The 55136-nt window shown below is 45.1% G+C and carries 68 protein-coding genes and 1 pseudogene (1 of these 69 running past the window's edge); 63 read left to right on the forward strand and 6 right to left on the reverse strand.

Annotation, left to right across the window (positions count from 1 at the left end):
• The 29 genes and pseudogenes from Q4492_RS04475 to rplQ form a co-directional block, all read left to right on the forward strand.
• Positions 1 to 147: pseudogene (locus Q4492_RS04475) on the forward strand (elongation factor Tu); the annotation flags it as partial.
• A gap of 217 nt (positions 148 to 364) precedes the next feature.
• On the forward strand, positions 365 to 676 hold the full coding sequence (gene rpsJ / locus Q4492_RS04480; RefSeq protein ID WP_067984205.1) for a 30S ribosomal protein S10: 312 nt from the start codon (positions 365 to 367) through the stop codon (positions 674 to 676).
• 119 nt (positions 677 to 795) lie between these two features.
• Complete coding sequence (gene rplC, locus Q4492_RS04485) at positions 796 to 1443, forward strand: 50S ribosomal protein L3 (RefSeq protein ID WP_303416075.1); 648 nt, start codon at positions 796 to 798, stop codon at positions 1441 to 1443.
• 1 nt (position 1444) lies between these two features.
• Positions 1445 to 2050, forward strand: coding sequence for a 50S ribosomal protein L4 (gene rplD / locus Q4492_RS04490; protein WP_303416076.1), 606 nt, complete (start codon positions 1445 to 1447; stop codon positions 2048 to 2050).
• Complete coding sequence (gene rplW / locus Q4492_RS04495) at positions 2047 to 2343, forward strand: 50S ribosomal protein L23 (RefSeq protein ID WP_067862875.1); 297 nt, start codon at positions 2047 to 2049, stop codon at positions 2341 to 2343. Before rplD ends, rplW begins: the two co-directional genes overlap by 4 nt.
• Before the next feature lie 15 nt (positions 2344 to 2358).
• Positions 2359 to 3186, forward strand: a complete 828-nt coding sequence (gene rplB, locus Q4492_RS04500) for a 50S ribosomal protein L2 (RefSeq protein WP_303416078.1) — start codon at positions 2359 to 2361, stop codon at positions 3184 to 3186.
• Between the two features lie 12 nt (positions 3187 to 3198).
• Positions 3199 to 3474, forward strand: coding sequence for a 30S ribosomal protein S19 (gene rpsS / locus Q4492_RS04505; RefSeq protein WP_067862871.1), 276 nt, complete (start codon positions 3199 to 3201; stop codon positions 3472 to 3474).
• Positions 3475 to 3485: 11 nt separating this feature from the next.
• On the forward strand, positions 3486 to 3815 hold the full coding sequence (gene rplV, locus Q4492_RS04510; RefSeq protein WP_067983794.1) for a 50S ribosomal protein L22: 330 nt from the start codon (positions 3486 to 3488) through the stop codon (positions 3813 to 3815).
• 23 nt (positions 3816 to 3838) lie between these two features.
• On the forward strand, positions 3839 to 4519 hold the full coding sequence (gene rpsC / locus Q4492_RS04515; RefSeq protein ID WP_067983795.1) for a 30S ribosomal protein S3: 681 nt from the start codon (positions 3839 to 3841) through the stop codon (positions 4517 to 4519).
• An 11-nt stretch (positions 4520 to 4530) separates the two neighbouring features.
• Positions 4531 to 4944 carry a 50S ribosomal protein L16 gene (rplP, locus tag Q4492_RS04520; protein WP_067862864.1) on the forward strand — a complete coding sequence of 138 codons (414 nt, stop codon included), beginning with the start codon at positions 4531 to 4533 and terminating at the stop codon, positions 4942 to 4944.
• Positions 4944 to 5135 carry a 50S ribosomal protein L29 gene (rpmC, locus tag Q4492_RS04525; RefSeq protein ID WP_067862863.1) on the forward strand — a complete coding sequence of 64 codons (192 nt, stop codon included), beginning with the start codon at positions 4944 to 4946 and terminating at the stop codon, positions 5133 to 5135. Before rplP ends, rpmC begins: the two co-directional genes overlap by 1 nt.
• 2 nt (positions 5136 to 5137) lie before the next feature.
• Entirely contained in the window at positions 5138 to 5401 is a 264-nt protein-coding gene (rpsQ, locus tag Q4492_RS04530; protein ID WP_067862856.1) for a 30S ribosomal protein S17, read from the forward strand.
• Positions 5402 to 5475: 74 nt separating this feature from the next.
• Positions 5476 to 5844 carry a 50S ribosomal protein L14 gene (gene rplN / locus Q4492_RS04535; protein WP_067983797.1) on the forward strand — a complete coding sequence of 123 codons (369 nt, stop codon included), beginning with the start codon at positions 5476 to 5478 and terminating at the stop codon, positions 5842 to 5844.
• 102 nt (positions 5845 to 5946) lie between these two features.
• Positions 5947 to 6261, forward strand: a complete 315-nt coding sequence (gene rplX / locus Q4492_RS04540) for a 50S ribosomal protein L24 (protein ID WP_067862852.1) — start codon at positions 5947 to 5949, stop codon at positions 6259 to 6261.
• A 14-nt stretch (positions 6262 to 6275) separates the two neighbouring features.
• Positions 6276 to 6815: a 50S ribosomal protein L5 gene (rplE, locus tag Q4492_RS04545; RefSeq protein WP_067862850.1), complete on the forward strand. Its 540-nt coding sequence runs from the start codon at positions 6276 to 6278 to the stop codon at positions 6813 to 6815.
• A 12-nt stretch (positions 6816 to 6827) separates the two neighbouring features.
• On the forward strand, positions 6828 to 7133 hold the full coding sequence (rpsN, locus tag Q4492_RS04550; protein WP_303416081.1) for a 30S ribosomal protein S14: 306 nt from the start codon (positions 6828 to 6830) through the stop codon (positions 7131 to 7133).
• Between the two features lie 83 nt (positions 7134 to 7216).
• Entirely contained in the window at positions 7217 to 7609 is a 393-nt protein-coding gene (gene rpsH / locus Q4492_RS04555) for a 30S ribosomal protein S8 (protein WP_067983804.1), read from the forward strand.
• Positions 7610 to 7620: 11 nt separating this feature from the next.
• Positions 7621 to 8154, forward strand: a complete 534-nt coding sequence (gene rplF / locus Q4492_RS04560; RefSeq protein ID WP_303416083.1) for a 50S ribosomal protein L6 — start codon at positions 7621 to 7623, stop codon at positions 8152 to 8154.
• A 13-nt stretch (positions 8155 to 8167) separates the two neighbouring features.
• Positions 8168 to 8518, forward strand: coding sequence for a 50S ribosomal protein L18 (gene rplR / locus Q4492_RS04565; protein WP_067983808.1), 351 nt, complete (start codon positions 8168 to 8170; stop codon positions 8516 to 8518).
• 11 nt (positions 8519 to 8529) lie between these two features.
• Positions 8530 to 9030 (forward strand): 30S ribosomal protein S5, encoded by a 501-nt coding sequence (rpsE, locus tag Q4492_RS04570; protein ID WP_067862841.1) that lies wholly within the window; start codon positions 8530 to 8532, stop codon positions 9028 to 9030.
• Between the two features lie 6 nt (positions 9031 to 9036).
• Positions 9037 to 9216: a 50S ribosomal protein L30 gene (rpmD, locus tag Q4492_RS04575; protein WP_067983812.1), complete on the forward strand. Its 180-nt coding sequence runs from the start codon at positions 9037 to 9039 to the stop codon at positions 9214 to 9216.
• Positions 9217 to 9232: 16 nt separating this feature from the next.
• Positions 9233 to 9667, forward strand: a complete 435-nt coding sequence (gene rplO, locus Q4492_RS04580) for a 50S ribosomal protein L15 (protein WP_067983814.1) — start codon at positions 9233 to 9235, stop codon at positions 9665 to 9667.
• Entirely contained in the window at positions 9668 to 10996 is a 1329-nt protein-coding gene (secY, locus tag Q4492_RS04585; RefSeq protein ID WP_067862834.1) for a preprotein translocase subunit SecY, read from the forward strand.
• 21 nt (positions 10997 to 11017) lie between these two features.
• On the forward strand, positions 11018 to 11134 hold the full coding sequence (rpmJ, locus tag Q4492_RS04590; protein ID WP_007021200.1) for a 50S ribosomal protein L36: 117 nt from the start codon (positions 11018 to 11020) through the stop codon (positions 11132 to 11134).
• A 155-nt stretch (positions 11135 to 11289) separates the two neighbouring features.
• On the forward strand, positions 11290 to 11646 hold the full coding sequence (gene rpsM, locus Q4492_RS04595; protein ID WP_303416084.1) for a 30S ribosomal protein S13: 357 nt from the start codon (positions 11290 to 11292) through the stop codon (positions 11644 to 11646).
• A 25-nt stretch (positions 11647 to 11671) separates the two neighbouring features.
• A complete protein-coding gene (gene rpsK / locus Q4492_RS04600; protein ID WP_067862832.1) occupies positions 11672 to 12061 on the forward strand; it encodes a 30S ribosomal protein S11 in 390 nt (129 codons plus the stop codon).
• A gap of 15 nt (positions 12062 to 12076) precedes the next feature.
• Entirely contained in the window at positions 12077 to 12697 is a 621-nt protein-coding gene (gene rpsD, locus Q4492_RS04605; protein ID WP_067862831.1) for a 30S ribosomal protein S4, read from the forward strand.
• A gap of 24 nt (positions 12698 to 12721) precedes the next feature.
• Positions 12722 to 13726, forward strand: a complete 1005-nt coding sequence (gene rpoA, locus Q4492_RS04610) for a DNA-directed RNA polymerase subunit alpha (protein ID WP_067862830.1) — start codon at positions 12722 to 12724, stop codon at positions 13724 to 13726.
• Between the two features lie 38 nt (positions 13727 to 13764).
• Complete coding sequence (rplQ, locus tag Q4492_RS04615; RefSeq protein WP_303416086.1) at positions 13765 to 14148, forward strand: 50S ribosomal protein L17; 384 nt, start codon at positions 13765 to 13767, stop codon at positions 14146 to 14148.
• Between the two features lie 116 nt (positions 14149 to 14264).
• Here rplQ and uvrA read toward each other — a convergent pair whose 3' ends face one another.
• Positions 14265 to 17087, reverse strand: coding sequence for an excinuclease ABC subunit UvrA (gene uvrA, locus Q4492_RS04620; protein ID WP_303416087.1), 2823 nt, complete (start codon positions 17085 to 17087; stop codon positions 14265 to 14267).
• A 291-nt stretch (positions 17088 to 17378) separates the two neighbouring features.
• Between uvrA and ssb the strand changes: the two genes are divergently transcribed.
• The 12 genes from ssb to rfbD all read left to right on the forward strand — a co-directional run bounded on the left by ssb (position 17379) and on the right by rfbD (position 31727).
• Complete coding sequence (ssb, locus tag Q4492_RS04625; protein WP_303416088.1) at positions 17379 to 17939, forward strand: single-stranded DNA-binding protein; 561 nt, start codon at positions 17379 to 17381, stop codon at positions 17937 to 17939.
• 271 nt (positions 17940 to 18210) lie between these two features.
• Positions 18211 to 19953 (forward strand): sensor histidine kinase, encoded by a 1743-nt coding sequence (locus tag Q4492_RS04630; RefSeq protein ID WP_303416089.1) that lies wholly within the window; start codon positions 18211 to 18213, stop codon positions 19951 to 19953.
• 2 nt (positions 19954 to 19955) lie between these two features.
• On the forward strand, positions 19956 to 21311 hold the full coding sequence (locus Q4492_RS04635; protein WP_303416090.1) for a sigma-54 dependent transcriptional regulator: 1356 nt from the start codon (positions 19956 to 19958) through the stop codon (positions 21309 to 21311).
• Complete coding sequence (locus Q4492_RS04640) at positions 21308 to 22552, forward strand: ABC transporter substrate-binding protein (RefSeq protein ID WP_303416091.1); 1245 nt, start codon at positions 21308 to 21310, stop codon at positions 22550 to 22552. Before Q4492_RS04635 ends, Q4492_RS04640 begins: the two co-directional genes overlap by 4 nt.
• Positions 22553 to 22866: 314 nt before the next feature.
• On the forward strand, positions 22867 to 24156 hold the full coding sequence (locus Q4492_RS04645; protein WP_303416093.1) for an ABC transporter substrate-binding protein: 1290 nt from the start codon (positions 22867 to 22869) through the stop codon (positions 24154 to 24156).
• Positions 24157 to 24233: 77 nt separating this feature from the next.
• Positions 24234 to 25130 carry a branched-chain amino acid ABC transporter permease gene (locus Q4492_RS04650; RefSeq protein ID WP_067983832.1) on the forward strand — a complete coding sequence of 299 codons (897 nt, stop codon included), beginning with the start codon at positions 24234 to 24236 and terminating at the stop codon, positions 25128 to 25130.
• A gap of 1 nt (position 25131) precedes the next feature.
• Positions 25132 to 26070, forward strand: a complete 939-nt coding sequence (locus tag Q4492_RS04655) for a branched-chain amino acid ABC transporter permease (protein ID WP_303416094.1) — start codon at positions 25132 to 25134, stop codon at positions 26068 to 26070.
• Entirely contained in the window at positions 26067 to 26849 is a 783-nt protein-coding gene (locus Q4492_RS04660; protein WP_303416095.1) for an ABC transporter ATP-binding protein, read from the forward strand. Before Q4492_RS04655 ends, Q4492_RS04660 begins: the two co-directional genes overlap by 4 nt.
• Entirely contained in the window at positions 26842 to 27504 is a 663-nt protein-coding gene (locus Q4492_RS04665; protein WP_303416096.1) for an ATP-binding cassette domain-containing protein, read from the forward strand. Before Q4492_RS04660 ends, Q4492_RS04665 begins: the two co-directional genes overlap by 8 nt.
• Positions 27504 to 28664, forward strand: coding sequence for an iron-containing alcohol dehydrogenase (locus Q4492_RS04670; protein ID WP_303416098.1), 1161 nt, complete (start codon positions 27504 to 27506; stop codon positions 28662 to 28664). Before Q4492_RS04665 ends, Q4492_RS04670 begins: the two co-directional genes overlap by 1 nt.
• Positions 28665 to 28821: 157 nt before the next feature.
• The gene (locus Q4492_RS04675; protein ID WP_303416099.1) at positions 28822 to 30276 is read left to right on the forward strand and encodes an NAD-dependent succinate-semialdehyde dehydrogenase; all 1455 of its coding nucleotides are present in this window, start codon (positions 28822 to 28824) and stop codon (positions 30274 to 30276) included.
• Positions 30277 to 30809: 533 nt separating this feature from the next.
• Positions 30810 to 31727 (forward strand): dTDP-4-dehydrorhamnose reductase, encoded by a 918-nt coding sequence (gene rfbD, locus Q4492_RS04680; RefSeq protein WP_303416101.1) that lies wholly within the window; start codon positions 30810 to 30812, stop codon positions 31725 to 31727.
• A gap of 5 nt (positions 31728 to 31732) precedes the next feature.
• Here the strand turns inward: rfbD and Q4492_RS04685 are convergent, their stop codons facing one another.
• Positions 31733 to 32110, reverse strand: coding sequence for a SirB2 family protein (locus Q4492_RS04685; protein WP_303416104.1), 378 nt, complete (start codon positions 32108 to 32110; stop codon positions 31733 to 31735).
• A gap of 162 nt (positions 32111 to 32272) precedes the next feature.
• Between Q4492_RS04685 and moaA the strand changes: the two genes are divergently transcribed.
• The 7 genes from moaA to Q4492_RS04720 all read left to right on the forward strand — a co-directional run bounded on the left by moaA (position 32273) and on the right by Q4492_RS04720 (position 37760).
• Positions 32273 to 33274, forward strand: coding sequence for a GTP 3',8-cyclase MoaA (gene moaA, locus Q4492_RS04690; protein ID WP_303416105.1), 1002 nt, complete (start codon positions 32273 to 32275; stop codon positions 33272 to 33274).
• A 44-nt stretch (positions 33275 to 33318) separates the two neighbouring features.
• A complete protein-coding gene (gene moaB / locus Q4492_RS04695; RefSeq protein WP_303416106.1) occupies positions 33319 to 33855 on the forward strand; it encodes a molybdenum cofactor biosynthesis protein B in 537 nt (178 codons plus the stop codon).
• A gap of 11 nt (positions 33856 to 33866) precedes the next feature.
• Positions 33867 to 35084, forward strand: coding sequence for a gephyrin-like molybdotransferase Glp (glp, locus tag Q4492_RS04700; protein WP_303416108.1), 1218 nt, complete (start codon positions 33867 to 33869; stop codon positions 35082 to 35084).
• A gap of 88 nt (positions 35085 to 35172) precedes the next feature.
• Complete coding sequence (locus tag Q4492_RS04705) at positions 35173 to 36282, forward strand: 1-acyl-sn-glycerol-3-phosphate acyltransferase (protein WP_303416111.1); 1110 nt, start codon at positions 35173 to 35175, stop codon at positions 36280 to 36282.
• Positions 36283 to 36284: 2 nt separating this feature from the next.
• Complete coding sequence (gene moaC / locus Q4492_RS04710; RefSeq protein WP_303416113.1) at positions 36285 to 36764, forward strand: cyclic pyranopterin monophosphate synthase MoaC; 480 nt, start codon at positions 36285 to 36287, stop codon at positions 36762 to 36764.
• Positions 36765 to 36766: 2 nt separating this feature from the next.
• Positions 36767 to 37018 carry a molybdopterin converting factor subunit 1 gene (gene moaD / locus Q4492_RS04715; RefSeq protein WP_303416114.1) on the forward strand — a complete coding sequence of 84 codons (252 nt, stop codon included), beginning with the start codon at positions 36767 to 36769 and terminating at the stop codon, positions 37016 to 37018.
• Position 37019: 1 nt separating this feature from the next.
• The gene (locus Q4492_RS04720) at positions 37020 to 37760 is read left to right on the forward strand and encodes a 1-acyl-sn-glycerol-3-phosphate acyltransferase (protein ID WP_303416115.1); all 741 of its coding nucleotides are present in this window, start codon (positions 37020 to 37022) and stop codon (positions 37758 to 37760) included.
• A 67-nt stretch (positions 37761 to 37827) separates the two neighbouring features.
• Here the strand turns inward: Q4492_RS04720 and fabB are convergent, their stop codons facing one another.
• Both fabB and fabA read right to left on the reverse strand, forming a co-directional pair.
• Positions 37828 to 39045, reverse strand: a complete 1218-nt coding sequence (gene fabB / locus Q4492_RS04725) for a beta-ketoacyl-ACP synthase I (protein WP_303416116.1) — start codon at positions 39043 to 39045, stop codon at positions 37828 to 37830.
• A 128-nt stretch (positions 39046 to 39173) separates the two neighbouring features.
• Complete coding sequence (gene fabA, locus Q4492_RS04730) at positions 39174 to 39689, reverse strand: 3-hydroxyacyl-[acyl-carrier-protein] dehydratase FabA (protein WP_067862790.1); 516 nt, start codon at positions 39687 to 39689, stop codon at positions 39174 to 39176.
• A gap of 128 nt (positions 39690 to 39817) precedes the next feature.
• Between fabA and Q4492_RS04735 the strand changes: the two genes are divergently transcribed.
• A complete protein-coding gene (locus tag Q4492_RS04735) occupies positions 39818 to 40456 on the forward strand; it encodes a thiopurine S-methyltransferase (RefSeq protein WP_303416117.1) in 639 nt (212 codons plus the stop codon).
• Here the strand turns inward: Q4492_RS04735 and ispB are convergent.
• Entirely contained in the window at positions 40453 to 41421 is a 969-nt protein-coding gene (ispB, locus tag Q4492_RS04740; RefSeq protein WP_303416118.1) for an octaprenyl diphosphate synthase, read from the reverse strand. The genes Q4492_RS04735 and ispB overlap by 4 nt on opposite strands.
• A gap of 289 nt (positions 41422 to 41710) precedes the next feature.
• Here ispB and rplU point away from each other — a divergent pair, with 289 nt between their 5' ends.
• The 4 genes from rplU to proB all read left to right on the forward strand — a co-directional run bounded on the left by rplU (position 41711) and on the right by proB (position 44841).
• Positions 41711 to 42022: a 50S ribosomal protein L21 gene (gene rplU / locus Q4492_RS04745; RefSeq protein ID WP_067862785.1), complete on the forward strand. Its 312-nt coding sequence runs from the start codon at positions 41711 to 41713 to the stop codon at positions 42020 to 42022.
• Between the two features lie 26 nt (positions 42023 to 42048).
• Entirely contained in the window at positions 42049 to 42306 is a 258-nt protein-coding gene (gene rpmA / locus Q4492_RS04750) for a 50S ribosomal protein L27 (RefSeq protein ID WP_303416119.1), read from the forward strand.
• A 155-nt stretch (positions 42307 to 42461) separates the two neighbouring features.
• Positions 42462 to 43661, forward strand: coding sequence for an Obg family GTPase CgtA (gene cgtA / locus Q4492_RS04755; protein WP_303416121.1), 1200 nt, complete (start codon positions 42462 to 42464; stop codon positions 43659 to 43661).
• 55 nt (positions 43662 to 43716) lie between these two features.
• On the forward strand, positions 43717 to 44841 hold the full coding sequence (gene proB, locus Q4492_RS04760) for a glutamate 5-kinase (RefSeq protein WP_303416122.1): 1125 nt from the start codon (positions 43717 to 43719) through the stop codon (positions 44839 to 44841).
• 58 nt (positions 44842 to 44899) lie between these two features.
• Here proB and rpsT read toward each other — a convergent pair whose 3' ends face one another.
• Complete coding sequence (rpsT, locus tag Q4492_RS04765; RefSeq protein ID WP_067862774.1) at positions 44900 to 45163, reverse strand: 30S ribosomal protein S20; 264 nt, start codon at positions 45161 to 45163, stop codon at positions 44900 to 44902.
• Between the two features lie 176 nt (positions 45164 to 45339).
• Here rpsT and murJ point away from each other — a divergent pair, with 176 nt between their 5' ends.
• From murJ to Q4492_RS04815, 10 genes are all read left to right on the forward strand, one after another.
• Positions 45340 to 46917, forward strand: a complete 1578-nt coding sequence (gene murJ, locus Q4492_RS04770) for a murein biosynthesis integral membrane protein MurJ (RefSeq protein WP_303416124.1) — start codon at positions 45340 to 45342, stop codon at positions 46915 to 46917.
• A gap of 121 nt (positions 46918 to 47038) precedes the next feature.
• The gene (gene ribF / locus Q4492_RS04775; protein WP_303416125.1) at positions 47039 to 47971 is read left to right on the forward strand and encodes a bifunctional riboflavin kinase/FAD synthetase; all 933 of its coding nucleotides are present in this window, start codon (positions 47039 to 47041) and stop codon (positions 47969 to 47971) included.
• 17 nt (positions 47972 to 47988) lie between these two features.
• Positions 47989 to 50808, forward strand: a complete 2820-nt coding sequence (gene ileS / locus Q4492_RS04780) for an isoleucine--tRNA ligase (protein WP_303416126.1) — start codon at positions 47989 to 47991, stop codon at positions 50806 to 50808.
• Positions 50808 to 51350, forward strand: a complete 543-nt coding sequence (gene lspA / locus Q4492_RS04785; protein WP_368389430.1) for a signal peptidase II — start codon at positions 50808 to 50810, stop codon at positions 51348 to 51350. Before ileS ends, lspA begins: the two co-directional genes overlap by 1 nt.
• Complete coding sequence (locus Q4492_RS04790; RefSeq protein WP_067983882.1) at positions 51351 to 51779, forward strand: peptidylprolyl isomerase; 429 nt, start codon at positions 51351 to 51353, stop codon at positions 51777 to 51779.
• A 163-nt stretch (positions 51780 to 51942) separates the two neighbouring features.
• Positions 51943 to 52449, forward strand: coding sequence for a GspH/FimT family pseudopilin (locus Q4492_RS04795; RefSeq protein ID WP_303416127.1), 507 nt, complete (start codon positions 51943 to 51945; stop codon positions 52447 to 52449).
• Positions 52446 to 52892 (forward strand): type IV pilus modification protein PilV, encoded by a 447-nt coding sequence (gene pilV / locus Q4492_RS04800; RefSeq protein ID WP_067862761.1) that lies wholly within the window; start codon positions 52446 to 52448, stop codon positions 52890 to 52892. The genes Q4492_RS04795 and pilV overlap by 4 nt, the downstream gene beginning before the upstream one ends.
• A gap of 3 nt (positions 52893 to 52895) precedes the next feature.
• The gene (locus tag Q4492_RS04805) at positions 52896 to 53855 is read left to right on the forward strand and encodes a PilW family protein (RefSeq protein ID WP_067862759.1); all 960 of its coding nucleotides are present in this window, start codon (positions 52896 to 52898) and stop codon (positions 53853 to 53855) included.
• Complete coding sequence (locus Q4492_RS04810; RefSeq protein ID WP_067862757.1) at positions 53852 to 54295, forward strand: PilX N-terminal domain-containing pilus assembly protein; 444 nt, start codon at positions 53852 to 53854, stop codon at positions 54293 to 54295. The genes Q4492_RS04805 and Q4492_RS04810 overlap by 4 nt, the downstream gene beginning before the upstream one ends.
• 31 nt (positions 54296 to 54326) lie before the next feature.
• On the forward strand, positions 54327 to 55136 hold the beginning of the coding sequence (locus tag Q4492_RS04815) for a pilus assembly protein (RefSeq protein ID WP_303416130.1). 3735 nt of this gene lie beyond the right edge of the window; the window shows 810 of its 4545 coding nt (coding positions 1–810); its start codon is at positions 54327 to 54329; its stop codon lies beyond the right edge, outside the window.

The raw sequence follows: 55136 nt of genomic DNA on the forward strand, positions 1-55136 counted from the left end.
GGTGTTGAAATGGTAATGCCAGGCGATAACGTTCAGATGGATGTTACGCTAATCAACCCGATTGCGATGGAAGAAGGTCTACGTTTTGCGATCCGTGAAGGCGGTCGTACAGTAGGTGCTGGTGTTGTATCTAAAATTATCGAGTAATAACTCTTTAATTTAAGAAAGCCCTCTTTGGAGGGCTTTTTTTTGCTCATTGCTAGTTTGTGCCGCAGTTGTTGCGGTGTTGACTGATTATTGAGCAAATAAATGGTTGCTGGTCTTGACCTAAGGGTTTTGTATCAGTAGAATTTGCGTCCCCCTTATAGTAGGGGGAGGTCGGCATTGTGCCGTAAATAAAATTTTTTGGAAATGTGTGATCGAAATGCAGAATCAGAAAATTCGTATTCGTCTGAAAGCCTTTGATCATCGCTTGATCGACTCTTCTGCGCAGGAAATCGTAGATACTGCAAAGAGAACTGGCGCTCAAGTACGTGGTCCGATCCCACTTCCTACCCGCAAAGAACGTTTTACAGTTCTGATTTCACCTCACGTGAACAAAGATGCACGTGATCAATATGAAATCCGTACTCATAAGCGTGTTCTAGATATCGTTGAGCCAACTGAAAAAACAGTTGATGCTCTAATGAAACTAGATCTTGCAGCGGGTGTTGAAGTGCAGATCAGCCTTGGCTAAAGGCAACTGCGCAGAATTAATATTTATTAATGAAGCGCTTTATTAGTGTGGAATGCTCTGGAAAGGGCAGCCGTAGTGGGTAACAGCCCCGTACACAACTGGCAAGAGGTTTTAAAGAAATGTCTGTAGGTTTAATCGGACGTAAAGCGGGTATGACTCGTGTCTTCACTGAAGACGGCGTATCCGTGCCAGTCACCGTCATCGAAGTGGAACCGAACCGTGTTACTTCTGTTAAAACAGAAGAAGCTGACGGCTATGCAGCAGTGCAGGTTACTACTGGTTCTAAGAAGGCTAATAGCCTGACTAAACCAGAAGCTGGTACCTTCGCTAAAGCTGGCGTAGAAGCAGGACGTGGTTTATGGGAGTTCCGCCTGTCGGGTGGCGACGAAGTCAACGTTGGCGATGAGCTAACTGTTGCGCGCTTCGAAGCTGGTCAGAAAGTAGATGTAACTGGTCAATCCAAAGGTAAAGGTTTCCAAGGCGGCGTTAAGCGTTGGAACTTCTCCATGCAGGATGCGACTCACGGTAACTCTCTTTCTCACCGTGCTCCGGGTTCAATTGGTCAATGTCAGACTCCTGGTCGTGTTTGGAAAGGCAAAAAGATGGCAGGGCAGATGGGTAATGTACAGGTAACTGTTCAGACCCTTGAAGTTGTGCGTGTTGATGCTGAACGTAACTTGTTATTGATCAAGGGTGCTGTTCCAGGCGCTACTGGCGGTGACGTAATCGTTAAACTAGCTGTTAAAGCTGGCGCCAAGGGGGTTTGAAATGAATCTGAATTTAGCTGGAGCTAATGGTTCGGTAGAAGTTTCTGAACTTGCTTTTGGTAAAGAATTCAACGAAACGCTAGTCCATCAAGTAGTTACTGCTTATATGGCTGGCGGTCGTCAAGGCACTAAAGCACAGAAAAACCGTTCTGCGGTTTCTGGTGGTGGTGCTAAACCATGGCGTCAAAAAGGTACAGGTCGTGCGCGTGCGGGAACAAGTCGTTCTCCAATCTGGCGTGCCGGTGGTGTAACTTTTGCGGCTCAGCCGCGCGACCATTCTCAGAAAGTTAACAAAAAAATGTACCGTGCTGCTATGCGTTGCATCTTTTCTGAGTTAGTTCGTCAAGATCGCCTGGTTGTGGTTGAAGATTTCACTGTGGAGTCTCCAAAAACAAAACAGTTTGTGGCTAAGCTTAATGAGCTTGAGCTGTCTAACGCGCTGCTGGTTACTGCAGATGTAGAACAGAATTTGTTCCTTGCTGCACGCAATGTTCCACATGTGGATGTTCGTGACGCACAGGGAGTTGATCCAGTTTCACTGGTTGGCTTCGAAAAGGTACTTGTTACTGTTGCTGCTCTGAAGAAAATCGAGGAGAAGTTGTCATGAAACAGGAACGCATTTATCAAGTGCTGCTGGGTCCGCACATCTCCGAGAAAGCTACTATTGTAGCTGATGGTTCTCAGCAGGTTGTTTTTCGTGTAGCAAAAGACGCTACTAAACCAGAAATCAAAACAGCAGTTGAAGAATTGTTTGACGTTAAAGTTAAAGGCGTCAACGTTCTTAATGCTAAGGGTAAGACCAAGCGTACACAGCGTGGTCTTGGCAAGCGTAGCGATGTGCGTAAAGCATACGTTGCTCTAGCTGATGGCTCTGAGATTGATTTCTTGGGTGGCGAGTAATAGAGGGTTTGAAAAATGGCAGTGACTAAAACTAAGCCGACCTCTGCTGGACGCCGTCATGTAGTGACAGTGACTAACTCTGAGCTACACAAGGGCAAGCCGCATGCAGCTCTTGTTGAGAAGAAGAGCAAAAGTGGTGGTCGTAACCATCACGGTCGCATCACTACTCGTCATATTGGCGGTGGTCACAAGCAGCAGTACCGTGTTATTGATTTTCGTCGTAATAAAGACGGTATTCCAGCGACAATTGAGCGCTTGGAATACGACCCGAACCGTTCTGCACATATCGCACTAGTTGTGTATGCAGATGGTGAGCGTCGTTATATCATCGCACCAAAAGGTGTTTCTGCAGGCGCTAAGATTATTTCTGGTGATTCTGTAGATATAAAACCAGGTAATACTATGCCGCTTCGCAACGTACCAGTAGGTTCTACTGTACATTGTGTTGAGCTAAAACCAGGTAAAGGTGCGCAGCTTGCTCGTTCTGCGGGTACGTCTGCACAGTTAGTGGCACGTGAAGGTGCTTACGCTACTCTTCGTCTACGTTCTGGCGAAATGCGTAAAGTCCTTATTGAGTGTCGCGCTACTCTGGGTGAAGTGAGCAACAGTGAGCATTCCTTGCGTCAGCTTGGTAAAGCTGGTGCTACACGCTGGCGTGGTGTTCGTCCTACCGTTCGTGGTGTTGCGATGAACCCAGTTGATCACCCACATGGTGGTGGTGAAGGTCGTACTTCCGGTGGTCGTCACCCAGTGTCGCCATGGGGTGTTCCGACTAAGGGTTATAAAACTCGTAAGAACAAGCGTACTGACAAGTTAATTGTACGCCGTCGTAACGCTAAGTAAGAGGATACAGCTGTGCCACGTTCACTGAAGAAAGGTCCATTTATCGACCTTCACCTGTTGAAAAAGGTAGAAGCTGCGATTGAAAGCAACGAGCGTCGTCCAATCAAAACTTGGTCTCGTCGTTCTACGATTTTTCCTAATTTCGTAGGTCTTACAATTGCAGTACACAACGGCCGTCAGCATGTTCCGGTATTTGTTACCGAAGACATGGTTGGTCATAAACTGGGCGAGTTTGCCGTGACACGTACATATCGTGGCCACGTAGCAGACAAAAAAGCCAAGCGATAAGGAGTTAGATGATGGAAGTTGCCGCTAAGCACATGGGCGCCCGCATCTCCGCACAGAAAGCACGTCTGGTCGTTGACCAGATCCGTGGTAAATCTGTAGGTGAAGCTCTGAACATCCTGGCGTTTAGTCCAAAAAAAGGTGCGGATCTTGTCAAGAAAGTACTCGAGTCAGCTATTGCTAACGCAGAGCATAACGACGGTGCAGATATTGACGAACTACGTGTTTCTACAGTCTTTGTTGATGAAGCAATGACTATGAAGCGTATTAAGCCGCGTGCGAAAGGTCGCGCTGATCGAATTTTGAAGCGCTCCTGTCACATCACTGTTAAAGTGGCCGACTGAGCTGACAGCTAGGAGAGTTCGTTATGGGTCAGAAAGTACATCCGACCGGTATTCGTCTCGGGATTGTTAAAGATCACACTTCTGTGTGGTATGCCGACAAGAACGAATACGCAAGCAAGCTGCTAAATGATCTAGAAGTACGTGAGTACCTAGATAAACAGCTTGAGAAAGCATCTGTGAGCCGCATCGAAATCGAGCGTCCTGCACAGAATGCAAAAATTACTATTCATACTGCTCGTCCGGGTATTGTGATTGGTAAAAAAGGCGAAGATGTTGAGAAACTACGTAATACCGTATCAGAAATGATGGGTGTTCCGGTGCATATCAATATCGAAGAAATTCGTAAGCCAGAGCTAGACGCACGCTTGGTAGCCCAAGGTGTTGCTAGTCAGCTAGAGCGTCGTGTTATGTTCCGTCGTGCTATGAAGCGCGCTGTACAGAATGCAATGCGTCTTGGTGCCAAGGGTATTAAGATTCAGCTGGGTGGTCGTCTAGGTGGTGCCGAAATTGCTCGTAGTGAGTGGTATCGTGAAGGCCGTGTGCCATTGCACACATTGCGTGCTGATATCGATTACGCTACATATGAAGCGCACACTACATACGGTGTGATCGGCGTTAAAGTCTGGATCTTCAAAGGCGAGATTCTTGGTGGCATCGAACAGGTGCGTGCTGAGAAGAATGCGCCTAAGAAGAAAGGTAAGTGAGGTAGACGTCGATGCTACAACCTAAACGTCTTAAGTTCCGCAAGATGATGAAAGGTCGCAACCGCGGCCTAGCACAACGCGGTAGCACTGTAAGTTTTGGTGAGTTTGCACTGAAAGCGACCGGTCGTGGTCGTATCACTGCACGTCAGATCGAAGCAGCGCGTCGTACCATGACACGTCATGTTAAGCGTGGTGGTAAAATCTGGATCCGTGTGTTCCCAGATAAGCCAATCTCTAAGAAACCGCTTGAAGTACGTATGGGTAAAGGTAAAGGTGCAGTTGAGTATTGGGTTGCTCAGATTAAGCCTGGTAAGGTTCTGTTCGAAATGAGCGGTGTACCTGAACAGCTTGCTTCTGAAGCATTCACACTTGCTGCTGCTAAATTGCCTGTTGCTACAACCATTGTTAAGCGGACGGTGATGTAATGAAAGCAATTGAACTACGTGAAAAGTCCGTTGATGAGCTTCAGCAGGAGCTATTAGGTCTTCTAAAAGAGCAGTTTAATCTGCGCATGCAGAAGTCTACTGGCCAGCTAGCACAGAACCACCTTTTAGGTCAGGTTCGTCGTGACATTGCTCGTGTGAAGACAATACTCAACGAAAAGGCAGGTAACTAAGTATGAGCGCCGAAAAACGTACTCGAACTGTTACTGGTCGCGTTGTTAGCGACAAGATGGATAAAACCATCACAGTTCTGGTTGAGCGCAAAGAGAAGCATCCGATTTACGGAAAATTCATGAAGCGCTCTTCTAAACTGCATGCTCACGATGAGAAAAATGAGTGTAAGCAAGGTGACTTAGTTACTGTTGCTGAAACTCGTCCTTTGTCCAAGAATAAATCTTGGGCGCTTGTTCGTATTGAAGAGCGTGCAGCAAAGGTGTAAACTATTGCGCCTTTGCTCCATTAAGCCGGCCCGTCCGTTTAACGGACGGCCTCTAAATGTTTATGGAGTAGACCATGATTCAAACTGAATCTATGCTTGATGTCGCTGATAACAGCGGTGCTAAGCGAGTACAGTGTATTAAGGTCCTTGGTGGTTCTCACCGCCGCTACGCTTCTGTAGGTGACATTATTAAAGTCACTGTTAAAGAAGCGATTCCTCGCGGTAAAGTGAAGAAAGGCCAAGTACTTAACGCCGTAGTGGTACGTACCCGTAAAGGTGTTCGTCGTTCTGATGGCTCAGTAATCCGCTTTGATACAAACTCAGCGGTATTGTTGAACGCAAATGACGCGCCTATCGGTACTCGTATCTTTGGCCCAGTGACGCGTGAACTTCGTAATGAGAAGTTTATGAAAATCATTTCCCTGGCGCCTGAAGTGCTATAAAGATTGAACAATTAACTGTTCAATTTATGTAAAAACGCTAACACTGAGAAGTGTTGGCGTTTTTGAGCATGAGAGGGTAGCAGGAAGCGATATAGGTATATTATGCGCAAAATTAAACGTGACGATGAAGTAATTGTCATCGCAGGAAAAGACAAGGGCAAGCGTGGCACTGTCATGCGAGTTCTGGACGATCGTTTGGTCGTTTCTGGTATCAACATGGTGAAGAAGCATACTAAGCCGAACCCAATGTTGGGCAAAGCTGGCGGCATCGTTGAAAAAGAAGCGGCAATTGCTGTTTCTAACGTAGCTATCTTCAACCCGCAGACTGGTAAGGGCGATCGTGTAGGCTTCAAGATTCTTGAAGACGGCACTAAATCTCGCATCTTTAAGTCTACCGGCGAAATAATTGGCGGATAAGGGGAGCTGATATCATGTCTAGATTAAAAGCGCTTTATAATGATTCCGTTAAGCAGCAGCTTAAAGATGAGCTGAACTGCCCTAACGTAATGGCTGTTCCACGTTTGACCAAAATCACTCTTAATATGGGTGTTGGTGAAGCGTTAGGGGACAAGAAACAGATGGAAAATGCTGTTGCAGATATGACTGCAATCGCAGGTCAGAAACCTGTTGTTTGTCTTGCACGTAAATCTATCGCGGGCTTTAAAGTTCGTGAAGGTTGGCCAATCGGCTGTAAGGTTACTTTACGCGGCGAGCGTATGTGGGAATTCTTGGATCGTTTGGTAGATATTTCTATCCCTCGTGTTCGTGACTTCCGTGGCTTGAATCCGAAATCTTTCGATGGTCGTGGCAATTACAGCATGGGTGTTAAAGAGCAGATTATCTTCCCTGAAATCGAATTCGATAAGGTAGATAAAATGCGTGGTATGGATATTACTATCACGACTACTGCTAAAAATAACGATGAGGGTCGCGCCCTGTTGGCTGCCCTGAACTTCCCGTTCCGTAAGTGATAGGCATACATCATGGCTAAAGAATCTATGAAGGCACGCGAAGATAAGCGTGCAAAACTTGTTGCTAAGTTCGCTGAAAAACGTGCTGAGCTTAAAGCAATTATTAGTAACCCTAACTCATCAGAAGACGAGATTTGGGATGCAGCAATGGCGCTTCAGAAGTTGCCACGCGATTCCAGTGCATCTCGTCAACGTCGTCGCTGTCAAGTGACTGGCCGTCCACACGGTGTATACCGTAAGTTTGGCTTGTCTCGTATTAAGTTACGTGAAGCTGCGATGCGTGGTGATGTTCCAGGTTTGAAAAAGGCTAGCTGGTAATCTCCAGTTAGTAAAATGGTAAGCGCAGTGGTCTGGCCCTCTTGAGGGTACCGCATTGTGCTGCACAATGAGGAAGTAAATGCATGAGCATGCAAGATACTCTAGCGGATATGTTTACACGTATTCGTAACGGTCATATGGCTGAAAAGCAGGCCGTATCTATGCCGTCTTCCAAAGTAAAAGTATCTGTTGCCGAAGTTCTAAAAGAAGAAGGTTACATCACTGACTACTCTGTAGAAGGTGAAGTAAAACCGGTTCTGAACATCGAGCTTAAATACTTTGAAGGAAAGCCGGTAATTGAAGAGATTAAACGTGTAAGTCGTCCAGGTTTGCGTATCTATAAGAACGCATCAGAGTTGCCAAAGGTTTCTGCTGGTCTGGGTGTAGCGATTATCTCTACAAGTAAAGGTGTCATGGCCGACCGCGCTGCACGTAGTGCTGGTGTGGGTGGCGAAGTAATCTGCACGGTATTCTAAGAGGTATTTCAATGTCACGTATTGCGAAAAGCCCCGTAGTTGTACCTGCAGGTGTTGAAGTTAAGGTTGACGGTCAGTCCGTTAACGTTAAAGGTAAGAATGGTCAGCTTTCTTTAGACGTTCATCCTTCTGTTTCCGTTTCTCAAGAAGAAAGCGGACTGAAGTTTGCAGCTAAAGAAGGTACTAAGCTGTCTCTTGCTCTGTCTGGTACTACTCGCTCACTAGTAAACAACATGGTTATTGGTGTGACTGAAGGTTTCAAAAAGACTCTTCAGCTTCAAGGTGTTGGTTATCGTGCTGCCGCTAAAGGCAAAACGCTTAATCTTAGCCTTGGTTTCTCACATCCAATCGATTACGAACTACCGGAAGGTATTTCTGCTGAGACGCCTAACGTTACTACGATCATATTGTCAGGTGCTGACAAACAGATCCTAGGTCAGGCTGCAGCTGAAATTCGCGCGTTCCGTCCGCCAGAGCCTTATAAAGGTAAAGGTGTTCGTTATGCTGATGAGTATGTTCGTCGTAAAGAAGCGAAGAAAAAGTAAATAGGGCAGGGTTATGAACACTAAGAAACAATCTCGTATTCGTCGTGCTCGCCGCTCCCGTCTGAAAATGCGTGAGTTAGGTGCAACACGTTTGTGTGTTACACGCACACCGCGTCATATCTACGCTCAGGTTATCTCTGCAGATGGTGGTAAAGTCCTTGCGGCAGCCTCTACAGTAGAAAAAGATCTACGCGAGACAACTGGCGGTAATGTTGCGGCTGCTGAAACGGTTGGTACTTTGATCGCTCAGCGCGCTAAAGAAGCTGGTGTATCTAAAGTAGCTTTCGACCGTTCTGGTTATCAGTATCACGGTCGTGTTAAAGCTTTGGCTGATGCAGCCCGCGAAGGCGGCCTGGAATTCTAAAGGGATCGAATATGTCAAATCATGAACAGAAAGACGGCGATCTGCAGGAAAAGCTGGTTCAGGTTAACCGCGTCGCTAAAGTAGTAAAAGGTGGTCGTATCTTCGGCTTTACTGCACTAACCGTTGTTGGTGATGGTAAAGGTCGTGTAGGTTTCGGTCGTGGTAAAGCTCGTGAAGTTCCTGCTGCTATTCAAAAAGCAATGGAACAAGCTCGTCGTAACATGGTTTCAGTTGAACTGAACGGCGACACGTTGCAGTACCCAATTAAAGCACGTCATGGTGCTTCTAAAGTTTACATGCAGCCTGCTTCTCAGGGTACTGGTGTTATCGCAGGTGGTGCGATGCGTGCAGTTCTTGAATTGGCGGGTGTCCATAACGTACTTGCTAAGTGCTACGGTTCTACTAATCCGGTAAACGTTGTTCGTGCGACTGTTAAAGGTCTTGCAACAATGAAATCACCTGATGATGTGGCCGCTAAGCGTGGTAAGTCCGTAGAAGACATTCTGGGGTAATCGACAATGGCTAAAACTGTAAAAGTAACATTAGTACGTAGCCCTATCGGTACCCTTCCTAACCACAAATTGTGCGTTAAGGGTCTTGGGCTACGCCGTATTGGACACACAGTTGAAGTAGAAGATACTCCATCTGTCCGTGGCATGATAAACAAAGTTAACTACATGGTTCGTGTAGAAGACTAATAAGGGAGTTCACAACATGCGTCTGAACACTCTAAGTCCAGCAGACGGTTCACGTAAAGCACCTAAGCGTGTTGGTCGTGGTATTGGTTCTGGTTTGGGTAAGACTTGTGGCCGTGGTCACAAAGGTCAGAAATCCCGCTCCGGCGGATCTGTAAAACCTGGTTTTGAAGGTGGTCAAATGCCTTTGCAGCGTCGTCTGCCAAAATTTGGTTTTACTTCTCGTATTGCTCGCTATGTTACTGAGATTCGTCTTGGTGAACTGGCTAAAATCGAGTCAGAAGTAATTGATCTTGAAGCTTTGAAAGCTGCAGATATCATCAAGCAGGAAATTAAAACTGCTAAAGTGATTCTGTCTGGTGAGATCACGAAGGCTGTCACCGTTAAAGGTCTTAAAGTGACTAAAGGTGCACAGGCTGCTATCGAAGCTGCTGGCGGTAAAGTCGAGGCGTAAATGGCTAAGAAAGGACCAATACCGGCTGGAGTACAAAATGGACTAGGTGAGCTTAAGTCTCGCTTATTGTTCGTTTTGATCGCGATTGTGGTATACCGTATAGGGGCTCATATCCCTGTACCAGGTATTAACCCAGATCGCCTAGCCGCTTTATTTGATCAGAATCAGGGCACTATCCTGAGTCTCTTTAACATGTTCTCCGGCGGCGCGCTGGAAAGAATGAGTATTTTGGCATTAGGTATTATGCCGTACATCTCTGCATCTATTATTATGCAGCTGATGACGGTGGTAAGTCCTACGCTTGCTCAGTTGAAGAAGGAAGGAGAGGCTGGTCGTCGTAAGATCAACCAGTACACTCGCTACGGCACTGTGCTACTTGCAACCGTTCAGTCATTTGGTATGGCTGTCGGCCTTGCTAATCAAGGTATCGCTTTCAGTGCGGATATCAGCTTCTATTTTGTTGCTGTTGTCACATTGGTTGCGGGTGCAGTTTTCTTGATGTGGTTAGGTGAACAGGTTACAGAACGGGGTATCGGTAACGGTATTTCTATTCTGATCTTTGCTGGTATTGTGGCTGGGTTGCCAAGTGCGATCGGTCAGGCCTTTGAAGCAGCGCGTCAGGGTGATTTAAATATTCTTGCGCTGTTAGCCATCGCTTTTATGGCGGTTGCTACTGTTGGCTTTGTCGTGTTTATGGAGAGAGGGCAACGCCGTATCACCATAAACTATGCTAAGCGCCAGCAAGGTAACCGTGTATTTGCGGCACAGACTAGCCACCTTCCACTTAAAGTGAATATGGCTGGTGTGATTCCGCCGATTTTTGCCTCGAGTATATTGCTGTTCCCTGCCTCCATGGGCCAATGGTTTGGTCAAGGTGAAGGTATGGATTGGCTGCAAAATGTTGCTTTAGCGCTTGGCCCAGGTCAGCCGCTCTATATTTTGCTGTTCTCGGTTGCAATTATATTTTTCTGTTACTTCTATACTGCGATTGTTTTCAATCCAAAAGATGTAGCAGATAACCTGAAAAAATCAGGTGCTTTTATTCCGGGTATTCGTCCAGGTGAACAGTCTGCGCGGTATATTGATACTGTGTTAGGCCGATTGACCTTGTTTGGGGCGCTATATATTACTGCGGTATCTTTGATGCCTCAGTTCCTTGTAGTTGCCGCTAACGTACCGTTTTATTTCGGTGGCACCTCACTCTTGATCGTGGTGGTCGTTGTGATGGACTTTATGGCGCAGGTGCAATCTCACCTGATGTCCCATCAGTACGAGTCCCTGATGAAGAAATCTAATCTTAAAGGTGGTAGCGCAGGAAGCTCGCGCTAAAGGCCACAACTGGAGTAGATCATGAAAGTACGTGCATCTGTTAAGAAGATCTGTCGTAACTGCAAAATCGTTCGTCGTAATGGTTCAGTTCGCGTGATCTGTAAAGTAGAGCCGCGTCACAAACAGCGTCAGGGTTAATCTTTAGATTAATTACTGATTTGGGCGTAGAAGGCGCAAAACACTTGATTTAATTTTAATCAGTGTGTATTATTGCGCGCCTTCTGCGAACAGAACATATATTTTACTGGTGTATGTAAATAACTACATATGCCTTTTTTTAACGGAGTAATAGAATGGCCCGTATAGCTGGCGTCAACATTCCTGACAATAAGCATGCGGTAATTTCTCTGACTTACATTTACGGTATTGGCCGCACGACTGCCACCAGCATTCTTGAAGCATCTGGTATTACACCAACTGTTAAAATTGCTGATTTGTCCGATGAACAATTGGACGTCATTCGTGGAGAAGTTGCTAAGTTGACTGTTGAGGGCGATCTGCGTCGCGAAGTATCCATGAGCATCAAACGTTTGATGGATCTTGGTTGTTTCCGCGGTATTCGCCACCGTCGTAACCTTCCGGTTCGCGGTCAGCGTAGTAAGACTAACGCGCGTACTCGAAAAGGCCCGCGTAAGCCGATCCGTAAATAAGTGGTAAGCGATAGGAATTCCCAATATGGCAAAGCCAGGTAATCGCACACGCAAAAAAGTGAAGAAGCAGGTTGCGGATGGGTTCGCCCATATTCATGCTTCTTTCAACAATACGATCATTACAATTACTGATCGCCAGGGTAATGCTCTTTCTTGGGCAACTGCAGGTGGCTCCGGCTTCCGCGGTTCTCGTAAGAGTACCCCATTCGCTGCTCAGGTTGCTGCTGAGCGCGCTGGACAGGCTGCACTTGAGTATGGCCTGAAAAACCTCGACGTATTTGTGAAGGGTCCTGGACCCGGCCGTGAATCTGCAGTTCGTGCACTGAACTCATGTGGCTACAAAATCGCAAATATAACGGATGTGACGCCTATACCACACAATGGTTGTCGTCCTCCGAAGAAACGTCGCGTTTAACCTGGAGACGGTAATATGGCTCGTTATCTTGGACCTAAGTGCAAACTGTCTCGCCGGGAAGGTACAGACCTTTTCCTGAAGAGCGGTGTTCGTGCACTGGACAGCAAGTGTAAAGCTGAGACTGTCCCTGGTGTTCACGGCGCACGTCGTGGTCGGTTATCCGACTATGGCTTGCAGTTACGTGAAAAACAGAAAGTTCGTCGTATGTACGGCGTTCTGGAACGTCAGTTCCGTAGTTATTATAAAGAAGCGGCTCGTCGTAGTGGTGCAACAGGTGAAAACTTGCTGCAGCTGCTAGAAGGCCGTTTGGACAACGTTGTTTATCGTATGGGATTTGGTGCTACTCGCGCTGAAGCTCGTCAGATCGTTTCTCATCGTTCGATCACTGTTAACGGCCAGGTTGTGAACATTGCATCCTACCAAGTTAAAGCAGGTGATGTTGTTGCAGTTCGTGAAAAAGCTAAAGCTCAGTTGCGTATTAAAAACGCACTTGAATTAGCTGGTCAACGTACAGCAATAGAATGGGTTGAAGTAGACGCTGCTAAAATGGAAGGGACTTATAAAGCCACTCCTGAGCGTTCTGATCTATCTGCAGATATCAACGAGCAGCTTATTGTTGAGCTGTACTCGAAGTAATTTTAACTTTAATTTGGTGGAAATATGCAGCGTTCGGTAAATGAGTTTCTAAGTCCACGTCATATTGACGTACAAGAAATCAGCAAAACGCGTGCTAAGGTGACTCTTGAGCCACTTGAGCGTGGATTTGGCCATACGCTGGGCAATGCATTACGCCGTATTCTTTTATCTTCTATGCCGGGTTGTGCCGTAACGGAAGTAGAAATTGAAGGCGTATTGCATGAGTACAGCACAATTGAAGGTGTTCAGGAAGATGTGATTGAAATCCTCCTGAACCTTAAAGGGGTTTCTGTGTTGTTGCACAACAACGACGAAGTTACCCTGACTCTGAGCAAATCTGAAGCAGGTCCTGTGACTGCTGGTGATATTCAACTGAATCAGGATGTTGAAATTGCTAATCCGGACCATGTGATTGCTCACCTAAATGAAGGTGCGAGTCTTAACATGCAGCTGACTATTGGTCGTGGCCGTGGCTACGTTCCAGCAGACTCTCGTGTTTCTGAAGAAGAAGAGACTCGTGCAATCGGTCGTCTACAGCTGGATGCTACATTCAGTCCTGTACGTCGCGTTTCCTACGTAGTAGAAAGCGCACGTGTAGAGCAGCGTACTGACTTGGATAAACTGGTAATCGACATCGAATCTAACGGTACGATCGATCCAGAAGAAGCTATCCGTCGCGCAGCTACTATCTTGCAGCAGCAATTGATTGTATTTGTTGACCTTGAAGATGGTGCTGATCAGGCTAAGGATGTTCCAGAAGAACCGGAGATTGATCCAATTCTTCTGCGCCCTGTAGATGATCTGGAGTTGACTGTACGTTCCGCCAACTGTCTGAAAGCAGAACAGATTTACTATATTGGTGATCTGATTCAGCGCACAGAAGTTGAGCTGCTTAAGACTCCGAATTTAGGTAAGAAGTCGCTGACAGAAATTAAAGACGTTTTGGCATCAAAGGGCTTGTCTCTTGGTATGCGTCTTGAGAACTGGCCACCGGCTAGCCTTAAGAACGACGATAAAGTCGCTTCCTGATTCGGCGATAAAACTGACTAGTTTGGTAGGTATTTATCATGCGTCATCGTAAATCTGGTCGTAAGTTAGGTCGTACCAGTGCGCACCGCAAAGCCATGTTTAAAAACATGTCAGTTTCTTTGTTTGAGCACGAGTTGATTCGTACAACTCTGCCTAAAGCGAAAGAACTGCGCGGCTATGCTGAGCCACTGATTACTCTAGCTAAAAACGACACTGTTGCGAACCGCCGTTTGGCATTCGCACGTACTGGCAGCAAAGTTGCTGTTGGTAAACTGTTCAATGAACTAGGCCCGCGTTACAGCGCTCGTCCTGGCGGTTATGTTCGCATTCTAAAATGCGGCTTCCGTCCTGGTGACAACGCTCCGATGGCTTATGTTGAGCTAGTTGACCGTCCTGAAGCTTCTGCTGCGGATGAGTCATAAGATTAAGTTTTCTTGATCAAAAAAACCCGGCTTTTGCCGGGTTTTTTATTGCCTATACTGTCTGAAAAATAGGTGCTTTTATTCAAAGCGCCCAGAGGCGCTTATCAAATTCCCTTCTATTTAAGCATCGCTTGCAAAAAGTGTCCGGTGTAGGATTTTTTGTTTTTGGCTACATCTTCCGGTGTTCCCTCTGCGATGATGTAACCTCCTTTAATCCCGCCTTCTGGGCCTAAATCTACTATCCAATCGGCTGTTTTTATGACATCAAGATTGTGTTCAATAACGACAATCGTATTGCCGTGATCCCGTAAGCGGTTCAGCACATTAAGAAGCTGTTGGATATCATAAAAGTGAAGCCCTGTAGTTGGTTCGTCGAGTATATAGAGCGTCTGGCCTGTATCACGTTTTGATAGCTCTTTAGCTAATTTGATACGTTGGGCTTCGCCACCTGATAGTGTGGTGGCAGCCTGTCCTAAACGGATATAGGAGAGTCCTACATCGATCAAAGTTTGTAAGCGACGGGCTAGAGCGGGAATCGCGTCAAAAAATACACGTGCATCTTCAACGGTAAGGTCGAGCACTTCGTGTATATTTTTCCCTTTGTATTTTACTTCGAGGGTTTCACGGTTATAGCGTTTACCTTTACATACATCGCAAGGGACATAGATATCCGGTAGGAAATGCATCTCAACCTTAATAACACCATCACCTTGGCAAGCTTCACAGCGGCCGCCCTTAACATTGAAGCTAAACCTTCCTGGTTTATAACCGCGAGAACGGGCTTCTTGTGTGCCAGCAAAGAGTTCGCGTACCGGTGTAAATATGCCGGTATAAGTTGCTGGATTTGATCTTGGAGTACGACCTATAGGGCTTTGATCAATATCGATAACTTTATCGAAATGTTGTAGACCTTTAATACTCCTATGGGGGGCAGGATCCAGTGTTGTTGCGCGGTTTAGTTCTGTGGCAGCAATTGGATATAAGGTGTTATTAATTAGGGTCGACTTTCCTGAACCAGATACACCGGTAATGCATGTGAGTAGGCCTACAGGAATAGTTAGATTTACTTCATTTAAGTTATTCCCTGTTGCTCCTTCAAGTTCCAGTACTTTATCTGGATTATAGATTCCTCGTTTTTCTGGAATGGCTATTTTTCTGGTACCGCTAAGGTATTGGCCTGTGATTGAATCTGGATTGTTCATCACTTCTTCTGGTAGTCCCTGCGCGATAATCTCACCGCCATGCACACCCGCACCGGGGCCTACATCAATTACATAATCTGCTAGTCTAATCGCATCTTCGTCATGTTCGACTACAATAACGGTGTTTCCAAGATCTCTAAGGTGGATCAGAGTTTTAAGTAAACGTTCATTATCACGCTGATGTAGCCCTATAGAGGGTTCATCGAGGATGTACATTACACCCACTAGGCCTGCGCCAATTTGGCTCGCAAGTCTTATGCGTTGTGCTTCGCCGCCAGAAAGGGTGTCTGCGTTACGATCTAAAGAGAGGTATTCAAGACCTACGTTAACCAAGAAGCTTAAACGCTCTCGAATCTCTTTAAGTATTTTGTCTGCTATCTCCCCCTGCTTTCCTACTAATTCTAGTTGATTGAAATAATCTAAACTGTCGCCAATAGGTTTTTTTACTATCTGCGGTAATGTATGTTCATCAATAAAAACGTGACGAGCTTCTCTTCGTAAACGACTGCCATCACAGGAGGAGCAAGGTTGCATATTTAGATATTTAGCAAGGTCTTCACGAACGGTATCTGACTCTGTTTCTTTGTAGCGGCGCTGTAGATTATTGAGTACGCCTTCAAAAGGGTGGGCTTTATTAATAATATCGCCACGGTCATTCAGGTATTTAAATGTGACCGTCTCTTTACCTGTTCCTTCCAGAATCAGATCTTGATGCGCTGGTTTCAGCTTATTGAACGGTGTGTCCATATCAAAACCATATTGCTCTGCTACAGCTTTAAGCTGTTGGAAGTAATAAAGGCTTCTTCTATCCCAGCCTCTAATAGCACCTTCTGATAGGGTTAAACTGGCATCATGTACTACTTTGCTTTTATCAAAGTATTGCTTTACGCCTAAACCATCACAGCTTGGGCAAGCACCGTGAGGATTGTTAAAAGAGAATAAGCGGGGTTCTAATTCTTGAATGCTGTGGCCGCAGGTGGGACATGCGAAACGAGCTGAGAAGATCAGTTCATCTGTCTCATCTTCCATGTTAACTACTTTTGCAATGCCGTCAGTTAAATTGAGGGCGGTTTCAAAAGATTCTGATAAACGTGTTTGAAGATCGGGACGTACTTTAAAACGGTCTATAACAACTTCAATGTCATGTTTTTTGTTTTTATCTAATTCTGGCGCTGAATCTAAATCTACGACTATGCCATCGATGCGGGCACGGATAAAACCTTCCGCACGTAGGTTACTAATCGTGTGTAGCTGCTCACCTTTTCTGCCCTGAACTACAGGCGCTAGAAGCATAAGCTTAGTGCCTTCTTCTTTTTCAAGGACTTGGTCAACCATTTGGCTAATTGTTTGGGCCGCCAAAGGAAGATTGTGATCGGGGCAGCGCGGTTCGCCTGCGCGGGCAAAGAGTAGGCGTAAATAATCGTAGATCTCTGTGATAGTGCCTACTGTTGAGCGGGGGTTATGAGATGTTGATTTCTGCTCAATAGAGATTGCGGGTGATAGGCCTTCTATATGATCAACGTCGGGTTTTTCCATCATTGATAGGAATTGACGTGCATAAGTTGATAGTGACTCTACATATCGGCGCTGTCCCTCTGCATACAGAGTGTCGAAAGCAAGAGAAGACTTACCGGAACCTGAAAGGCCAGTGATCACGATTAACTTATCGCGTGGTATTTCAATATCAATGTTTTTCAGGTTATGGGTGCGAGCACCTTGGACCAGAATCTTATCCATGTATACGCCTGTTTTTATTCAGTGAATCAGTAACGGTGCAAACCACTTGTTACTGTGAGCTATTTAGCTAAATCTTACTCAATATTTACTCGCTTAGTGTATACCTAAGGTCAAGCAAACATATCATTATAAAGACTTTTGCGGTTGCCTGAAGCTCTATCTTTATTTCTATACAGATAGATAAATTATGATTACTGTTTGCTATGGGAGTTCAACTGATCGCGTGGTAAGCTTTGCTGTTATATGCGTAGCTTTTAGCATCTGACGCGAACAAAGATTTTGGAGAGAACAATGGCACGTGGTGTTAACAAAGTAATTTTGGTCGGTAATCTGGGCGGGGATCCAGAAGTACGTTATATGCCTAACGGTAATGCTGTCACTAACGTAACGATTGCAACGTCTGAATCATGGAAAGATAAACAGACAGGTCAGCAGCAAGAGCGTACAGAGTGGCACCGTGTTGTCTTTTTTAACCGCTTAGCTGAAATCGCCGGCGAGTACATGCGCAAAGGCGGTAAAGTTTATGTCGAAGGTGCTTTGCGAACGCGTAAATGGCAGGATCAAAGTGGCGCTGATCGTTATACGACTGAGATCGTCGCCAGCGAAATGCAGTTGCTTGATAGTCGTGGAGCTGGGGATGGCGGTGGTTATCAGCAGCAGCCGCAAGCGGGTGGTTATGCGCCTCAGCAGTCTGCACCGGCCCCTCAACAACCAGCATCTCAGCCTCAGTATGCGCCTCAGCAATCTAAACCTGCTCAGCGTCCTGCAGCGCCAGCGCCAGCGCCACAACCGGCTCCGGCACCGCAAGCCGCTCCTGGGTTTGATGACTTTGATGATGATATTCCGTTTTAGCGTTCCATAAATGTAAAATGTAAGGTTTTACATTGTGTGATTCCAAAAGGCCCTGCTATTGCGGGGCTTTTTGTTTTTTGCGTTGTAATTATTGCCTGATAGTCTTGAGCGGTTTTCGATCGCTCAAAGATGTGCTTTTGATCGTTTTTCGCTCATCACGCCTAAATGAGCTACTCTTATAAGCCTGTTCCTTTCTTTTTATGGCATGGTGTTATTCTTGCTTACACATTTGATCGATAAAAATAATATTGTCCAATAATAGGATATTTCTTTGAACAGTGATCATTCAGTAGTTCGGCATATAAGATCACAAGAAAGTGAAACGGCGACTGAAGTTGAAATGTTGCCCCATGGGGTTTCAAAAAATCGCCTCGCATCGAAATATTTATGGTTATCCCTTTTAGTTGCGCTAATCCCTTTGATTGGATTTGCGAGCCTGTACGATTCTTACTTCTCTCAATTAGTCACCCGCTTAACGGAAGAGCAACTGGCGACAAGGGTCGCAGCTACTCAAAATGAGTTTCGAGTTTTTATTCGTGAACGTAAGTTTGAAATTCAGGCATTGACGGATCAATTTGATAGTCCTGAATATTTTGTTCCTGAGGGGCGACAGAATATCTCATCTGAGCTTGAGAGCTTCCTGCGGCTGCAAGTGGATGCGAGAAGTGTCTATGGGGTTGTCTTTTTCGATGAGAAGGGTGAGGTTGCGTGGAGCTTTCCGGATAAGCGGGAAATAGGTTTAATCTCTAAGAATAATGTTTATGAGTTTGAAGGCGCAGAATTAATAGGTCCGTCAGCATACTCTATTGAGCGCCCTTCGGGCGTTGTTTTACGGACTTCGCGACAGTTGGATGTTAATACAGATCAAAAGGGCAGTATTGGTCTGGTTCTTCGATTCAATTCATTTACAGAGATATTGCGTGGTTTGGATCAGGGAACCACGTTTCGGGTTTTGCTACAGGCTGGGGATGGCAATACCTACGATGTGGTTGGCCAGCCGGTAAATGTTACTGAAAATTCGGTGCAAAAATTTAGTTTGCTACCGGGATGGTCGTTACATGTAATACAAGATCGAGAGTTGGTCATGTCGCCGGTTGAAAGGATGCGTTATTGGCTAATTATTCTGATGATATTCACCGTAGCCGGGTTATTTTGGCTGCATATGAGTATCTCTCGGCGTTTAAATCGACAAGTTGAAAGTCTGATTGATAGTGTTGAGCAGGTAGCTCTTGGTAATTTGGAAACGCCTGTTGCCCATGTTCAAGGGATGGAGATGCTGCGCCTTACCCAGTCGATTGAGCGAATGAGACTTCAATTGAAAAAATTCATTCGGTCGACTTTAGCTATAGAACGACAGGCGACCTTAGGCCAGCTAGCTGCAGGCCTAGCGCATGATATACGCAACCCCTTAACGACTATCCGCACAACTGTAGCAGCGCTCTCTCGGCGAGAAAAAAATCCAGAAAATAAAGAGATGATGAGCCTCGTTGAGGAAGAGATCGATCGTGTGAACGATGTGCTTGAAAATCTACTTAACTTTGCTCGACCTCGGGACCCTTTAGCAAGTCGAATCGATGCGAAGGAGCTACTTAGTAGTGTTGTCGCATTGGTTGGAGCATCTGCTCGCAATCAAAATATAGAGTTACGCATGCAGTGTCCTCCATCTATGTTTTTGATGGCCGATGAAGGGCATGTTCGGCAAGTATTAATGAATCTGTTATTGAATGCGCTCGAGGCGATGTCTGTTCAAGGTGATTTGATCGCACTGGATGGATGTCAAAAGGGTGCAGAAATTGCGTTATCTGTCCGAGATAATGGGCAAGGAATGCCAGAAGATATTTTGGCTCATATTATGGAGCCTTTCTATACAACGAAATCTGCCGGTACAGGGTTAGGGTTAGCGATTTGTAATACGCTGATTAAAAGTAATGGCGGGCGAATGAGCATTGAGAGTACCAAAGGTGAAGGCACAACGGTTACCGTGTTTTTACCTGTTGCAGAGGCTCAGGAGTAGTTATGAATAAGGCAATATCAGTTCTAGTTATTGATGATGAACGTAATTTAGTTCGTAGTATCAGTTTTTCCCTCCGTGATGAGGGGATGCTTGTCAGTGGAGCTTACACCGGTAACGAAGGGATAGAGCAAGCTAAAATATTAAACCCTGATGTTGTGTTATTAGATCTAGGCTTACCGGATATATCGGGTATAAAAGTGCTCGTACAACTGAGGGCACAGAACCCTGACCTTCCTGTCATTATGATTTCAGCCCATGGGGATACACGCTCGGCTGTTAAGGCGGTCAAAGAAGGGGCTATAGATTATATAACTAAACCGTTTGATATTGAGGAGTTGATCTTACTCATTCGTCGTAGCACTGAGCGTATTCGTATGCTGCGAGAGATCCGTTTTTTAAGAGAAAAAAGTACAGAAACGGGCCCTTTAGTGGGTAGTAGTAGAGAGATGACCGCCTTGCGTGATGCGATTGAGCGTGTTGGGCAAAGTTCGGGAAAAACCGTGTTGATAACGGGGCCTTCTGGTACAGGTAAAGCGCTAGTGGCGCGCGCGTTACATGATGTTCGCTTTACTGATGCACCCTTTATTGAAGTGAACTGTGCAGCACTGCCGGAACAATTGATTGAGGCTGAGTTGTTTGGTGCGGAGCGGGGCGCCTATACGGGTGCGAATCAGCGTCGCGCAGGTTTGATCGATCTAGCAGACGGCGGTACGTTATTTTTAGATGAAATTGGTGAAATTCCTCTTCATCTGCAAGCCAAATTGCTGAGTTTCTTAGAAAACCGTAATTATCGTCCCGTTGGCGCAGGCCGTGAACGGCAGGCGAATGTATTTGTAGTGGCTGCTACTAACTGTAATTTAAAAGCGAATGTCGAGGCCGGTACTTTTAGAGCCGATCTATTTTATCGTTTAAATGTATTACCTGTAGATATTCCGGGTCTGTCTGAGCGGGATCGAGATGTGACTTTATTGGTTGCCCACTTTAGTGAACTGTTTGCGCGTCAGGAGCATTGCGAGCCGATTGAGCTCGATGATGAGGTACTTAGTGTGCTTGAGAAATATGATTGGCCGGGCAATATTCGAGAGTTAAAAAATCTGATGGAGCGATTAACGATCCTCTATTCTGGTCAACGTATTACGGTCAAGATGCTTCCGGCAGAGTTTGATGAAGGTTCACGTATAGCGCCAGTGGTTAAAGATGATTATCGTGAGGCTGTTGAGGATCATGAGCGGCAGTTGATTTTAGACGCACTTAAAGAGTCTGATTGGCGGAAAGGGTTAGCAGCCGAGAAATTAGGTATCTCTCGTCATGCACTCAAGCGAAGAATACAGCGCTTAAATCTGGAGAATGGGGAATGATGCTCAGGCTTATCTGTGTTTGTTTGTTACTCATTAGCCGAGTCGAAGCTGGGGAGTTGGTATTGGGTGCATCGAAGGCTGATGCTCAAGCTAGCGTAGGCTGTCTTTTTCCTATGGGGGGGCGAGGAGGTATTTATGGGCAAGATAGTGTTATAGGTATTAAACTCGCGTTCGAGCGTTTACAGCAACCCCCTTTATCGTATCCGCCTATTCGCGTGTTGGTGGCAGATAGTAGTTCTAAGGCATCAAAGGCAGCGCGTCAGGTGCGGGATTTCGTTCGAAAAGACGGTGTACGTTTTATTTGTGGTGTCGTGAATTCGTCTATAGCTTTACAAGTGGCGGAAGTGGCTGAAGAGGAAAAAATCTTCTTTATTGGGACTGACCATGCATCCTCAAAGTTAACGAGTGGAAAGGCCCGAGATTACTATTTTCGTGTCAGTAATAATGCTCAGCAATCGATGCAGGCTGCGGCACTCTATATTAAGAAAAAATTTAATAAGGGTGCGCGTGCTAAGCCCTTACGTCTTGCCTATATAGGTCCGGACTATGACTATGGCTATCAGGCATGGAGAGACTTACGAGATCGGCTTGATTATGAAGGTGTTAATTATCAAGTTGAAACTGTTCTTTGGCCTAAGCTTTATGAACCCGATTACTCCTCTTACCTCAGAGCACTTGTTGATAAGAAAGTTGATTTAGTCGTCAATGCTCTTTGGGGTGGAGATCTGGTTGCATTCATTCAGCAGGCGAATCAAACAACACTGTTTAAGCATGCTCGTTTCGCTAATTTTGATACGGGTGGTAATTATGAAGTGTTGGCCGCATTAGGTGAGGATATGCCTGCGGGGCTTATTTTATCGTCGAGGCATCATAATAACTGGCCGGAAACAGATTATAATAAATGGTTTGTTGAACGCTTCCATAAATTAACAGGGCGTTATCCCTCTTACGCAGCGGAGGGAGCGTATTCCGGTATTTTAGCTATCTCTGAAGCGCTGCGTTTAGCCGGGCCTGAAGCGAGTGATGAAGATATAAGGGAGGCTTTTAGTTCTTTACGACTTAAGCTGCCGGAAGACCCTGATGGTTTTGTTTCATTTATGAATCCACTTAATCACCAATTACAGCAGGTTATAGCGATAGGTGAAACTATACCTGATCGCCGTTTTTTGCCCGCCCGAATGATGCTAGGTAATTGGATGATTTATCATCCTAATTTGTCAGAACAGACTGAGCCCAAGTAGTTCTGTTGTTGGGACTTATTCCGATTTCTTTGTGTTCTATCCGTCTTTTGTACGTCTCTCCATTAGCCTTTGTTTGATCGGTAGCGTCTTTTTAGGCGCTCATGATTGAGCGGTTAACGATCGGTAGCTTGTTGCTGTGATCGTGCTGCCCCTTTTTATTTATAAAATTTCCTTTTTAAACAAATGGTTAGATGTTTTGTTTTTTCTTGGCACATGGCTTGCTCAATCCTGTCGAGTAGTGCAGTGAATGGGCGCGCATAAGCCGCTCATTTTATTCACAACCATAACGATAAGAATGAAAAGGCGAAAAAATAATGTTTATACCATTTGCTAAAAAGTCTGCTTTAGTGGGGTTACTTGTAGCCTCAGCCGTTGCTCAGCCTGTTCTGGCTGCTGATGAATACAAATTAGGTTTGGTTACTTTTCTTTCTGGCGGTGCTGCCGGACCTTTTGGTGTACCAGCGCAGAACGCTGCGAACCTTTTATTAGAAACGTTGAATGAAGGGGCCTTACCTGCGCCGTATAACGCTAAAGGGATTAATGGTCGTACCATTAAACCTATCTATGTAGATGAAGCTGGTGGTGCGACTAAGCAATCTTCAGAATATCGCAACTTGGTTGAGCGTCAAGGTGTTGATGCGGTTGTGGGTTATATCTCATCAGGGGATTGCCTAGCGGTACCTGCGGTTGCAGAAGAGCTAAAAACCCTAACGGTATTGTTTGACTGTGGTACGCCTCGTGTATTTGAAGATAACTCATTTAAATACGTTTTCCGTACGGGTCCGACAACAACGATGGATAGCGTAGCTGCGTCCTACTATATCAAAGATATTTTCCCTAATTTGAAAGCGGTATCTGGTATTAACCAGAACTACTCGTTTGGACATGAGTCTTGGGCTGATTTTTACGGTTCATTAAAAGGTCTGCAGGCTGATATTGATGTGCCAACTAAGCAGTTCCCTAAAATATATGCAGGCCAGTATGGCGCAGAAATTTCTGCACTGATGGTGAATTCAGCTGACGTGATTCATTCCTCTTTCTGGGGTGGTGATATGGAAGCCTTCCTACTTCAGGGTGCTGCACGTGGTTTGTTTGAAGATCAAACAGCCTTACTGACAACCGGTGAAAGTGCGATGTACCGTTTGTCTGATCAGATCCCTGAAGGCACGATTTTAGGCGGCCGTGGTCCATTTGGTATTTATGCACCGGATAATGCGCTGAACCGTTGGTTCCGTGATGCTTACAGTAAACGTTTCGGCACTCAGCCAACCTACCCTGCTTATAAAATGGTGCAAGGTATTCTTGGTTTGAAACTTGCGACAGAGCAAGCAGCGGCTAAGGTTTCTGGCCAGCCGACGACTGAAGATGTTGTGTCCGCGTTTGAGTACCTTGAATATGAAGGTCCGGGCGGCAAGGTTTCTATGAATATGGGTAAAGGCCATCAGGCAAGCATGGAAATGGTCTATGGCCGTTATGCACTTAAAGATGGTAAACCTGCTGTAACTGATGTTCGTCGCTATGCGGCTGAATGTGTTAACCCTTCCGATAATATGCCTGCCAATGAGTGGATTGAAAAAGGTATGCCTGGCGCTAAATGTAACTAAATGCGCATCCGACAAGCTAGCATCACGCTGGCTTGTCTTTTTTTTGCCCTTTTTTTTGTAAATCTGGAGCGTTGCTCATGAAATTGGTAATTGCGATGTTGATGGATGGCGTTATTTACGCCTCCTGGCTTTTTGTAATCGCAGCCGGCCTAACTCTCATCTACGGTGTGATGAGAATTCTTAATATGGCCCATGGTAGTTTTTATGCCATTGGTGCTTACGGCGGTGCCTCGCTGGTGGGGTTTTATTTAGCGGGTGGTTATCCACCGTGGGGAGCTTATTTTATGCTGCTAGGGGCTGCCCTCATTGGCGGAACCATAGTAGGACTTCTGATCGAGCGCGGTCTGTTAAGGATGATGTACGGTCGTGACGAAGTGGTCATGATTCTAGTGACCTATGCGATTTTATTAATACTGGAAGATGTTATTAAGCTGATTTGGGGCGTTGATGCGTATTTTGCTTATCAGCCATATACCCTTTTAGGACGAACAAAGCTGGCGGGCTTGTCGTTTGCAAATTATGACATCTTGTTGATTTTTGTATCAGCACTGATCTGTTTTGTACTTTGGTGGGGACTGAATAGAACCCGCAAAGGTAAGTTGCTACAAGCGGTTATTCATGATCGTGATACGGCTGCTTTCCTCGGTATTAACGTCACACGTATGTTTACAGTTACTTTTGTTATTGGTGCTGTTTTAGGTGCGTTGGCGGGTGCATTGACGGCGCCAGGCATCTCCGTTATGCCGGGCATTGGTGTTGAAGTTATTATTTTGGCGTTTGCTGTGGTGGTAATTGGCGGCTTAGGCAGTGTAGGGGGCGCATTACTGGGTGCCTTAATTGTTGGGCTGGCCCGCTCTGCGGCGGTACATCTTTACCCTGATGCTGAGTTGTTTGTTATTTATGGTGTGATGGGGTTAGTACTTGCGTTCCGTCCTCAGGGCCTCTTTGCCATTGCTACCGCGAGGAAAATTTAACATGAAATATGCAACGACGATGATCATAGGGGCAGGTATCGCGTTATTAGCGGCTGGCCTCTTTATGCCGGGATGGTTAACATTTTTATTGACCTTAGCATTCGCTAAAGGGCTCGTTGTGATGGGACTACTGCTGCTGATGCGTGCAGGGCTTGTCTCATTTGGTCAAGGTCTTTACTACTGCCTAGGTGCCTATTGTGTTGGTATCGCTGGCGACTATTTTGAAACCCAAAATGCATTGCTGCTGATCTTACTGGCTGTGGTGGTTTGTGTCGCTTTAGCGGCGATTATTGGGCTGCTTCTATGCCGTTACAGGGATATATTCTTCGCCATGTTCTCGATGGCTTTCTCGATGATCCTTTACGGTGTACTGGTTAAAAGCTCTGCCTTTGGTTCATCCGATGGTTTTAATGTTAAGCCACCTTTGTTGTTCGGTTGGACGCCTACAGGTGAAAGCGGCCCCTTCCTTGCCTACGGTTTAGCTGTAGTTGCGCTTGTTGGGGTGGGTATCTTTGTGTGGCGCTATCTTCGATCCCCAATGGGTTATGCCGGTGAGGCGGTTCGAGAGAATGAAATTCGTGTCGAATATCTAGGTGCTTCAGTGCGTAGAATTATCTATACGAAATATCTATTAGCCGCTGCAATGGCTGGACTTGGTGGTGGTATTACGGCGCTAGCGGCCGGTCACATTGATCCTGAAATGGCGTATTGGACGACCTCCGGTGAGTTTGTCTTTATTGCCTTGATGGGTGGCGTTGGTCATGCTGCGGGTCCCGTTATTGGCGCGGTGCTATTTGAGTTGTTGCGAACTTATGCATTCCAAATATCCCCTTACACATGGCAGATGATTTTAGGTATAGCGTTACTGGTCATCATTCTCTATCTACCTAAAGGTGTTTGGTCTCTGGTCGAGCGCGTAACGAAAGGTAAGCCATTATGAGTGCTTTATTAGAAACACGTTCATTGGCTCGTAATTTTGGTGCTGTTACGGCGGCGGCTGATATCGATGTCACGATTAATGCGGGTGAAATTGTTGGTGTCATTGGCTCAAATGGCGCGGGTAAAACAACCTTTATCAATATGGTAACTGGCTATCTTGCACCCAGTAGCGGTGAGATCTTATTTAAAGGTAAAAGTATTGTTGGGAAAAACCCCCGGCAGGTTATGCGAGCAGGTATCTGCCGTTCATTTCAGGTCGCACAACTATTTCCTGAATTGACGGTACTAGATAATGTCCTGATCGCTTACGGCATCATGAAGCACAAGATTTTACCGTTGATGAGCCCCTTAGCAACAAAAGCCAATATTCAGCAGGCTGAACAGCTGTTGGAAGAGTATGGCATTACCAGCTATATGGCTGAAACGGTTGTGACCTTGCCTCAGGGTGTTAGGAAGTTACTTGATATTGCTTTAGCGATGTTGCGTAAACCTGAAATCTTGCTACTTGATGAGCCGACTTCAGGTGTGGCCATTGATGATAAGTTTGAGTTGATGGATACCGTGATGCGTGCTGTACGTAAGTCAGGGGCGGCTGTGTTGTTCGTTGAACATGATATGGAAGTGATTGCGCGTTATTCAACCCGCCTTATTGCTTTTTATGATGGTCGAGTATTAGCCGATGGTGCAGTAAGTGAAGTCATGAATGATGAAAAAGTAAAAGAGCTTGTTACGGGCCACCACCTAGATATCGATTACGAACAGGAGGTGCAACATGCTTAAGTTGTCATCGATTAATACAAATATTGCCGGTACGCCCATATTGCGTGATGTTAATCTGGCCATTGAGCCGGGTGTTCTTGTGGGTCTGATTGGCCGCAATGGTGCAGGTAAAACGACACTGATGCGGACCGTAATGGGCTTGCTTGCGCCTGAGTCGGGCAGTATTACGATCCACGGTCAAGATATGACGACGTTAGCGCCTCACTTCAGATCACAGGCGAAAGTGGGCTATATGCCTGAAGACCGACAGCTCGTACCAACGCTAACGGTAGAGGAAAATATTCTTATACCAGCTTGGGCTAATACGCTACCAGGCGCTGAAGCGCGTTTGGCTTGGGTTTATGAGTTGATGCCAGAAGTAGAAGCATTTGCAGACCGAAAAGCACTGCAGTTGTCCGGTGGCCAGCAAAAATTGGTAGCTCTTGCTAGGGCGTTGATGACGGGTAGTCACTTATTACTATTAGATGAGCCTTTTGAAGGTGTAGCGCCGGCCTTATCCCGTCGATTGGCGAGTGTTTTACATACCTTAAAAGATGAAGGTCTAACGGTATTACTGTCTGAATCGGATTATAGCCACTCGGCTGATTTGGTCGATAAAATTTACACTATAGAGCGTGGCGCAGTATCTGCACAGAAGCAGGTAGGAGAAGAGTAATGACTGATTTTGTTTTTAATTTTCCTAAGCAACTGATTTGTAAACCAGGTGCAGCAAAAGAGCTGGGTGAGATTTGCCTGCGTACTATAGGTCAGCGGGTGATGCTGGTTACTGACCAAGGGATTGTTAATGCAGGTTTGCTAGCACCTATATTGGACACACTTAAAGCTGCAGGTGTTGAAGCTTTAGTTTTTGATCAGGTTCTAGCGGATCCAGCGGAACAGATTGTACTAGCCGCAACTCAGCAAGCTATAGATGCGGGTGTTGAGGGTGTGATCGGTTTAGGTGGTGGTTCCTCGATGGACGTTGCTAAGCTTGTTGCATTACTAGCAAAAGGCGAAGAATCATTAGCTGATATTTATGGGGTTAATATGGTGAAAGGTCAGCGCCTTCCACTGATTCAGATCCCTACGACGGCTGGTACTGGTTCTGAAGTGACTGCTGTATCCATCATTACGGTTGGGGAAGGGGAGAAAAAAGGGGTTGTCTCCTCTCAATTACTACCTGATCTGGCTCTGTTGGATGCTGAATTGACCTTAGGCTTACCGGCGATGGTGACTGCTACAACTGGTGTTGATGCGATGGTGCATGCTATTGAAGCTTATACCTCTGCAAGCCCTAACCATAATTTGATTTCTGATGCGTCCGCCAAAGAGGCCTTACTGCTCTTAGGTGCTAACATTGAGTCGGCGGTTCATGATGGTACGGATCTTCAAGTACGCTCAAATATGTTATTGGGATCAATGCTAGCTGGGCAAGCGTTTGCTAATTCCCCAGTGGCTGCTGTTCATGCATTGGCTTATCCATTGGGTGGTATCTATCATCTGCCTCATGGTTTAACCAATGCGCTAGTGTTACCGCATGTGATGCGTTTTAACCAGTCTGAGTGTGCTGAGCAATATGCTGAGTTAGCGCCGTTGGTTTTTCCTCAGTTAGCAGAAATTGCTGATGTTGTAGAGCGAAGCAATGCATTCATCGAAGCGCTAGATAAGCTAAACCGCTCCCTCGGAATATTACCGCAACTACGTGATTACGATATCGAAGAGTCGGCAATACCTACTTTAGCCCTGGATGCGATGAAGCAGACTCGTTTATTAGTCAATAATCCACGTGAAGTTAGCCTTGAGGATGCAACAGCTATCTATCAAGCGGCGTGGTGATAGCTCATTTTGATATGAAATTGGAGTGCTTTGGGGGGTAAAAACTTCGCCTTAAAGACAGTTTATTCATGTCTATATTGATAGAGCCAACTAAATGCCAGTAACCTTGTTCGTGTTAGGTTCAAGGTTACAGAAAATTGCCGTATGAGGCCTTTAAATGCAATTAAATAATCCTACTTTATTACAACAGCAGTCCTTTATTGATGGGCAGTGGTGCGATGCAAGTAACGGCGATGTTTTTGTCGTTAAGAATCCAGCGACAGGGGACGTTCTTGCAGAAGTCGCGGACTTAGGTGCTGATGATACTCGTCGTGCGATTACCGCTGCTGAAGCGGCTCGTTCCGATTGGAGTGCTTATACCGGTAAAGAGCGTAGCGCGTTGCTACGTCGATGGTTTGATCTGATTATTGAAGCGCAAGATGATCTTGCTGTTTTGATGACGTCAGAGCAAGGCAAACCGGTTAATGAAGCACGTGGTGAAGTGCTGTATGGCGCATCGTTTGTTGAATGGTTTGCCGAAGAAGCGAAGCGTGTCTATGGGGATATTATTCCGCCACATGGTCGTGATAAGCGTCTGCTAGTACTTAAGCAGCCGATTGGTGTTGCTGCAGCCATCACGCCGTGGAACTTCCCTATAGCGATGATTACTCGTAAAGTGGCTCCGGCCCTAGCGGCGGGCTGTCCGGTAGTCATTAAACCATCGGAGCTTACACCTTTGTCAGCGCTGGCACTTGCTCAGCTTGCACTCGAAGCGGGATTCCCTAAAGGGGTGTTTAATGTTGTTACATCCACGAATGCACCGGAAGTTGGCAAAGTACTATGTGCGGACTCTCGTGTACGTAAGCTATCGTTTACCGGCTCTACACCTGTAGGTAAGTTATTAGCGGAGCAGTGCGCTAGCAATGTTAAGAAGGTTTCGTTGGAGTTGGGAGGTAATGCACCTTTTATTGTCTTTGATGATGCTGACTTAGATGCAGCGATTAGCGGAGTGATTGCTTCAAAATTCCGTAATGCGGGGCAGACTTGTGTTTGTACTAATCGGATCTTTGTTCATGAAGCGGTTTACGACACTTTTGCTGAGAAATTAAAGACAGCGGTACAAGCGCTTGCGGTAGGTAATGGATTTGATGAAGGTGTCGCAATAGGCCCACTTATTGATGACCGTGCGTTGAATAAAGTTGAAAGCCTAGTTAATGATGCGTTGGATAATGGCGCAACATTGCTGAGTGGTGGTGAACGCTTTACGACTGTAATAAACGGCTATCGCCCAACGATTTTAAGTAACGTTGATAATAATATGCGTATTGCTCAGGAAGAGATCTTTGGCCCAGTGGCGACTTTGATCCCATTTACTGAAGAGCAAGATGTAGTACAGATGGCTAATGACACGCCATTTGGGTTGGCTGCGTATTTCTATTCGCGAGATATAGGACGTGTTTGGCGCGTATCGGAAGCTTTAGAGTACGGTATGGTTGGGATTAATGAGGGTATTATTTCAACAGAAGTAGCGCCATTTGGCGGTATCAAAGAGTCGGGTTTAGGTCGCGAAGGTTCTAAATACGGTATCGATGATTATGTTGAGATTAAGTACCTTTGTATGGGTATTAGCTGATTTGTAGTTTAGGCTTTCTTCAGTGCTATATTGCCCCTTAATAGGGGCTTTTTTATTCCGCCATAAAAATTGATTACGGTCTTTATATAGCATCTGTAAAACAGGTAGATTATGGAGACAAAAGCTTATTAGGGTGGAATGTTATAGCCGAAGATAAACTCTGTATCGGGCTACAGGTAAGAGTGTATATCGGTGGCTATCTTTTTAGTGAAGGTGAGTCGTGAAGTAATGAGATATTGCACTGTTTACTTCGTTGCTTTCATTAATTGTTTTCCATAAACTCGAAGCTCATAAATCAGTTTTAGATTGAATGCCTCGCATTGCGAGGTTTTCTGTTTCTAGGGGCTGTTACTGTAAATATATAAGATCTTTTAATTACTTATTGATCAATGTGGAAAGTTTCGCTGGCTTAATAGGCGGATTAAGGTATATCTTTTAATTATTCCCTCGTTACCTTGAGGAATAGCTTTTTTGTCGTCAATTTACAGTGCAGCAGTACTTACCTAACAAGTGTGTATTGTCGAAATAAACGAATGGATCTGGAATTACTTCTTAAACCTGTCAAAATTTTAATCACCGGTGCTAAAGGGCAAGTTGGTACGGGTTTAACTCGCTTGGGGGAAACGGATTCATTTTTTGAAATTATTGCGCTAGATAAGTCCGCTTTAGATATCACCAACGAAGAGCAGATCAGAGATCAGCTGGCACATTATCTACCTGATTACGTTATTAATTGTGCTGCATTCGATCATGTGGATGAAGCAGAGCATAAAGCTGATTTATGTTATGCGGTTAATGCAAAAGGTGTAGAGAAATTAGCCTTGGCCTGTGGTGACATTTCCATTCCGATGTTTCACCTCTCAACTGATTATGTGTTTGATGGTCATTATGCGAGTGGTTATACAGAAGATGATGAGGTTGCCCCGCTAGGTATCTATGGTGATAGTAAGTGGCAAGGTGAAGAGCTTTTGCGTCAAGTATTGCCAAAGCATCTTATTTTACGAGTGAGCTGGTTGTTTAGTGAGCAAGGTAATAACTTTGTACTAAGAACCTTAGATGCGGCTAGAACACAGGATGCCCTCGAGGCGGTAAGTGATCGTCGGGGCTGCCCAACATCAGCGTCTGATGTCGCTAGAGTTATTTTGGCTATGCTGAAACAAGTTCATAGTGGAGCCGAGGCTTGGGGCACTTATCACTACTGTGGTGCAGAGATCACAAACCGTTATGACTTTTGCAAAGAAATTTTGATCGCTGCGGGTAGCTATGAGAATTTCAAAGTTGAAACGCTAGTGCCGATCTCAAGTAAAGATTATGTAACTGAAGCTCAAAGGCCTAATACGTCAGTGTTGACTTGTAAAAAGCTTTTGAGCGTTTTTGGTATACGGCAACGCCCATGGCGACAAGAGTTGAAATGGCTGATGCGTATTATCTACAGTTCATCAAAACCTTAGAGCTTTTAGCTCCAAGGTATTGCTGAATGTGTAAAGGCGACAGTTAGTATATACGCAAATGTCGCAACAGCAGCAAAGAAAGCCCCCAGTTTGATAAGTGGTGTTTTCCCTCTTTTTAATGCGATTGTGCCTAAAACTATATATAAGACTAGAGCGAGTAATTTTGCGGTTAGCCAGTGATCTACAAAGGGATACTGTTGTAGTAAAACGGCTAGCGTTATTGCACTAATAAGCAACACAGAGTCAATAATATGTGGTGCAACTTTTACCCAACGTTTTTCCATCATTTTAGGTTTCAGAAAAACCCAAAAAGCTCTTAATAGAAAAAAACTGATGCTTAATACTATGGCTGTTAGGTGTATATGCTTTATTGCTATGTACATAATGGTGTTTATCTTCTCTGTAGTGTTTTATATATCAAGGTTAATAAACCTTTCTAGCTAAGATAGCGATTTAAACAAATCAGCGTTATTCACAGCTTGCTTAGATTCTATGTTATTTTAGGCCTCTAAAATAAAGCTTTATACTGCGTATGCAAGAGATTCATGCCTAATACTTCAAAACACACTACTCTCGTCGATCGTTTTGGACGCACTGTTGATTATATCCGCTTATCGGTTACCGATAGGTGTGATTTTCGGTGCGTGTATTGTATGGCTGAGAATATGACATTTTTACCCCATGCTCAGGTTTTATCTTTAGAAGAGATTGAGCAAGTTGCCGCAGCTTTTGTCGGTTTAGGTGTAAAGAAAATTCGCCTGACAGGAGGTGAACCGCTTGTACGTAGGGATGTTATAAAACTGATTCGTGGGGTTGGGCAGCTCGATGCGGAGTTATCCATCACCACTAATGGTTCGCAATTACTGGATATGGCAGCCGACCTGAAAAATGCAGGTGTGAATCGCTTAAATATTAGTATTGATAGCCTTAGAGCTGACCGCTTTAAAGAGATGACCCGTACCGGCAAGTTAGCTCAAGTATTGGCGGGCATTGATGCTGCTGTAAAGATTGGTTTCGACCGTATAAAACTGAATACAGTCGTGATGAAAGGTCGCAATGACGACGAGGTGCTTGATCTTGTTGAATATGCGCGTGACGCTGGAGTTGATATCAGTTTTATTGAAGAGATGCCACTAGGTAATATCTCTGAGCATGATCGCGCCAAAGTGTATTGCTCTAGTGATGAGGTAAGCGCACTTATTAGTGAGCGTTATCAGCTCGATCCAACCTCTGAGCGAACCGCAGGTCCATCCCGTTATTACCGAATGCAAGACTCGGAAAGTCGAGTTGGTTTTATCTCCCCTCATAGTCATAATTTTTGTTCAGAATGTAATCGCGTTAGAGTGACAGTTGAAGGTCGATTGCTGCTTTGTTTAGGTAATGAACACTCAGTTGATCTACGTGAAACCTTACGTCAATACCCAGATGATATAGAGCGTTTGCAGCAGGTTATTGTGAAGGCGATGGATTTAAAACCGGAGAAGCATGAGTTTGATCTGGATGAAGAGCCCCAAATTGTCCGTTTTATGAATATGACGGGCGGTTAGACTGTCCCCTATTTTTAATAATTTAGTTTTAGGATTATTCCCGAATGTCACATACACCTAAAGATGCTGAATTTACACCGCTAAATATAGCGGTACTGACTGTCTCTGATACAAGAACGATTAATACAGATACATCAGGGCAAGCTTTAATTGAACGCTTAGAGAGCGCGGGCCATCAATTGGCAGCACGCCAGATTGTTATTGATGACGTTTATGAGATGCGGGCGATTGCTTCCAAGTGGATCGTAGATCCTGAGATACATGTCATTATTTCAACTGGAGGAACGGGATTCGCTGGACGTGACTCTACACCAGAAGCGATGCAGCCATTATTTGATAAAACGATTGAGGGATTTGGTGAATTATTCCGTCAGATCTCAGCCCAACAAATTGGCACATCTACTATTCAGTCACGGGCATTGGGGGGCTTGGCAAATGGTACAGTTATTTTCTGTCTGCCAGGATCCACTGGTGCTTGTCGGACGGGTTGGGATGATGTTATTTCTGATCAACTGGATAGCCGCCATAGACCCTGTAACTTTGTCACTATGCTCATGAAGCACCGTGCGGATAATCAGTAGGTGGTGAGGGCATGAATAGCTGTGATACACAATCAGGTTTACTACCTATTGGAACCGCATTAGAGCGCTTGGTTGAAAATTCTAAACCTATAGCGGGCATTGAAACTATTACTATCGCGGAAGCATTGGGTCGTGTGCTTGCAGAATCACCTATAGCTTCAGTATCAGTACCACCTGCAGACAATAGTGGTATGGATGGTTATGCACTTAATACGGCAGACCTTACTGATGGCGTTACTCGGCTAGCGATTAGTCAACGGATTCCTGCTGGTTCATCTCCTCAGCCTTTACAGTCGGGAAGCTGTGCTCGTATTTTTACGGGTGCGGAAATACCTGTTGGAGCTGATACCGTTGTGATGCAAGAGAATGTTACGCTCGACGGTGATCTCGCGGTGTTTCCTGAAGGGATCTCTGTTGGGAGTAATATTCGCCGAGAAGGGCAGGATATAAGAACTGGCGATTCTGTTTTGGCTGCAGGTGTTCGTTTACAACCTGCGGATCTCGGTGTTTTAGCCTCAGTGGGTTTAGCCGAAGTTAGTGTTTATAAACGTTTAAAAGTGGCTATTTTGTCCACCGGAGATGAGTTAGTCGAGCCTGGTTTACCTTTAGCTTCAGGGCAAATTTATAACTCTAATCGATATATCCTTACGGGCTTACTGAAAAGCTTAGGTATGGAAGTGATCGATTTAGGCTGTATTGCTGATACACGAGAAGCGACATTAGAAGCACTCGAACGAGCTGCTAATATAGCGGATGCCATTGTAAGTACGGGTGGGGTCTCTGTTGGTGAAGAGGATCATGTTAAAGGCTGTATTGAAGCCTTAGGTGAACTTGATATGTGGAAAATACGTATCAAGCCCGGTAAGCCGGTTGCTTATGGTCGAGTAAAAGACACTCCCTTTATAGGTTTGCCGGGTAATCCTACCTCTACCTTAATTACATTTTGCCTATTAGCTAGACCTTGTCTACTTGGATTGCAGGGAGCGGCTTATCAACCACCTATAGTGCTTTCTGTGCCCTCCGGTTTTGTCCGGAATAGGGCGATTCAACGACAAGAATATCTCCGAGTTCGTTTCGAGGATGGAAAGCTGATCCCGCACGCGAATCAGAGCTCAGGCGCTTTAGCGTCAGCAAGCTGGGCTCACGGTTTAGCGGTTGTACCGCCGAATACACAGGTTCAGATAGGCGATAGTATTGGTTTTATACCTTTCTCGGAATTACTGACTTAGTTTATTGCGGGCATTACTTAATTTTCCTGCAGAGTCGATGGGAAAACTGTAAAATATGCCCTTCATTAAGCGCAGTGCTGAGGAACACATGACAGACCAGCAGGATCCGTATAAAGAGATAAGACCATTTAACGATGCTGAAGTAGCTGATGCCCTCACTCATATATTACATGATGATGAGTTCATCTCAGCGGTTACGCGATACCAGTTTCCTAATCTGTCTAGGCGTTTAGGCTGGTTACTTAAGCCGTTTGTGCGTATTGCCCTTGCCCGTAAAGTGGGTGATGTGGAAAGTATTGCTGATTTTCAGGCGCTGGTGGGTGATTATATGAAAAAGATGATCGCTCGTAGTACGACTAAGCTAACCTGTAGTGGGATCGACCAATTTGATCCCGAAGACTCCTATCTTTTTATCTCTAATCATCGTGATATCGCAATGGATCCAGCGTTTGTTAACTGGGTGCGTTATCAGTATGGAATGGATACTGTACGTATCGCAATAGGCGATAACTTACTCAGTAAGCCTTATGTTTCTGACATTATGCGCCTGAACAAAAGCTTCATTGTTAATCGCTCAGCAACAGGTCGAGAGATGATGAAGGCTTTAACTCAGTTATCCTCTTATATAGATCATAGTATCCAGAGCGGCCACTCTATTTGGTTGGCGCAGAGGGAGGGGCGCGCGAAAGATGGTAACGATACAACTGACCCCGCCATTTTAAAAATGCTTTATATGGCTCACCGTAAAGTGAGAAGTTTCTCTGAACAGGCTAAACGCTTAAATATTATTCCAGTCTCAATCTCTTATGAATATGATCCTTGTGATTCGCTGAAGGCAAATGAGTTATATGCCAAAGAAACGGAAGGAAATTATGAAAAATCTAAGTTTGAAGATATTGAAAGCATAGTGAGAGGAATTACCGGCCACAAAGGACATGTTCATGTGGCGTTTGGGGATCCAATAGAGGGAGACTTTGAAACACCTGAAGCATTAGCTGAAGAGATCGATCGCCAAATTATCTCTAATTATTATTTGCATCCGTCTAATTTGTTAGCGGCGGGCGAAGATTGTGAAGTGACAGAAGAGGCGCGACAAGGGTTGGAGGAGCGATTGAATAATACAGCTAAAGGCGCGGAAGATATTTTGCGAAAAATGTACGCTAACCCCGTGTTTAATCAAAGAAAAATCCAGGAGTAAACATGAGCAAGCTGAGTCATTTGGATGATCAAGGTCATGCAAATATGGTGGACGTCTCGGAAAAACAGGTTACATTCCGTGAAGCTGTCGCTTATGCAGAAATCCAGATGCGTCCAGAGACTTTGGCACTTATTGTTGATAAAGGGCATAAAAAGGGCGATGTGTTAGCTGTTGCACGTATCGCGGGTATTCAGGCGGCGAAAAGAACCAGTGATCTTATACCTCTCTGTCACCCTTTGATGTTGAGTAAAGTTGCTGTGGATTTACAACCTAATTATGAACGTAATTTAGTAGAAATCACTGCAACTTGTAAGCTGTCAGGGCAAACTGGTGTTGAGATGGAGGCACTAACTGCTGCTTCGGTTGCGGGTTTGACGATCTATGATATGTGCAAGGCTGTTGATAAAGAGATGGTTATTGGCTCTGTAAAAGTGCTTGCAAAGTCGGGTGGTAAAAGCGGTGATTGGAAGGTAGAGAAGTAGAAATGATAAAAATTCTATACTTTGCTAGTTTGCGAGAACGTTTAGGTATTGAGCAAGAGCTGTTAGAGCTACCTACGGAGGCTACAGTTGCCGGCGTAATTGATAGGTTGGTGGACCGACATGGCGATCAATGGAAAAAAATACTAAAAGATGATCAGGTTTTGACTGCGGTTAATTTAGAGATGTGTAATCTTCAGCAGTCTGTCTCAGATAATGATGAGGTGGCCTTTTTTCCACCGGTAACGGGGGGCTAAAATGTCAGAAAAGAAACCGAGTGTATTGCAGTATATACGAGCCTTTTTCTATTATTTAGGCTTTTATCCGCTAACGATTATTCATTCCTCGTTGAGTCTGATTGTTAGTCCAGTGCTTAACTTTCAGCAGCGCTTTAAATTTATTACCTTAATTAACTACTTTTATATCTTTTGGTTGAGAATTTGCTGCGGTGTAGATGTAAAAATAACAGGCCGTGAGCACTTACCTAAAGATGGAGCTTATGTTGCTGTAGCTAATCATTCTAGTGAATGGGAAACCCTGTTTTTACAAACATTTGTACGACCTCAGTGTGCAGTTCTAAAGAAAGAGCTCCTGAGCATACCCTTTTTTGGTTGGGCACTCGGGTTGCTAAAGCCTATCGCGATTGATCGTAAACAACGTAGAGGCGCGCTTAAACAGCTGCTTACTGAAGGTAAATCCCGCCTAGAAGAAGGTATTCCCGTTGTAATCTTTCCGCAGGGAACACGAGTTCCAGTAGGGAAAATGGGAAAATTTAATAAAGGTGGCGCTATGCTGGCCTTAAGTGCAGGGGTTCCTGTCGTACCTATAATCCATAATGCCGGTATTTACTGGCCAGGCAAAAGTTTCACTAAAACCCCTGGGGTTGTACAGGTGCATGTAGGCGAGCCTATTCCTGTTGAAGGGCGTACAGTTGATGAAGTGCATGCTGATGTAGTGGAGTGGCTTGAAAAGCATATGAAAGAGTTGGGTTTGGTTTAATCGATATGCTCGTTGTTACGCATAAAAAAACCGCCATGTAGGCGGTTTTTTTATGCTTGATATGGAATTAACTATCAAGTTTTTCAAATACTAATGTAGCGTTAGTGCCGCCGAAGCCGAAGCTGTTAGACATAACTCGCTTAAGGTCAACATTATCCTGTTTCTCAACAGCAATAGGTAGGCCTTTTGCTTCATCATCTAGTTCGTCAATGTTGGCGGATGCAGCGATAAAGTTATTTTCTTGCATAAGCAGAGAATAGATCGCTTCTTGAACGCCCGCTGCACCTAGAGAATGGCCTGAAAGTGATTTAGTTGAAGTGACTGTTGGCATGTTGCTGCCAAAGGCTTCTTTCATCGCTTTAAGCTCTTGCATATCGCCCGCTGGCGTTGAAGTACCATGCGCATTGATGTAATCAATGTCGCCATCAACTGTAGCCATCGCTTGCTTCATGCAGCGTGCAGCACCTTCACCTGAAGGAGCAACCATATCGTAGCCGTCAGATGTTGCGCCGTAGCCAACAATCTCAGCGTAGATTTTAGCGCCACGGGCTTTGGCATGCTCTAGCTCTTCAACAACAAGAACGCCGGCACCGCCAGAGATAACAAACCCATCGCGGTTTGCATCGTACGCGCGTGATGCTTTTTCAGGTGTTTCATTGTATTTGCTAGATAGAGCACCCATTGCGTCAAACATTGCTGTTTGTACCCAATGTAGTTCTTCACCACCGCCAGCAAAAACCATATCTTGTTTGCCTAGTTGGATCTGCTCTACGGCATTTCCTATACAGTGAGCGCTTGTTGCGCATGCAGAGGTAATTGAGTAGTTAACGCCTTTAATTTTAAAAGGTGTTGCTAGGCAAGCGGAAACGGTTGAACCCATTGTGCGAGTAACACGGTAAGGGCCGACACGCTTAACGCCTTTAGTGCGGGTAATATCTGCTGTTTCTACAATGTTGTCAGCGGATGCACCACCAGAACCTACAATTAAACCTGTACGTTCATTGGAAACTTGATCTTCGCTTAGGTTTGCATCAGCTATAGCTTCTTGCATAGCAATGTAGGTATATGCTGCGGCATCACCCATAAAGCGTAGCAGTTTGCGATCGATTTTATCAGTGAAATCGATATCGATGCTGCCGGCTACTTGGCTACGGAAACCGCGCTCTTTGTAATCTTCCTGGAACTTGATGCCAGAACGACCCTGCTGCAGTGATTCCAGAACAGTTTCTTTGTCTGTACCCAGACAAGAAACAATTCCCATACCGGTAACAACAACGCGACGCATATGCTTCTCTCTCTTATTCTAAATTGAGGTACTTATTTTCCGTGAATCGGTAGCGTTTGGCTAGCGGATTTATTAAAAAACTCGACGAAAAATAGGAGAAGACCCTTATATTTAAGGGTCTATTCTGATCAGAAATTGTCAGTAGAGGTGAATAGACCTACCCGCAGATTTTGTGCGGTGTAGATTTCACGGCCATCAACTGACATGCTGCCGTCAGCAATACCCATAACCAACTTACGCTCAATAACACGTTTCAGTTGGATGCGATAAGTAACTTTTTTCGCTGTTGGTAGTACTTGGCCGAAGAATTTTACTTCACCTGAACCTAGTGCTCGACCGCGACCTGGGTTGCCTTTCCAGCCAAGGAAGAAGCCAACGATCTGCCACATCGCATCAAGGCCTAGACAGCCGGGCATAACCGGATCTTCTTCAAAATGACAGCCGAAGAACCAAAGGTCAGGGTTTATATCCAGTTCAGCGATAATTTCGCCTTTGCCGAATTCTCCACCATCTTCGGTGATTTCCAGGATGCGATCCATCATTAGCATGTTGCCAACAGGAAGGCGTGCATTACCTGGTCCAAACATCTCGCCGTGGCCGCAAGAAAGCAGTTCGTCGCGATTAAAAGAGGAAGGTCTTGTCATTAGCTTCTGTTTATCCGGAAGTTTATAGTAAAAATATCGCGTGATTATACAGACTTGATCGGCTTGAGGCACGATCTGTGTCATATTAATTGAGTAAAAAGCTTACGACTTAAGGTGTAAAAGCAGCTATGGATCACGAATTTTGGCATGAGCGCTGGGCTGAGCAGCGTATTGGCTTTCATCAGCCCGAGGTAAATAAATATCTAGAAAAGTTTTTTGAAAGGCTTAATTTGGCCGATTCTGAGCAGGTTTTCGTGCCTTTATGCGGGAAAAGTTTAGATATGCTGTGGTTGCGAGAGCAAAATTGCAGCGTTTTAGGTGTTGAAATCAGTGAGACTGCCTGTGCTAGTTTTTTTTCAGAAAACGGTATTGATATCGAGGCTTGCCCTCAGGGGGATTTTTCAGCGAGAGAAGTGGATAGTATAAAGCTGCTATGTGGTGATTTTTTTAGACTAAGCGCAGATGAATTGGTGAGCGTTTCTGCTGTTTATGATCGGGCAGCTTTAATTGCGTTGCCGAAAGAGATGCGATTGCGCTATGTGCAACGATTGTTGGATATTCTGCCGGCGGGGGTGAAAATCTTATTAATTACTTTGGAGTTTGAGGGTGAGCAAGGCCCGCCTTTCAATGTGCCTGCGAACGAGGTGAATGAGCTTTTTTCTCCTCGATTCCATATAACTCGTTTGTATGAAGAGCGCCCAGCGGATCCTAAGGATGCTGGGCGTACCGAGGTGGTTTGGTTGCTATCCGATAAGATGACTAATTAGCTTTTGCGTTTAACGGCTATATTAGCTAATTGAATGAGTGTTTCCTTAAAGGAACTGCTAGGCAAAGCTGATAAGGCGTCGATTGCGGCGTCTGCTTCAGTTTGGGCTTTTTGTTGGGTGTATTCTATTGCGCCAGTCTCTTTGACTATATCCATAATGGGTTGTAGATCGTCTAGGCCGCCTTTGCGGATGGCTTGGCGTACTAAAAGCCGCTGCTCTTCCGTTCCTGTACGCATAGCATGAATAAGAGGTAGGGTTGCTTTTCCTTCTGCTAGATCATCACCAACATTTTTACCCATCTCTTCTGCTGTGGATAGGTAATCCATGACATCATCAATAAGCTGGAAGGCTATGCCTAAATGGAGCCCATATAAGCGTAATGCTTCACGTTCATCAGTCGTGCTTTCGGCTAGAATGGCACCCGCTTCAGTTGCGGCCTCAAATAGCATGGCGGTTTTTCCGAGAATAACCTGCATATAGGCTTCTTCGGTTGTATCAGGGTTCTTAGTGTTGAGTAACTGTAACACTTCGCCTTCAGCAATTACGTTGGTTGCATTGGAGATAACTGACATGATCTCCATTGAGCCTATATCAACTAGGATTTGGAACGCGCGAGAGTAAAGGAAGTCACCCACTAAAACGCTAGGTGCGTTGCCCCATTTGGCGTTTGCGGTGTCTTTGCCGCGGCGTAAATCAGAATTATCTACAACATCATCATGGAGTAGTGTTGCGGTATGGATAAATTCAATGATCGCGGCCAGAGGTATGTGAGCCGAGCCTTGATAGCCTGCAGCATTTGCGGCTAATAAAACGAGCAGTGGGCGAATTCTTTTTCCGCCGCTTTCGACTATATAGTGGCCAATTTTTTCCACCAACGGCACATTGGAGCCTAAGTGGTTGATAATATAATCATTTACGGCTTCAAATTGTGGTTCAATGGCCGGATTTAGTTGGTGTGGCTGCATAATATTGGCTGCTACTTACTTGGCGAATATTGGAGTTGTAGCGCGAATGCTAGGGGGCGGGCCGGATACTGTCAAGAAATGCGCCTGTAAACCTTAGCTGTATTGATTTGATGATGTTGTGTTTTTGGCGTGAATAGGACTTTACGGTAGATTCCTGCTTGTGTCTGTTTTCTGTTTGAATTATAATCGCGCGCCCTGACCCATCCAAAATGGCTCCCTACCATATGGTGTATCCATTAGAAGTAGGCCTTTTTCATAGTAGCTGGTTGGGCAATAAACGGAGAAAATCATGTACGCAGTAATCGTAAGCGGTGGTAAACAGTACCGTGTCCAGGAAGGTGAAACCCTTAAACTGGAAAAGCTGCCAGTAGATGCAGGATCAAATGTAGATTTTGATCGTGTTCTATTAGTAGGCAATGGCGACGATTTAAAAATCGGCGCGCCTGTTGTAGAAGGTGCTAAAGTGACTGCTGAAGTTGTTCAGCATGGCCGCGCTAAGAAAGTTGAGATCATCAAGTTCAAGCGTCGTAAGCATCACATGAAACGTCAGGGCCACCGTCAGTGGTTTACTGAAGTTAAAATTACTGGCATTTCTGCCTAACTATAACCGATCTGGGAGACAGATAGATGGCTCATAAGAAAGCTGGTGGTTCTACTAAGAACGGTCGCGATTCCGAGTCGAAACGACTTGGTGTCAAGCGTTTCGGCGGACAAGCTGTAATTGCTGGAAACATCCTTATTCGTCAGCGTGGAACTAAATTCCATGCGGGTACGAACGTAGGCTGTGGTAAAGACCACACATTATTTGCGAAAGCAGATGGCGTTGTTAAATTTGAAGTTAAAGGCCCGCAGAAACGCAAATACATCTCTGTTGTAGATGCGTAAGTAAGGTTTTTACTTTTTAAAAAAGCTCCGCTATGGCGGAGCTTTTTTGTTTATGATGTTTTTTTTGTAAAATTTAGGGTATCTACCGCTGAGTCTTGAAAATAAAGGCAGGGCTTAATTGTAGATTATCCTAGTGATAACTTTTGGGAGATAAAATGAAATTTGTCGATGAGGCGGTCATTACGGTGGAAGCCGGTAAGGGCGGCAACGGTTGTATGAGCTTTCGGCGTGAGAAGTATATCCCCCGAGGTGGCCCTGATGGCGGTGATGGCGGTGATGGCGGTTCTATCTTTTTTGAGGCAGATGAGAACTTAAATACGCTAATCGATTTCCGTTTCACCCGGCATTATAGTTCGGATAATGGTAAGAATGGTACAAGCCGAAATTGCACCGGTCCTAAAGGCGAAGACCTTGTTTTAAAGGTTCCTGTAGGTACGACTATTATTGATACGGATACTGAAGAGATCTTAGCTGATATGACCGAGATTGGTCAGCTAGAAAAGGTTGCTCAGGGCGGTTTTCATGGTTTAGGTAATACCCGTTTTAAAAGCAGTGTGAATCGCGCCCCTCGTCAGACAACGAAAGGGTCGATGGGGGAAATTCGTAACCTTAAGTTAGAGCTTAAAGTGTTGGCGGATGTTGGTCTGTTGGGCTTGCCTAATGCGGGTAAGTCTACATTGATTCGTGCGGTTTCTGCGGCTAGGCCTAAAGTGGCGAATTATCCTTTTACCACCTTAGTGCCTAACCTTGGTGTTGTTCGTATTGAGCAGGAGCGTAGCTTTGTTATTGCTGATATTCCGGGCATTATCGAAGGCGCGGCTGAAGGTGCAGGTTTAGGGATTCGTTTCCTTAAGCATCTTGCGCGTAACCGTTTGTTATTGCATCTGGTTGATATGGCGCCTTGGGATGATGTAACGCCCGCGCAGGCGGCAGAAGTGGCGGTGAATGAGTTAACTAAGTTTAGTGCGACTTTGTCAGAGCAGCCCCGTTGGTTGGTGTTAAATAAGCTTGATATGGTGACCGAAGAGGAGCGTGAAGAGCGTTGTCAGGCGGTCATTGATGCCTTAGATTGGAAAGGGCCTGTTTATCGTATATCTGCGTTGAGTAAGCAAGGTACGGACGAGATGATGCGCGACATACAGATGTTCCTTGATAAGCGTCTTGAGGCGATAGAGGAAGATCCAAGCATCATCGAGCAGGAACAAGCTATCCGCGAGAAAGTTGATACTGAGGCACGTGAGCGTGTTGAGCGGATGCGTGCTGAAATGCGAGCGCGTAGGGAAGCAGATAATCTTGATGATGACGACTTTGACGATGATGATTACGATGTTGAAGTTGAATATGTGCGTGAGTAGAAAAACCTAAATGCTCGGTGTTTTTGCGGCTGTAGATAAAAGTCGGGGTGGTTAAGTGTCGTTGGGTAGGGAAAAGCTTAAGCGCAGTAAGCGCTGGGTTGTAAAAATTGGTAGTGCGCTACTAACGAATGATGGTCAAGGCCTTGATCTTGCGGCGATTGCACGCTGGGTTGATCAGATTGCTGCGTTGAAGCGATCGGGTATAGAGGTTGTTTTGGTTTCATCTGGTTCTGTTGCTGAAGGGATGACACGCTTGGGTTGGAGTGATCGGCCGCAGGAGGTGTACAAACTGCAGGCGGCAGCGGCGGTGGGTCAGATGGGGTTAGTGCAGGCCTATGAGACTAATTTTCGGCGTCACGACACTCATACTGCACAAATACTCCTAACCCATGAAGATCATTCAAATCGCAAGCGCTACCTTAATGCGCAGGCTACGTTACGTGCTTTGTTGGGTATGGGGGTTGTTCCGGTTGTTAATGAAAACGATACGGTTGTCACCAAAGAGATTCGTTTTGGTGATAATGATACCTTAGGTGCGTTGGTTGCTAATTTGGTTGAAGCGGATGCGTTGATTCTTTTGACGGATCAGCAGGGCTTATTTACCGCTGATCCGCGTCAGGATCCAACCGCAACATTGATTTCGGAAGCACGTACTGAGGACGACGCATTGGTGGCTATGGCTGGTGATGGCGGAAAGCTGGGTCGTGGTGGTATGGCAACCAAAGTGCGTGCAGCGAAGCTTGCAGCGCGCTCAGGGGCAGTAACAGTCATTGCGAGTGGTCGAGAAGAGAATGTGCTGCTGCGGATACGGGATGCTGAATCTATAGGGACCTTGTTGGTGCCAGAGCAAAGTCCAGTTGTGGCTCGTAAGCAGTGGATCGCAGGCCATCTTCAGGCACGAGGCAATCTTGTGTTAGATGAGGGGGCTGTAAAAGCATTAAAAGAGCGTGGTAAAAGCTTGTTGCCTGCGGGTGTGCGTAGTGTGAGTGGTGATTTCTCTCGTGGAGAGATGGTCATTATTAGTGATGAGCTGGGTAGGATTGTAGCGCGTGGTTTAGTTAACTATGGTTTAGAGGATGCTGAGAAGATTATCGGTAAGCCTAGTCGTGAAATTGAATCGATTTTAGGGTTTATGGGTGAAGAGGAGTTAGTGCATCGCGATAACTTGGTGTTGGCTTAAATTTTAGATATAAAAAAACCGGCATATGCCGGTTTTTTTAATGTTGGGACTGCTTAAATTAAGCGATACCAACGATCTGTTTTACCATGCGGCTCTTAGTGCGGGCGATCTTGTTTTTATGGAAGATGCCTTTGTTTACAGAACCGTCCAAGATAGGCTGTGCAGTTTTAAATGCTGCTTCTGCTGCTGCTTTGTCGCCAGCTTCAATAGCTACTTGAACTTTTTTGATATAGGTACGTACCATGGAACGCAGGCTAGCGTTATGCTGGCGACGCTTCTCTGCCTGGCGAGCACGTTTACGAGATCCTGCGGAATTTGCCACAGTTCGGCTCCTTAAAATTAGTTAGTGTGCAATATATCGGCTTAGCGCCGAAAAATAAGAGGCGAGATTATTCATATTTGTTGGCCCGCTGTCAATAAAACTACAGAAATTTTCTTGTTGAAGCAGTAATATGCCGTTTCTCTTGAGTATAATTCATCGAATAATGGAATTTATCAGTGCAACAGGACAAATCACAGGCCGTCGTTAAGCCGAAAAAAACCGTAGGTTTGCTGCGTTCAAGTGCCATTGTGGGTGTGATGACTATGTTATCACGCATGCTTGGTTTGGCACGTGATGTGGTGGTGGCGAGTTATTTTGGTGCCAGCGGCAGTGCGGATGCTTTTTTTGTTGCCTTCAAAATCCCGAACTTTATGCGCCGCCTTTTTGCCGAAGGGGCATTTTCCCAAGCGTTTGTGCCGGTTTTATCTGAGTATCGTTCGCAGCGGGACCTCCAGTCGGTTCAACAACTTGTGAACTATGTGGCGGGAACGCTGGGTAGTGTTTTGATTGCTATCACGGTACTGGCGGTTGTGGGCGCGCCTATGTTGACTGCGCTGTTTGCTCCAGGCTTTTATGTTGAAGATGGTGGTAAGTTTGAATTGGCGGCGCAGATGTTACGGATTACCTTTCCTTATCTTTTGCTGATCTCCTTAACAGCATTTGCAGGGGCGGTGTTGAATAGTTATGGGCGTTTTGCTATTCCTGCTTTTACGCCGGTGTTGTTGAATATCTCTTTAATCGGCTCGGCTATTTTTTTAAGCCCGCTGTTTGATCCTCCAGTGTTAGCTTTGGCGTGGGGGGTTATGATCGCTGGCTGTGCACAGTTAATTTTTCAATTACCTTTTATGGCTCAGATGCGTTTGCTTCCAAAGCCTCGTTGGGGCTGGAATGATCCGGGTGTTCGTCGAATAATGACTCTTATGGTGCCCGCGCTGTTTGGTGTGTCGGTTACTCAGATTAATCTTTTATTAGATACTGTGCTGGCTTCTTTTTTACAAACCGGTAGTGTCTCGTGGTTGTATTATTCTGATCGATTGGCGGAATTGCCTTTAGGGGTTTTTGGTATCGCTATAGCTACAGTGATTTTGCCGAGCCTTTCTCGACGGCATGCAGGGGACTCTAAAGAGTCCTTTTCCTCTACTTTGAACTGGGCTATGCAGATGGTTATGTTGATCGGTATTCCTGCTGCTGTAGCTCTATTTATTCTTGCTGAACCTATGCTTGTCACGCTGTTTCACTATGGCGCGCTTAGTGATCGTGATGTGATTATGGCTGCTATGAGCTTGCGGGCTTATGCTTGTGGGCTATTAGCTTTTATGCTGATCAAAGTTTTGGCGACAGGTTACTTCTCCCGACAGGATACAAAAACACCCGTAAAAATTGGTATTCAAGCGGCGGTCGTCAATATGATTTTTAATCTGTTGTTGATAGGGCCGTTTGATCATGTGGGCTTGGCTGCTGCAACGGCAGTATCTGCATTTATGAATGCAGGGCTTTTGCTGTATGGATTGATTAAGTCCGGTGTGTTCTCTTGGAGTCCGGGTTGGGGGATGTCTATTATTCGGATGCTTATGGCCAATTTAATGATGGCAATTGTGCTTGTGTGGCTGATGAAGTCTCCATCCCTATGGTTGGAATTGGGGTTGTGGCAGCGAGTTATTGAGATGGGAATCTTGGTAGTAGTTGGTATTGCTGTTTATGTCTTGGTCTTGATTGTTTTTGGTTTAAGGCCTCGGCATTTGAAACATAGTTAGCCTCAACCTTTAGGTTTGTTGAAAACAACTTTGCTCAGTGGTACTCGTTGGTCATTATCTGGGCTATAATGCCGCGTTTATTTTTAGCCAATAATGTTTAGGCAGCAATTAAGAGTTCTTAATGGAATTAATTCGCGGATTACATAACCTGCGGGAGAAACACCGAGGGTGCGTCGCGACAATCGGCAACTTTGATGGTGTGCATCTTGGTCATCGTCAGGTTTTGAGGCAGGTTAAAGCAAAAGCGGATGAGCTGGGTTTACCTTCAGTTGTAATTACGTTTGAGCCCCAGCCACGAGAGTTCTTTGCTGGCAGTGACGCTCCGCCACGGTTAACACGATTTAGTGAAAAACATCGTTTGTTGGCCGCAGAGGAGATTGATCGTCACCTTTGTCTTACATTCAATGAGCGTCTGCGTTCCATGACGGCAGATGCTTTTGTTGAAGAGTTGTTACTTAGAGGGCTTGCGGTTGAGCATTTTGTTGTCGGGGATGACTTTCGTTTTGGTTGTGACCGCTTAGGTGATTACAACATGCTACGAGCAGCCGGTGAAAAACATGGCTTTTCTGTGGTAAATACTGAAACGTTTCTTAGAGCGGATGAACGTGTGAGTAGCTCGCGCATTCGCCAGGCGCTTGAAAAAAACCTATTTGATGAAGCCGCCCTATTGCTAGGTAGGCCTTATACGGTTGCTGGGCGTGTTATGCATGGGCAGAAGCTTGGGCGCCAACTAGGTGTGCCTACGGCTAATGTGAGAATGCATCGTTTTCCTTGTCCTTTACGGGGTGTTTATGCTGTAGAGGTAACAGGGGAGGGCATTAAATCTCAAGGGGTTTGTAATGTAGGAATGAGGCCAACAGTAGGTGGTCGACAGCCTGTATTAGAAGCGCACTTGTTTGATTTTGAAGAAGATATTTATGGGCGGCTGTTAACCGTTGAATTTAAGCAGTTTATTCGTGCTGAACAAAAATTTGATGGATTAGAGCAGCTCAAACAACAGATTTTTGCAGATATTGATGAAGTGCGGGCTTTTTTTGCCCGTACTTGCAGTTAATTCGGAACTTACTAACCATGACCGATTACAAAGCAACGCTAAACCTTCCTGAAACTCCTTTCCCTATGCGTGGCAATTTAGCTCAACGCGAGCCTGAAATGCTCAAGGGTTGGCAGAAAATGGATCTGTACCAGAAAATTCGTGAGGCTAGTGCAGGCCGTAATAAATTTATCCTGCATGATGGGCCTCCGTACGCAAATGGTAATATCCATATTGGTCATTCGGTTAATAAGATCCTTAAAGATATTATTATCAAATCCAAAACAATGAGTGGCTTTGATGCGCCTTATATCCCTGGTTGGGATTGTCATGGTCTACCGATAGAACACAAGGTAGAAACCAAAGTTGGTAAGGCGGGTGTAAAAGTTTCCCATAAAGAGTTCCGTCAGAAATGTCGTGAATATGCACGTAAGCAAGTTGAAGGTCAGAAAAAAGACTTTATTCGCTTGGGAGTGCAGGGCGATTGGGATAATCCTTATTTAACAATGAATTTTGATACTGAAGCGAACATTATCCGTGCGCTAGGTAAAATTGTTGAAAATGGACACCTTGTTAAAGGTTTTAAACCGGTTTACTGGAGTGTTGTAGGTGGTTCTGCATTGGCTGAGGCTGAAGTGGAATATCAAGATAAAACCTCAACCGCTGTTGATGTGCGTTTTACTCCTGTAGATCCGAGCGGGTTTCTCTCCCGTTTTGCCGATGCCGCATCAGGTGCTGGCGATATATCTGTTGTGATCTGGACAACCACACCTTGGACTTTGCCATCTAACCAAGCTGTATCTTTGAATGCTGAATTAGATTATGTCCTTGTTCAATTGGATCTAGGTCAGGGCAAGGAACGTATTCTTCTGGCTGAAGGTCTAGTGAAAGACGTGATGGTTCGTTACGGGGTGGATGATTACGCAATCGTCGGTCGCTGTCAGGGCGCTGCCCTAGAAAATATTGCGTTAGAACATCCATTTGCCGAACGCCAAGTTCCTATTATCTTAGGTGATCATGTAACCCTTGATGCGGGTACAGGTGCAGTGCATACCGCACCAGATCATGGTGTAGAAGATTTTGAAGTAGGTCGTAAATATGGCATAGGTACATTAAACCTAGTCAATGCTGCTGGTGTTTTAGGTGAAGGTGCGGGTGTCTTTGCTGGTGAACATGTTTACAAAGTTGATGATAAGGTTGTTGCGCTTCTGCAAGAGAAAGGCAAGTTGGTACTTGAGCATAAATTCCAACATAGTTATCCACACTGCTGGCGTACAAAAACACCGTTGATCTACCGTGCAACTCCCCAGTGGTTTATCAGCATGGAAAAAAATGGTCTTAAAGCCGCTGCGTTAGATGCGATTAAAGGTGTTGAGTGGTTCCCAGAGTGGGGACAAAATCGTATAGAGTCTATGGTAGAGCAAAGCCCTGATTGGTGTGTTTCACGTCAGCGTACTTGGGGCGTGCCAATTGCTTTGTTTATACACAAGGAAACACAGCAGTTACATCCAAATACAGCTGAGCTAATTGAACAAGTTGCTCTTCGTGTAGAGCAGGAAGGTATTGATGCCTGGTTTGATCTCGATGCAGCTGAGCTGTTAGGTGATGAGGCGGCAGACTACGAAAAAGTGACGGATACCCTAGATGTTTGGTTTGACTCGGGCGTTACCCACTACTCAGTTATCGATCAACGGGATGAGCTTACTTTTCCCGCTGATATGTACTTGGAAGGCTCCGATCAGCATCGTGGCTGGTTCCAATCCTCTTTGAAAACCGGCATTGCAATCAAAGGTTGTGCTCCCTATAAGCAAGTACTTACTCACGGTTTTACTGTGGATGGGCAAGGCCGCAAGATGTCAAAATCTGTAGGTAACGTTGTTGCGCCTCAGGAAGTGATGAATAAATACGGTGCTGATATTCTCCGTCTTTGGGTTGCTTCTACTGATTATAGTGGCGAGATGACTTGTTCCGATGATATTTTGAAACGAGCTGCTGATGCTTACCGTCGTATTCGTAATACAGCGCGCTTTTTTCTTGCTAACCTGAACGGTTTCAATCCCGAAACAGATATGGTGCCAACTGAAAAGATGGTGGCTTTAGATGCATGGGCTGTAGATCGTGCAGCACGTTTACAGGACGAGCTGTTAGGTCATTATGATCAATATGAGTTTTTGCTCGTATTCCAGAAGATCTCTCATTTCTGCTCTCAGGATATGGGTGGTTTCTATCTCGATATTATTAAAGACCGTCAATATACTGCTGCGACAAATTCTGCTGCACGTAAATCAGCACAAACTGCGCTGTATCACATAGTTGAAGCGCTAGTACGTTGGATTGCCCCTATCTGTAGTTTTACTGCAGAAGAGATCTGGACAACCTTAGCCGGTGATCGAGCACAATCAGTGCACTTGGATACTTGGTATCAGGGTTTAACAAAACTGCCTGAAGATAGCCCGTTCGGTAATGCGTATTGGGCGCAGGTTATGGCAGTGAAAGATGCGGTGAATAAGCAGCTAGAAGAGCAGCGTAATGCCGGTAATGTTGGTGGTAGCCTTGAAGCTGAAGTGACATTGTATTGTGATGACAACCTACTGCAAACACTCGCTAAGTTAGAAGATGAATTACGTTTTGTCTTGATCACTTCTCAAGCCCATATAGCACCCCTGGCTGATGCGGTTGATGCTCAGCAAACTGAGTTATCCGGCTTGCAGCTTAAGGTTGTTAAAAGCGCTGCTGATAAGTGCCCTCGTTGCTGGCATTATCGAGAAGATGTTGGTCAGCATGCTGATGAGCCTGAGCTTTGTGGTCGCTGTGTTGAAAATGTTCACGGTGACGGCGAAAGTCGTAGCTTTGCTTAATGACGAAGCCCACTGAGAGTATGGCAATGGAACCATCAAGCGAAATTAAAAACAGCTGCTTCATATGGGTGTGGTTTTCGTTTTTGGTGGTTTTACTTGATTTAGGTAGTAAACAGCTTGCTGATGCTTATCTAAGCTACGCTGAACCAAACCCGTTATTACCAGTATTTGATCTGACGCTGCTATATAACAAAGGTGCGGCGTTTAGTTTTTTGTCCGATGCGGGTGGTTGGCAGCGTTGGTTGTTTGCATTTATTGCTGTGCTCGTCAGTGTTGTGATTGTGATCTGGCTGCGCCGTATAGAGCGTAACCAATGGTGGTTGGGTTTGGCGCTTTCAATGGTCTTGGGTGGTGCGCTTGGAAACCTTTATGACCGTGTAGTTCTGGGATATGTAATTGATTTTATCTCTTTGCATTATCAAGGTTATTATTTCCCAGCGTTCAATTTGGCCGATTCAGCTATCACTTTAGGCGCTGTAATACTTATTTTTGATATGCTGTTTCTAGAAGCTAAGCGAAAACCCTCTAAAGAGAAAATGTAAATGAGTAAATTGATCGGTCCCGGAAAAACAGTCACCTTGAATTTTGCAATTAAGTTGGCAGACGGTCAGATTGTTGATTCCACTTTTGATAAAGAGCCTGCTACGTTTACGGTTGGTGATGGTAATCTACTCGAAGGATTTGAAAAAGCACTCTTTGGTTTGGAGGAAGGCGCAAAGCAAACGCTGAAAATTCTTCCGGAAAATGGTTTTGGTATGTCTAATCCTAGCAATATCCATAATGTTCCCCGTTCGCAATTTAAGGATGTGGAACTTGAACTAGGTTTAGTGATCTCGTTTTCAGATGCTGGAAACGGAGAGCTACCTGGAGTAATATCGGAATTTGACGATAAGATGGTAGCGGTTGATTTTAATCATCCATTAGCAGGGAAACAGCTCGACTTTGAAGTAGAAATACTTCAAGTGAGCTAAGCGATAAACATGATGCCCGAATAAAATTATTCGGGTTTTTTGTATTTTGATAATCTTAGGTCTATGCTTCTTTAAGACCCCCTCACATGTTTGTATGGCGTATGTTTCCCTAAACGACTAATCTTAGGTATATAAGAGAATTTTTATTTACTGGATGTAGGTAATGTCTAAACGGGAAAATGGTTTCACCTTATTAGAGTTGATGATCGCTATAGTGATATTAGGGATCATTCTCGGTCTTGGTGTACCTAGCTATAATTCAATTACCGAGTCATCCAGACTTCGGGCAGCCACTCATAGTTTAAATTCTGCTATTCAGCTTGCGCGTTCAGAGGCTTTGACTCGGCGAGAAACTGCGGCTGCCTGTCGATCTAATCTTGCATTCACAGCTTGTGAGTTCGGTACTGATTGGAGTCGTGGATGGATGGTTGTTACACAGCAGGGTGCAGATTTAGAGACGGCTGCCGATGTAACTGTAATACGTATTTGGGATAGCATTAATCTAGTTGCTTCTGGTGCAGCGAATGGTTTTGTGTTTGACCGTTTGGGGCGAGGAGAGGTTACAGGAGCTTTGCGGATTCAGAATGATACAGATCACCGGTGTTTGTCCACTAATGCGACTGGGCGTACGGCTGTACAAGAGATTAGTCCGGGGGATAGTTGTCCATGATGCATGGCCAAAATTATTTACAAAAGAAACAGCAAGGTACAACGCTGATTGAAGTTTTAATTGCTGTGGTAATTATTTCTATTGGATTATTGTCGGTAGCGGCTTTACAGACGGTTGCGTTAAAAAGTAACAATGGTTCGTACTATCGATCACAGGCGACATTTTTGGCTTATGATTTAGCCGATAGAATTCGAGCAGCTCCTGAGTCGGCTGAGGATGGGGATTACGACGATGGTCAAGCGGGTGATCGAGCTGAGTGGGATGCGCGGGTAGTAGATCGGCTTGGTTCTGGCGCTGTAGGGCAGGTTGTTATAGTTAGTGGCTCGACGGCGAATCAAGCATCCATCACTATACAATGGAATGATAATAGAGCGAGAATTCGTGCTGCTAGCGATGCTGATGATGCTACTGTGACGAGCTTTAATTATCGAATGGAGTTTTAGTTCATGTTGGTAAAGGATAGGCCGCTAGAAAAAGGTTTTAGTTTAATTGAGCTGATGATCGCCTTGGTCTTAGGCTTATTTCTCATTGGCGGTGTTATTTCTGTATTTATGGGGAGCTCTCGGAGTTTTAATTCTAATGAGGCGTTATCACGCGTGCAAGAGAATGGTCGTTTTGCTTTAGAGTTGATCGCTCAAGATGTTCGTAATACGGGTTACAAAGGCAATTGTTTCGTTGATGCCCTTGATATTATTGATACGAGTGATTCGGATTATAAAGCTGATGCTTATGATATTAATGATCCAATCAAAGGCTGGGATGACCCCACCGGAGAATTTTTTGTTGGGGATTTGACCGACTATGTAGCAGGCACTGATCTTATACTGGTTAAGCATGCGGCGGAGGATGCAGGAGCTGTGCTTTCAGTTAATGTTGATGCTACAGATAGTACATTTATTACCGTTGGAGGAGAAACGCCTGGTGCAATATTAGTAATGTCTGATGCAGCGGGTTGTGATATGTTCCAAAATACTGCAGCGAGTGATACTGCTGATCTGCAGCGAGGCACCGCAGGACAAACAATTAATAACCAATCAGTCGCCGCGAAGCCATTAAGTCATGCATATCTTGCTGGAGGAGGTACGAGTATTTCACTGTTCTCTAGCACGCTTTTTTATATAGGTTCAGGTTTGACCTCGTCAAGTGCTTTACGAAGTATTAGTTATGATAATGGTGCTCCTAATGATCAAGAGTTGGTTGAAGGTGTCAGTGATTTGACTATCACTTATGGTATTGCTTCAGGTGCAGGGTCTACGTTGGATTACTCTAATACGGCTACTCAGGTTCAAGCCGCTGGGGATTGGGATGATGTAGTTGCTGTTAGGGTAACTATAGATGTCGATGGTGATCAAAATATATCGCATCAGTTCTCTACAACCATTGCATTAAGGAACCGTTTAAGATGAAGCCTCAGTGCCAGAATAAAGTTAATGAAAAGGGCGCTGTCTTAGTTATAGCGCTAATATTTTTATTGATCTTGTCTTTGATCGGTGTGAGTTCTATGCAAGGGACGACCATGCAAGAAAAAATGTCGGGTAATTTGCGGGATCACTATTCTGCTTTTAATGCAGCTGAGGCTGCGTTGAGGGATGGAGAGCGGCAAGCGCGTACTGATTACTTTAATGATACATTGGATGAAGATACGTCTATTAATGGTGTTTATGCTTCATCATTTTCGTCAGCGGCTATACCAACGTGGAATGCTGAGTTGTTAGCAGAAATTTATGTGAGTACAGGTATAGATGCAGAGCCCTCTGGAGCTGTAATTAGGGTAACAGCATCATCAGCCGGTTTTACTGGACAGTCAGATGTTCGACTTGAATCAATTTATGTAGTGGAAGAGTAAGAGTATTAACTCTGCTATAGGAGACTTTTCAATGAAAAAAATTATACATACAAGCCCCTGTTGGTTAGTCTCTGTGCTTGTTTCTACTGGTATTTTGTTTTCTGCTAATAGCGGCGCTGATACCGTTGCCCAAACCCCGCTTTTTTTGGGTGAAGGTAATGTTCCAGGCAATTTAGCCCTGACACCATCTGTTGAGTACCCGACAGTAATGAGTGTTGCTAACTTGGGGAACTATGATGAGACGGTTAAAAGCGTAGGATATTTTGATTCAAATAAGTGCTATGGGTATGAGTACAGTGCAACAGAATCAGAGAGACATTTTTATCCAGTTAGTGTTAGCGCAGATTATACCTGTCCAGGGGATGTCTGGAGCGGAAACTATCTAAATTGGGCTGCGACCTCAACAATTGACCCATTTCGTTGGGCGTTAACTGGTGGGTATCGAGTTAAAGATACAGTAACAGAGACATGGATTGAAAAAGCACGCCATACGGGACAAGGTAGCCTTTTCCCAACTAGAACGATCTCTGGTGCGGCTGTTGTTAATAATGCTACGCCATTTTCTACTTCAAGTATCACGACCTATGTGAACGGTGAAGGTAATAAAATGGATTTTCAGTTACCTAATGGACACGGGTTTTCAAACACAGCTCCAGGAGTAGATGCCCCGGTCTTTAGTGATACTGACTTTGGCTCTATATCTATGACTCAATTTGGTTCTGGTACGGTTGAGCGCAGCTCTGAGTATTCCTATGACGCGGGAGGTTTTTCTCTTAAGAAAAAAACAAACAGCGATCCAAATGGTGCGCGGATAAAAGTAGTTGATTCAGGTAGTGTTGAT

The sequence above is a fragment of the Neptuniibacter sp. 1_MG-2023 genome (assembly GCF_030547185.1).
Classification (GTDB): domain Bacteria; phylum Pseudomonadota; class Gammaproteobacteria; order Pseudomonadales; family Balneatricaceae; genus Neptuniibacter.

Bases quoted from the DNA above. Each gene is read 5' to 3' on its own strand.
- rplQ (WP_303416086.1), top strand. From the start codon at position 13,765: ATGCGTCATCGTAAATCTGGTCGTAAGTTAGGTCGTACCAGTGCGCAC.
- rpsQ (WP_067862856.1), top strand. From the start codon at position 5,138: ATGAGCGCCGAAAAACGTACTCGAACTGTTACTGGTCGCGTTGTTAGC.
- Q4492_RS04795 (WP_303416127.1), top strand. From the start codon at position 51,943: ATGTCTAAACGGGAAAATGGTTTCACCTTATTAGAGTTGATGATCGCT.
- fabA (WP_067862790.1), bottom strand. From the start codon at position 39,689: ATGACAAGACCTTCCTCTTTTAATCGCGACGAACTGCTTTCTTGCGGC.
- rplC (WP_303416075.1), top strand. From the start codon at position 796: ATGTCTGTAGGTTTAATCGGACGTAAAGCGGGTATGACTCGTGTCTTC.
- rplU (WP_067862785.1), top strand. From the start codon at position 41,711: ATGTACGCAGTAATCGTAAGCGGTGGTAAACAGTACCGTGTCCAGGAA.
- pilV (WP_067862761.1), top strand. From the start codon at position 52,446: ATGATGCATGGCCAAAATTATTTACAAAAGAAACAGCAAGGTACAACG.
- rplB (WP_303416078.1), top strand. From the start codon at position 2,359: ATGGCAGTGACTAAAACTAAGCCGACCTCTGCTGGACGCCGTCATGTA.
- Q4492_RS04655 (WP_303416094.1), top strand. From the start codon at position 25,132: ATGAAATATGCAACGACGATGATCATAGGGGCAGGTATCGCGTTATTA.
- ispB (WP_303416118.1), bottom strand. From the start codon at position 41,421: ATGCAGCCACACCAACTAAATCCGGCCATTGAACCACAATTTGAAGCC.
- moaC (WP_303416113.1), top strand. From the start codon at position 36,285: ATGAGCAAGCTGAGTCATTTGGATGATCAAGGTCATGCAAATATGGTG.
- fabB (WP_303416116.1), bottom strand. From the start codon at position 39,045: ATGCGTCGCGTTGTTGTTACCGGTATGGGAATTGTTTCTTGTCTGGGT.
- rplD (WP_303416076.1), top strand. From the start codon at position 1,445: ATGAATCTGAATTTAGCTGGAGCTAATGGTTCGGTAGAAGTTTCTGAA.
- rplE (WP_067862850.1), top strand. From the start codon at position 6,276: ATGTCTAGATTAAAAGCGCTTTATAATGATTCCGTTAAGCAGCAGCTT.
- Q4492_RS04805 (WP_067862759.1), top strand. From the start codon at position 52,896: ATGTTGGTAAAGGATAGGCCGCTAGAAAAAGGTTTTAGTTTAATTGAG.
- ileS (WP_303416126.1), top strand. From the start codon at position 47,989: ATGACCGATTACAAAGCAACGCTAAACCTTCCTGAAACTCCTTTCCCT.
- Q4492_RS04810 (WP_067862757.1), top strand. From the start codon at position 53,852: ATGAAGCCTCAGTGCCAGAATAAAGTTAATGAAAAGGGCGCTGTCTTA.
- rplP (WP_067862864.1), top strand. From the start codon at position 4,531: ATGCTACAACCTAAACGTCTTAAGTTCCGCAAGATGATGAAAGGTCGC.
- moaB (WP_303416106.1), top strand. From the start codon at position 33,319: ATGTCACATACACCTAAAGATGCTGAATTTACACCGCTAAATATAGCG.
- moaD (WP_303416114.1), top strand. From the start codon at position 36,767: ATGATAAAAATTCTATACTTTGCTAGTTTGCGAGAACGTTTAGGTATT.
- ssb (WP_303416088.1), top strand. From the start codon at position 17,379: ATGGCACGTGGTGTTAACAAAGTAATTTTGGTCGGTAATCTGGGCGGG.
- Q4492_RS04705 (WP_303416111.1), top strand. From the start codon at position 35,173: ATGACAGACCAGCAGGATCCGTATAAAGAGATAAGACCATTTAACGAT.
- rplO (WP_067983814.1), top strand. From the start codon at position 9,233: ATGCGTCTGAACACTCTAAGTCCAGCAGACGGTTCACGTAAAGCACCT.
- rpmC (WP_067862863.1), top strand. From the start codon at position 4,944: ATGAAAGCAATTGAACTACGTGAAAAGTCCGTTGATGAGCTTCAGCAG.
- Q4492_RS04665 (WP_303416096.1), top strand. From the start codon at position 26,842: ATGCTTAAGTTGTCATCGATTAATACAAATATTGCCGGTACGCCCATA.
- Q4492_RS04670 (WP_303416098.1), top strand. From the start codon at position 27,504: ATGACTGATTTTGTTTTTAATTTTCCTAAGCAACTGATTTGTAAACCA.
- rfbD (WP_303416101.1), top strand. From the start codon at position 30,810: ATGGATCTGGAATTACTTCTTAAACCTGTCAAAATTTTAATCACCGGT.
- rpsN (WP_303416081.1), top strand. From the start codon at position 6,828: ATGGCTAAAGAATCTATGAAGGCACGCGAAGATAAGCGTGCAAAACTT.
- rpsD (WP_067862831.1), top strand. From the start codon at position 12,077: ATGGCTCGTTATCTTGGACCTAAGTGCAAACTGTCTCGCCGGGAAGGT.
- rpoA (WP_067862830.1), top strand. From the start codon at position 12,722: ATGCAGCGTTCGGTAAATGAGTTTCTAAGTCCACGTCATATTGACGTA.
- ribF (WP_303416125.1), top strand. From the start codon at position 47,039: ATGGAATTAATTCGCGGATTACATAACCTGCGGGAGAAACACCGAGGG.
- Q4492_RS04720 (WP_303416115.1), top strand. From the start codon at position 37,020: ATGTCAGAAAAGAAACCGAGTGTATTGCAGTATATACGAGCCTTTTTC.
- uvrA (WP_303416087.1), bottom strand. From the start codon at position 17,087: ATGGATAAGATTCTGGTCCAAGGTGCTCGCACCCATAACCTGAAAAAC.
- cgtA (WP_303416121.1), top strand. From the start codon at position 42,462: ATGAAATTTGTCGATGAGGCGGTCATTACGGTGGAAGCCGGTAAGGGC.
- rplF (WP_303416083.1), top strand. From the start codon at position 7,621: ATGTCACGTATTGCGAAAAGCCCCGTAGTTGTACCTGCAGGTGTTGAA.
- rpsM (WP_303416084.1), top strand. From the start codon at position 11,290: ATGGCCCGTATAGCTGGCGTCAACATTCCTGACAATAAGCATGCGGTA.
- glp (WP_303416108.1), top strand. From the start codon at position 33,867: ATGAATAGCTGTGATACACAATCAGGTTTACTACCTATTGGAACCGCA.
- rplW (WP_067862875.1), top strand. From the start codon at position 2,047: ATGAAACAGGAACGCATTTATCAAGTGCTGCTGGGTCCGCACATCTCC.
- rpsE (WP_067862841.1), top strand. From the start codon at position 8,530: ATGTCAAATCATGAACAGAAAGACGGCGATCTGCAGGAAAAGCTGGTT.
- Q4492_RS04660 (WP_303416095.1), top strand. From the start codon at position 26,067: ATGAGTGCTTTATTAGAAACACGTTCATTGGCTCGTAATTTTGGTGCT.
- rplX (WP_067862852.1), top strand. From the start codon at position 5,947: ATGCGCAAAATTAAACGTGACGATGAAGTAATTGTCATCGCAGGAAAA.
- lspA (WP_368389430.1), top strand. From the start codon at position 50,808: ATGACGAAGCCCACTGAGAGTATGGCAATGGAACCATCAAGCGAAATT.
- rpsK (WP_067862832.1), top strand. From the start codon at position 11,672: ATGGCAAAGCCAGGTAATCGCACACGCAAAAAAGTGAAGAAGCAGGTT.
- rplN (WP_067983797.1), top strand. From the start codon at position 5,476: ATGATTCAAACTGAATCTATGCTTGATGTCGCTGATAACAGCGGTGCT.
- rpsH (WP_067983804.1), top strand. From the start codon at position 7,217: ATGAGCATGCAAGATACTCTAGCGGATATGTTTACACGTATTCGTAAC.
- moaA (WP_303416105.1), top strand. From the start codon at position 32,273: ATGCCTAATACTTCAAAACACACTACTCTCGTCGATCGTTTTGGACGC.
- rplR (WP_067983808.1), top strand. From the start codon at position 8,168: ATGAACACTAAGAAACAATCTCGTATTCGTCGTGCTCGCCGCTCCCGT.
- rplV (WP_067983794.1), top strand. From the start codon at position 3,486: ATGGAAGTTGCCGCTAAGCACATGGGCGCCCGCATCTCCGCACAGAAA.
- Q4492_RS04640 (WP_303416091.1), top strand. From the start codon at position 21,308: ATGATGCTCAGGCTTATCTGTGTTTGTTTGTTACTCATTAGCCGAGTC.
- rpmJ (WP_007021200.1), top strand. From the start codon at position 11,018: ATGAAAGTACGTGCATCTGTTAAGAAGATCTGTCGTAACTGCAAAATC.
- Q4492_RS04645 (WP_303416093.1), top strand. From the start codon at position 22,867: ATGTTTATACCATTTGCTAAAAAGTCTGCTTTAGTGGGGTTACTTGTA.
- rpmA (WP_303416119.1), top strand. From the start codon at position 42,049: ATGGCTCATAAGAAAGCTGGTGGTTCTACTAAGAACGGTCGCGATTCC.
- rpsC (WP_067983795.1), top strand. From the start codon at position 3,839: ATGGGTCAGAAAGTACATCCGACCGGTATTCGTCTCGGGATTGTTAAA.
- Q4492_RS04685 (WP_303416104.1), bottom strand. From the start codon at position 32,110: ATGTACATAGCAATAAAGCATATACACCTAACAGCCATAGTATTAAGC.
- Q4492_RS04790 (WP_067983882.1), top strand. From the start codon at position 51,351: ATGAGTAAATTGATCGGTCCCGGAAAAACAGTCACCTTGAATTTTGCA.
- rpsJ (WP_067984205.1), top strand. From the start codon at position 365: ATGCAGAATCAGAAAATTCGTATTCGTCTGAAAGCCTTTGATCATCGC.
- Q4492_RS04675 (WP_303416099.1), top strand. From the start codon at position 28,822: ATGCAATTAAATAATCCTACTTTATTACAACAGCAGTCCTTTATTGAT.
- Q4492_RS04650 (WP_067983832.1), top strand. From the start codon at position 24,234: ATGAAATTGGTAATTGCGATGTTGATGGATGGCGTTATTTACGCCTCC.
- secY (WP_067862834.1), top strand. From the start codon at position 9,668: ATGGCTAAGAAAGGACCAATACCGGCTGGAGTACAAAATGGACTAGGT.
- rpmD (WP_067983812.1), top strand. From the start codon at position 9,037: ATGGCTAAAACTGTAAAAGTAACATTAGTACGTAGCCCTATCGGTACC.
- Q4492_RS04635 (WP_303416090.1), top strand. From the start codon at position 19,956: ATGAATAAGGCAATATCAGTTCTAGTTATTGATGATGAACGTAATTTA.
- Q4492_RS04735 (WP_303416117.1), top strand. From the start codon at position 39,818: ATGGATCACGAATTTTGGCATGAGCGCTGGGCTGAGCAGCGTATTGGC.